This is a genomic window from Candidatus Methylopumilus universalis (assembly GCF_006364435.1).
GTDB classification, from domain to species: Bacteria; Pseudomonadota; Gammaproteobacteria; order Burkholderiales; family Methylophilaceae; genus Methylopumilus; species Methylopumilus universalis.
The window spans coordinates 1145676-1202556 of the sequence record NZ_CP040977.1; the positions used below are offsets into that span (position 1 = coordinate 1145676).

Consider the following 56881-nt stretch of genomic DNA (forward strand, 5'->3'; position numbering starts at 1 on the left):
CCTTATTGGAAAAAGATCCGCCTACTTTTCCTTTTTTAGCCCTTTTGGTTTCTGGGGGTCACACGCAAATTATTCATGTGAAAAAAATCGGTCAATATGAAATTATTGGTGACACTTTAGATGATGCTGCAGGGGAGGCTTTTGATAAAACAGCACAATTATTAGGCTTAGGTTACCCAGGCGGATTGGCTTTGTCACTTTTAGCTGAAAAAGGAAAGCCTTGTTTTGATTTACCGAGACCCCTGATGCATAGCAAAGATTTAAATTTTAGTTTTAGTGGATTAAAAACGGCAGTGTTGCATTTAATCCGCGCACAAGAAAATTTAACAGATGAAATCAAAGCTGATATTGCTTTTGCATTCCAGGAAGCGATCACTGATGTCTTAAGTAAAAAATGTCTCGCAGGACTCGATCAAACACACTTGAAACATCTTGTTGTTTCAGGGGGTGTGGGTGCAAATAAGCAATTACGTGAAAAATTAAAAACTGAATTATCTAAAAAAAATTATGAAGTTTTTTTTCCGCGCTTAGAATTCTGCACAGACAATGGCGCCATGATTGCATTTGCTGGCGCGATGCGACTAGAAACTTCCTTAAAACGTGATCTTAGTTTTATAGTTAAACCCAGATGGCAACTCGCTTAAAAAATTATTTCTTATCTCTAAAACTTGATTCGGTGCCATTGATTAAGCGTTTAATATTATCAATGTGACGAAGAATTAAAATCAGCGCAATGATGGACGATGCAATCAATTGATAAAAATCAATGGCATAAAAAAAGCCTATCACAGGGGATAAGCTTGCTGCAATGATGGCCGCCAAAGATGAATAACGCCAGATGATAAACACAGCGAACCATATAGCTAATACTGTGCATCCCATCACCCACGAAAACATAAAGAGAATACCTGCAGCCGTTGCAACCCCCTTACCCCCTTTGAAGCCATAATAAATAGGAAAAATATGTCCTATGAGTGTGGCAATTGCAACAAGCGCTACCATCACCGGAGACAATTCAAAATATTGCGCTAAGCCGACTGTCAAAGAACCTTTAAGAGCATCGCCTAGAAGGGTTAATAATGCAGCTAATTTTTTTCCTGTTCGTAAGACATTCGTGGCACCTGGATTTTTTGAGCCTATCGTGCGAGGATCAGGCAAAGAAAATAAATGACTCATCACGATGCCAAATGAAATAGCACCCATGAGATAACTAAAAAGAATGTAAATCACGTTCATCATTTGAAAATCACTTTATAATGAAACCTCTATTTTACAATTTTTTGAAGCGCTCATGACGGCCCCACTTATTTTTATAGAAGAGATGAAAGTTGAAACCATTATTGGTGTCTCGGATTGGGAACGCGCATTACCTCAAATATTGGTGATTGATCTTGAAATGGCTTTGCCACAATTAGCCTCAACGACTTCTGATTTAATTGGGGATACCATTGATTACGGCATCGTTGCTGAGCGCATTAAATCCATCACAACAAGTCACACATTTAAACTCTTAGAGCCTTTAGCTCATCTCATTATTGAAACATTAGAAAAAGAATTTAAGTCTCCCTGGATGAAGCTTAAAATTTCAAAACCTCAGATTTTGCCGCAAGTGAAAGCTGTCGGTGTCATCTTTGAAAAAGGAAGTCGTCCTTAACCTCTCGGGTGATGTGTTTCGTGAAGTTTTTTTAAACGCTCGCGTGCCACATGTGTATAAATTTGTGTCGTTGAAATATCTGCATGCCCCAATAACATTTGAACGACTCTTAAATCTGCACCGTGATTAAGTAGATGTGTGGCAAAAGCATGTCGTAAGACATGTGGTGATAATGTTTTTTGGATGTCCGCGATCAATGCATAGCGTTTAATTAAATGCCAAAATGATTGTCGCGTCATACATTCTCCGCGTTGTGTGACAAACAAATCATCCGACACATGCTGATTAAGAATATGGGGTCTTGCTTCTTTTAAATAACGATCAATCCATTCGACAGCCACTTCTCCCATAGGGACTAATCTTGTTTTGCTGCCTTTACCTGTGACGCGAATCACACCATCACTCAAACTCACTTCAGTCACTCTTAGACTAATAAGTTCAGTCACACGCAAACCACAGGCATAAAGAAGTTCTAGCATCGCGCGATCTCGAAGACCTAAGGGTGTTTCAATTGGAGGGGCTTTTAAAAGAGATTCGACCTCAGTTTCATTTAAACTTTTAGGAAGTGATTTCGGTAACTTTGGGGCTTCTACATGAAGGGTAGGATCTTCATTGATATGACGTTCGCGTAAGTGATATCGATAGAAACGTCTCAGTGTTGCGATCAGTCTTGAAATACTTCTTGCTTTGACATGACTAAATTTATTAGCGAGATAAGCTTGAATATCGCTTTGATGAGCCTCTAATAATATTTTCTTAATACTCTTATTTAGAAATTCGGAGAACTGCATTAAATCAAAACGATAACTCTCCAAAGTATTTTTGGCTAAACCATCTTCAAGCCATAGGTGATCAATAAATTGATCGATGACTTTTTTTTCGTCATCAGAAATAACAATGGGATCTCGTGTTTTCTTCGCCATAGAAAAAGATTAACACAAATAAAAAAGCCCCGCTTTAACGGGGCTTTTTAAATTACTCAGCTGCCTTATCGGGAGCCGCCTCAGGCGCTGCCGCCTTCGGTGTTTCTGTTTTTGGAATATCTTGAATAATTTCTTTTTCGCGTGCATCTAATTTTTCACGGATACGCGCAGATTTTCCTGAACGCTCACGTAAGTAATAAAGTTTTGCACGACGCACATCACCGCGACGTTTTAATTCGATCGATGCGATGAGTGGAGAATAAGTTTGGAATGTACGTTCAACACCTTCACCTGATGAAATTTTTCTCACAGTGAATGCTGAATTGAGGCCACGATTTCTTTTTGAAATCACAACACCTTCGTAAAGCTGCACACGTTTTCTTGTACCTTCGACTACATTTACACCGACTACGACTGTGTCGCCTGGTGCAAAGCTAGGGATGGTTTTACCTAGACGAGCAATTTCTTCTTGCTCTAATAATTGAATAATATCTGCCATAATCCGTTCCTTTTAGTTATATAGAGTCTTGTTCCTGCTTATCAATTTCTTGAAGCAGCCGAGTCTCTTCTTTAGTCAACAGCCTTGCGGCCAACAAATCAGGTCGCCTGACCTTGGTTAACGCTAACGATTGCTGAAATCGCCAGGCGCTAATTCTAGCATGGTTACCCGACAATAATACATCCGGCACCTTGGATCCTTCGAACACCTCAGGCCTCGTATAGTGAGGGCAATCAAGTAAGCCATTCACAAACGAATCCTCAATAGCTGAGTTATCATCACCTAACACCCCTGGTAGTTGCCTAATAATGGCATCCATCACCACCATGGTGGGTAATTCCCCGCCACTTAATACGTAGTCACCAATTGAAATTTCTTCATCGACACTACTTTCGATCAACCGCTCATCAACCCCTTCATAACGACTCGCTAAAAAAATGAGCCCTGAAGCTTTTGACAATTCCATTACTTTTTGATGTGTGAGTGGCAATCCTCTTGGGGATAAATGAATCACTCGCACATCTTGAATACCTTTATTCATTTGCGCTTTTTTAGCCGCATCGATCGCCTTCTTTAAAGGCTCAATCATCATCAGCATGCCAGGGCCGCCGCCATAAGGCCTATCATCTACCGTGCGATGTGCATCACTCGTAAAATCTCTTGGATTCCATAACGTTAAATCTACAAACGCTTCATGAAATGCGCGAGAGGTAATACCGAAATCCTTTAATGCTTGAAACATCTCAGGAAAAAGTGTCACCACATCAAAAGATAAAGGTTTCATTTAAAAATCTTTATCCCAGTCGACTTCAATTTCTTTTTTTTCCATATCCACATTTAAAATTACATGCGGAATAAAAGGGATTAAATACTCTTTGTCGCCCTTAACGACTAGGACATCGTTCGCTCCTGTTTCCAGAAAAGTTTGAACAACACCTAAATGTTCTTGTTTCTGGTTGATGACGGCATGTCCCATCAAATCATTCCAGTAATATTCGCCTTTTTCTAAGGCGGGTAACTCATGCTTGGGTATTAAAATTGTTTTATTTCTTAACCCAAATGCTGCATCTCGATCATCGATATTTACTAACTTAGCAACGATACTATTGCCATGTATTTTTGATGTTTCGATCGAATAACTTATGGATGATTTTTCATCCCCAATAAGCCACTCTTTTTTGTTCAGAAGTTGATTGATATCTACCGTGAAGGGCTGGATCTTGATCCAACCTTTGACACCATATGGCCCACTGATGCGTGCCATGATAAATTTTTCTCTCTCACTCATATCACTTGTATCAACAAGTGAATCAAAACATTAAGCGCTTTCAGCTGGTGGTTCAGTCGCCTCAGCTGGAGCTGCTTCAGGAGCTGCGGCTTCTATTGGGGCCGCTTCTGGCGCTGCCTCAGTTGTTACTTCAGGAGCTGCTGCTTCTGCAGGTGCTTCTTCAGGCGCAGGCGCTGTTGCAGCTTCTGCTGCCTTCGCTTTTTCTTCTGCTTCTTTAGCATCCATCGCTGCTTTTAATTCTTCAGCTTTCTTAGCGGCTTCTTTAGCTTTTCTGAGCTCTACTTTATCTACGTCTTTTTTCTTTAAAGCCACGATTGCTTCTGGGCCTTTTGCATGCAGTTTAACTAAACGGTGAACTGAATCTGAGAGGAGTGCGCCATGACCTTTCCAATGTGTCACACGTTCGTTATCAATACGAAGTGCTTCGGTGCCAATCTTAGCCATTGGGTTATAAAAACCAATACGCTCAATAAAGCGTCCGTCGCGGCGATTTCTTGAATCTGCCACTACTACATTGTAAAAAGGGGTCTTTTTTGAACCGCCTCTAGAAAGTCGAATAATTACCATAATTTACACTCTTCAATTAGTTAAAAATTTTCTTAAGAAAGGGGCGGATTTTACGCTATTTTTGGCATATTTGGCAAGCAAAATCACTTTAAAGACAAGAATTTAAGGTCTCTTTTGGACTATTGGTAAGAGGTGGGATCATTAACCCCAGCTGCTTTAAAGCCGTTTTGCCTTAAACGACAAGAATCACAGACGCCACATGCATGGCCTTCTTTATCAGCCTGGTAACAGGAGACAGTTAAACTATAATCTACGCCCAATTTCATACCCTGAAGAATAATGGCTTCTTTAGAAAGATGAATCAACGGGGTGTGAAGTTGAATATTTTGCCCTTCTACAGCTGACTTGGTGGCTAAATTAGCCATTTTCTGAAATTGCTCAATATATTCGGGTCTGCAATCAGGGTAACCTGAATAATCGACGGCATTGACCCCTATAAAAATATCATGCGCACCGATCACTTCCGCCCAACCTAGCGCCAAAGTGAGCATTAAGGTATTTCGCGCGGGCACATAAGTAATCGGAATATGAGACGTTAATTCGGTTGGTACTTTTAAATCAGGATTAGTCAGCGCTGAAGTAAGCATCCAACTTAAATCCATCTCAACCGTTTTATGATCTTGTACTTTAAACAGTAAAGCAATTTTTTTAGCAGCTTCGAGCTCGGCAATATGGCGCTGGTGATAATTGACACTCAAGGCATAACATTCATAACCTTCATTTTTTGCAATCGCTAACGTGGTGGCTGAATCAAGGCCTCCTGATAAAAGAACGACAGCTTTAGACACCCGGTTTTTCTCCCCAGAGTAATTTATGCAATTGAATTTGCATGCGCACATGCAGCTGATCTTTCAAAATCCAATTCCCTAAATCAGTGACATCCAGTTTTTGATATACAGGGGAAAATAAGACGCTACATTTTTGTGTGAGCTTATATTGATCAAGTATTTTTTTAGCCCAGTCATAATCTTCACGACTACAAAGTACAAATTTAATTTCATCTTTTGATTCAATAATCGCTAAATTTTCCCAGTGATTTTTTTTCTCTTCACCTGACTCAGGCGTTTTGATATCTAAAATAATTTTAATCCGAGGGTCAACCTCTTTGATAGAAAGTCCTCCACCGGTTTCAATCGAGACTTCGTAATTGCTATCAGCCAAAGTCTTAAGAAGGTTGTGTACTTCTTTTTGTGCGAGCGGTTCACCTCCCGTCACTGTGACAAAGCGGGTGTCATATTTTTTGATCGATGCCATAATGGCCTCGATATCCATCATCGATCCACCTTGAAAAGCATAAGCGGTATCACAATAATGGCAACGCATCGGACATCCACTTAAGCGAATAAAAATCGTAGGCCATCCCATGCGAGAGGATTCACCTTGCAGTGAATAAAAAATTTCAAAGATTTTAAGTTGTATCACGTTAAGAATTTAAGACTAAAGAAGTTAAGGTGTAAAAATTTTAGGGCTTAATACTTTCTAAAACTTTTAAGCGCTTTTGAGCATTTTGGATGACATCACTCTTAGGATATTTTTTAATTAAATCCTTTAAGCTTTTTTTGGCTTCAGGGATAAGCGCCAATTGAATTTGTGCATTGGCTAAACCTAATAAAGCTTCTGGATTTTTTGCAAAATCAGGATGCTGATCGAGTAATTTTTGATAGGTACCAATCGTTGCTTTGTAATTCTTTAAATTAAATTGTGCATTAGCTAAAGCATATTTAGCATCAGGTAATAATGCACTATTGGGGAATTGTTTAATAAAATCAGTAAAGGCTTGGAAAGCTTCTTTATTTTTTAAGCCATCTAAAAGTGCGTTCGCTTGATCGTAAACTTCTTGATCTGAAGGTGCTTTTATCTCGGGCGTTGGAGGCGTTTCTGCGACCTTGTTGGGGGTTGGAAGAGAGCCTGCAGTTGATTTTTCTTCAATCCTTCGAAGTCTGCCATCCAAATCTTGATAAAGATCTTTCTGGCGTTGTTCAACCGTAGCATTTAAATGACGCAAGGTTTCCATATCACCACGCAATTTGGAAACCTCTTGTTTCATTAATTCGATTTGATTCAGCATGTCGTTGAGGCTACCACTTTTAATGACAGCCTCAAGATTGACAATACGAGCTTGTAACTCAGTTTCTTTTAATTGCATCTCTTGAAGTTTTTTTCTAGCGTCCGTATCTTCAAAGAGTGCCGCATGTAAAGGTGTGACAAATAAATATGCTAAAAGAATAAGTTTTTTCATTAAAGCTTAACTATTTACTCTTTTTCGTAAGAGATATCGACGCGACGATCTTTTCCATAGCATACGTCATCTTTACAATTTGTATCTGCACGCTCTTCACCGAAACTCACTGTTTCGATTTGTGCATCTTGCGCACCTAAAACATTCATGGATTTCTTAACCGACACAGAACGTTTTTGGCCAAGTGAAACGTTGTATTCACGTGAGCCACGATCATCCGTATTGCCAGTTAAAGTCATTTTGGCTTTTGGATGTGACGCCACATATTTGGCATGTGCTGCTAAGAGGTCTTTATATTCAGCTTTCACGGTATCTTTATCATAGTCAAAATAAATACTACGTTTAGATAAGATGTTATTTGGATCACGTAAGCTTGCTAAATCAAGATCTTTTTCATCGCTCGAATCGTTCGATGCAGAAGGGCCAGCAGGTTTTGATACATCAACAATCGGTGTTGAGCTACAGCCTATCAAAAATAATGATAGTAATGATGCAAGAAATAGTGACTTTTTCATTTTCCAAATCTCCAGTTAAGTTAATTTATTTTACAAAAGGTGCCCATGCGGGCTCTCTAATATCATCAGCGTTAATATTAAATGATTGCCGAACCACACCATCAATCGATACGGTAGAAAGTTCGCCCGATCCGTTGATCTTATGTGCATATAGTATCACATGCCCATTCGGTGAAAACTTAGGCGCTTCATCAAAAGGACCGTCAGTAATTTTCGTAATTTGTCCTGTTTGTAGATCGTGTAACACCACTCTAAATCGACCTTCATCTTGCATCACATAAGAGAGCATTTTGGCATCGGGAGAGACGTTAGGATTTAAGTTTTGGTTTCCTTCGAACGACACACGTTGAGGCTCGCCTCCGCTTGATGCGACTTTATAAATTTGTGGGCGACCACCGCGATCGGATGTGAAATAAATCAAACGGCCATCTGGCGACCAGACCGGCTCCGTATCAATATGCGCACTCTGGATAAGCGGTTTTAAATTGGACCCGTCAGCATCGATGAGATAAATTTGTGAGTTTGCGTTGTAGGTTAAAACAATGGCCAAACGTCTGCCGTCAGGCGACCATGAAGGCGAGCTATTATTGCCTTTGAAGTTAGCCAAGACCGTTCTTTGTCCTGTCACTAAAGACTGAATATAGATAATAGGTTTTTTCTTTTCAAAAGATACGTAAGCGATCTTTGTCCCATCTGGCGACCATCTTGCAGAGATAATAGGCTGAGGGGATCCCACAACCGACTGCACATTAAATCCATCTGCATCGGCCACGTTTAAAGAGTAGCGGCCTTTATTTTTTGTGATGTAAGAAATCTTGGTGCTAAAGACCCCTGGAATACCAGTTAATTTTTCATAAATGGTGTCAGAAATTTTATGTGCGATGGCTCTATATTGGGCCACTGGTCCTGAATATTCCATAGTAGTTAAAATCGTTTTTTTATTGATATCGACTAAAAACCAATTTACCTTTAAACGGTTATTACTGATCTCCACCTGACCTAGCGTCATGACTTGTGCTTCAATGGCACTCATTTCCGAATAATTGATTTCGCTTAAAGCTGATGGTTTATTGATCAAACCATCTACATTTAAAGGTCTGAAAAATCCCGAGCGATAAAGATCTGCTGCGATGATTTGATGCATACGACTATTAGCTTTATCCCCCGCCATTTCTTTATAAGGCATAACTGCAATATTAATTTGCTTGGTACCGCCTCCAGAAATCTCAATCGTTTCAATCGCAAATGCACTAGAAGATATGAAGAAAAGTAAGACTAGAGAAATAAATGCTTTGAATGTTTTTAACATAAGTAAATTATATTTTTTCATTGGGTCTAAAGTTAAGTTTTAAATTTTTAAATTTTGAAAATAAATCAGTATCTGTTGGCACTGGTAAGGGTTGTGATTGAAAAATAGCACGCTCGACTGATTCGTCACATACTGGAATACCGCTTGATTTTAACATTTTAGGGTTACCAATCAATTCTCCAGTGGGCATGAGTCCGATTTCAAACTGAAGCTCCACAGGACTCGTGCCACATAACTGCTTATTCACATTCTGTTGAATTTTTCTTTGAATCAATAATTTATATTTATCCATTTCACCTAATTTAGCACCTCCTTGGGTAGGATTAGCATTTGATTGTTTCACGTCTTCATGACGATTTAATGAAGGCTTTGATTTGTCTTGTAATAATTCTTGTTGAAGTTTAGCCAATTGATCTTGCTTTAAAAGTTCTTCCTGAATTTTTTTCAAATCATCTTTCTTTTTTTGATCTTCTAATTTTTTACGATCCTCTTCTTCTTTTTTTTGTTTCAAGCTAATTTCGGCCTTATCACTTGTCAGTGATTTAATAATTTCTTCCATTTTAGATGGTTTGGGCAGAGGCTTTGGCGGTTCTGGCTCAATCTTCTTTTCAACAGGCGGCGTGTCAATTGCCTTAACACTTGCTGCAGGAATTGAATCCCATAATTCCACTTCGGCTACTTGGGGTAACTTTACTCTCCATTCAAAACTGACAATCATGATCGCGATTAAAACAATATGCACAATCGCTGCATAGATCGCAGCTCTTCTTGCAATGATTTTTTCTTGGGGTCTAATCACGTCAAATATTTATTTTTGTGGTTTCAAGAGTAAGCCCACTTTAGAAACATTATTTTGTTTTAAAAGATCCATGACACTTATCACTTCATCGTATTTCACATTCTTGTCAGCGGCGATCACAAGTGCTCGATCAGGCGTTGTTTTAATTAAAGACTGCACGTGGCTTAACAATCGATCGCGCGTATAAGTCTCACCCTCAATCTCAATCGTGCTATTAAGTTTTATGGTAATCACAATGGGCGCTCCTGTTTGTTTTAATGTCTCACCTACTTCAGGAAGCTCCACGACACCCGGATTCGTCATAGGGGCTGTCACCATAAAAATAACAAGTAAAACTAAAGTCACATCAATGTATGGCACCACATTGATCTGATTCATTAAGCGACGTTTGCGCATCACTTATCCTTTTCTTTGTAAGATATTAATGAACTCTTCCATGAAGCTTTCATATCTCACCGATAAACGATCCACTGAAGTTGCAAAACGGTTATAGGCAATGACAGCTGGAATCGCTGCAAATAAACCAATGGCAGTTGCGATTAATGCCTCTGCAATCCCAGGAGCCACTTGAGTGAGCGTTGCTTGTGCTACATTGGCGAGTCCTCTAAAGGCATTCATGATGCCCCATACTGTTCCAAATAAACCAATGTAAGGACTTACAGATCCCACTGATGCTAGAAAAGGTAAATGTGCATCTAAGAAATCAAGTTCACGATTATAAGTAGCACGCATGGCTCGGCGCACACCTTCAATCACATCGCTCATATCGCTTTTGGATGTTTTATGCCGATTAAATTCTTTATAGCCTGCTTCAAAAATAGTCGCTAGACCTTTATTCTTAATGCGGCCACTATGAATACTGTCATGGAGTTTATTGAGATCCCCACTTGTCCAGAATGTGTTTTCAAATTCATCCACTGCGAGTTCTGCACTTTTTAATACAGAGACTTTAATAAAGATATACCACCAAGAAAATCCAGAAGCAGCTAATAAAATTAACATGACAAGTTGAACAGGAATGGTTGCTCCTGTAATCAAACTTAAAAAAGATAAATCATTTACAACATTCATAAAGACTCCATGGTTTGTTTAACAGTGGATGGGATTCTGACGGGTTTAAATTTTTCACTATCGATACAAGCAATATCGACACTTGCATCAATTAACATTTCATTGTCACGATAAATCATTTGTCTAAACTCAATTTTGCTAGAGCCTATATCTTTGAGCTCACTTTTAACGATTAAGTCATCATTAAAACGTGCGGGGAGTTTGTATTGAATATCGATTCGATGCACGACGAACATTATATGATCATGATGTTTTAAATGGTGTTGGTCAATTCCAACACTTCTCAACCATTCCGTTCTTGCGCGCTCCATAAATTTTAAATAGTTAGCGTGATAAACAACACCACCACTATCGGTGTCTTCAAAATAAATACGAACAGGGAATGAAAAAGTTCTTATTCCTGCCATAAGTTATCTGTGGGTTGTTGTGAAGGTGGCTTCATACCAAAGTGAAGATAAGTCGCTTGTGTCACGACACGTCCGCGAGGGGTACGCATGAGATAACCTTGTTGAATAAGATAGGGCTCCAAAACATCTTCAATGGTTTCCCGCTCTTCACCAATGGCGGCAGCTAAATTATCAATACCGACCGGGCCTCCATTGAATTTTTCTAGGATCGCTTGGAGAAGCTTTCGATCCATGACATCTAGCCCTAATAAATCTACATCCAACATTTTAAGTGCGTCATCTGCAATTGACGCTGTAATTTTTCCATTGGATTTGACTTGTGCGTAATCGCGTACACGTCTTAATAAACGGTTTGCAATGCGAGGTGTGCCTCGTGAACGTTTTGCAATTTCTAACGAGCCTGAAGGATCAATATCGGCTTCTAAAAGACTGGATGAACGATCCACAATTTTTGCTAATTCAGTTTCACTATAAAACTCTAGTCGAGAGACAATACCAAAACGATCACGAAGTGGATTGGTGAGCATACCTGCTCGTGTGGTCGCCCCCACTAAGGTAAAAGGTGGCAAATCAAGTCGCACTGATCTTGCCGATGGACCTTCACCAATCATGATATCAAGTCGGTAATCCTCCATCGCGGGGTATAAAATTTCTTCGATGACAGGTGACAAACGATGAATCTCATCAATGAATAAAACATCATTCGGTTCTAAATTGGTAAGGAGTGCTGCGAGGTCGCCTGCTTTTTCTAAAACAGGGCCTGATGTTTGGCGAAGATTAACACCCATTTCTTTTGCAATGATGTGCGCTAAAGTGGTTTTGCCTAAACCGGGCGGTCCAAAAAGTAATACATGATCTAACGCTTCGTTTCTATTTTTAGCCGCTGAAATAAAAATCTCTAATTGGCTTCTGACTTTTTCTTGGCCGACATATTCTTGAAGCTCTTTGGGGCGAAGTGCGCGCTCAATAGATTCCTCAACAGGCTCATTCACGGTACTTGCTACAAAACGATCAGATTCAATCATGCGTCTTCATTAGCCTTTAGATAAATATTTTAAAGCTTGTTTAATGCCGTCATTCACAGTGAGATTTATATCTAAACTTTTGACTGCATTTAAAGATTCGCGTTCATTGTAGCCTAATGCAATGAGCGCATTGAGTACATCTTGGCTGATCGATGTGATACCAGAACCCTTAATACTTAGCGCTGAATCAAGCGTGAATTTATCTTTCAATTCTAATAGCAATCGTTCGGCTGTTTTTTTGCCAATACCAGGCACACGAGTTAAAAGTCCTGCTTCTTGAAGTGACACGGCTTGAATCAATTCATCAATGGATAAGCCACTTAAAATCGCGAGTGCAGACTTAGCTCCAATCCCGTTCACTTTTAAAAGCTGTCTAAACATCAAACGTTCTTGGTGAGTGCCAAAACCAAAGAGAAGCTGCGCATCTTCACGCACGACAAAGTGCGTGAGTAATGTGACTTTATCTCCTACTTGAGGCAGCAAATAAAAAGTACTCATAGGGACTTCACATTCATAACCCACACCATTGCAATCAATTAAAGCCAAAGGAGGTGTTTTATCTAAAAGAATGCCGGAAATTCTGCCTATCATACGAGCCTACCTTTTTTCATGCGGTAACTTAAAGCATCCATACTTTGCAATTGGTTATAAGCATGAGCATGACACATCGCACATGCAAGCGCATCTGCAGAATCGGCTTGCGGTAATTCGGGTAATTTTAAAAAGCGTTTGACCATTTCTTGCACCTGCTCTTTTTTGGCATGTCCTGAACCTACTACTGATTTTTTAACTTGCAATGCTGTGTATTCATACACAGGTAATTTTTTGATCACAGCAGCGCTGATGGCAGCTCCTCTTGCTTGACCTAATAAAAGGGTAGATTGTGGATTCACATTCACAAACACTTTTTCAATAGCGACTTGTTTTGGCTTGTATTGATCGATCACTTCAAAGAGCCCTTCTAAAATAATTTGAATGCGCTCAGGCAAACTATCACGCGCATCAACCTTAGCGCTGACCGTTTTAATCACACCACTTCCAAGATAGCGAATCTTGTCACCACTTTTTTCTACGACACCGAACCCTGTCATTCTTAGACCAGGATCAATACCAAGGATGATAATAGGATCACTCAATGATGAATTTAATCTTCAATCACTGCTGTGGTATAAACTTCCTGAACATCATCTAAGTCATCAAGCGTATCTAGAATTTTTTGCATGCGAATACCGTCATCTCCACTTAAAGCATTTTCTAGTGTAGGTCGCATCGCGACTTCGGCTAATTCTATTTTTAAACCTGCACTTAAAAGCGCTTCCTTAATCTGAATAAATTCTTGAGTAGGCGTGATCACCTCAATACTCCCGTCCTCATCATTGATAATATCTTCAGCACCTGCCTCTAAAGCCACTTCCATGACTTTGTCTTCATCTGTGCCGGGCGCAAAAAAGATACGTCCACAATGTTTAAACAAAAAAGCCACAGATCCATCGGTGCCTAAATTGCCGCCATGTTTAGTGAGTGCATGTCTCACATCAGCGACCGCTCTTTGTTTATTATCCGTTAAGCAATCAATAATAATGGCCGCTCCGCCTATACCGTATCCTTCGTATCTTACTTCTTCGTAACTCACACCTTCTAACTCTCCTGTGCCTTTTTTAATGGCACGCGTGATATTGTCTTGTGGCATATTTTCTTCTTTAGCGAGTGCCACAGCAGCTCTCAATCTCGGATTGAAGTTCACTTCTCCACCAGCGAGCCTTGCTGAAACTGTAATTTCTTTGATAATTTTTGTGAATACTTTTCCGCGCTTAGCGTCTTGGCGACCCTTGCGGTGTTGAATATTCGCCCATTTGGAATGTCCTGCCATGCTTAACCCTTTCTATGCCTTGATTTTATCATGGGTTCATTTTTAAGCCATGGCTGAACAAGCCCTTCTTGGTGCCTTTTAATACGATCATAAGAAATCATTAAAAGGGATATGCCAATGAAGAACATACCTACAAATTCAAAAGGTTTAATGAATTCATGAAGCTCAATTGATGATGCCATGACGGCAATCACAGGACAAACTGTGGTGGTCATGGTGGCAACACCTGCTGATAAATGTCTTAATGCATATAGCCATAATAGCCATGCAATGGCATTTCCAAAGACTGAGTTATATATGAGTGCCCCTATAAAGTAACCATTCCATTCAATCGAAGTCGTATGCGTCATTAAAGCGAAGATAACAATAGGTATTGAGCCAAAAAGCATTTGCCAAGCAGTCAAAGAAATAAGATCAAGATCAGGGGATCGAGCCTGAAGTTTTTTAGCCAAGATCACGGCGAGCGCCCATGAAATGCCAGATACAATCGCTAACACCATACTGAATAAATCGGTGCCTAAATGAAGCGGGTCTAAAATAAATAAAATGCCCATCAATGAAAAGAAAGCCGCAGGCCATTGCCAGCCACTTAATTTTTCGCCTAAAAGTGGCCATGCCAAAAGCATGGTCCAAAAAGGCATCGTATAAGTAAGTACCGCTGTTTTGCCGGCACCGCCCTCGACTAAGGCCCATACCAAAAGCCCTGTAAAGCCTGCCGTTTGAAGGAGGCCCAAAATAATTAGACTTGGAATTTCTTTAATTTTGAAAGGTTTTTTTAAGATAAGCATCACGATGAATAAACAAAGCGCGCCTAGGATAGTTCTGAGGGCTGCAAAATCAAAAGGGCCTGCAAAATGAAGGGCATTTTTCATCACCACCCAGTTATAACCCCAGATAAGGCACAAAAGCATGAGAGCTAAAAAAGCCATCAGGCCTTGATTTTTTTTAAGAAGCATTTTTATACTTGTTTAATATAGTGACATTATTATAAAGTGTATCTTTAAGATCTTAAGCTTTTCAAAAAAAGGTGATTTATGAAAACAGCCGCTCAACTTATTGCTGATAAAAAGCATAAAGAAGTCATTAGCATTGCTCCTAATCGTCCGGTGATTGATGCGCTCATTATCTTAGCTGAATATAAGATTGGTGCTCTCATTGTGATGGATCAAGACAAAATGGTTGGGATTTTTTCAGAGCGTGATTACGCGCGTGAAGTTGTTCTGAAAGGCAAATCATCTAAAGTCACTACCATTCAAGAAGTGATGACTAAAAATGTACTTGTGGGACAAGGTAAAGATACTTTTGAAAAAGCCATGACGCTTATGACCGAAAATCATATTCGTCACTTGCCGATCACGGATGGCCAAAAAGTCATTGGTATGTTGTCTTTGGGCGATGTAGCTAAAGAAATGATTGTGTATCAAAAAAATCTAATTAAAGAACTCGAAGCTTACGTCAAACAATAATTGCCCTTAAAAATTGGGTTCGTTTTGTAAAATGCCGCTTTTTAAATTTTTGTCAGAACAAATATCAACGTTACTGACAGAAATAAAATTATTTTTCGATTTTTAATTCTTTAACTTTTCGGGTTAAAGTATTTCTCCCTAAGCCTAACATTTCAGCTGCCTCAATGCGTCTTCCTTTTGTAAACAAAAGTGCTTCTTCAATTAGGATCTTTTCGAAGGTTTGATTTAAGTGCGTCAGAATATCTTTCTGATCTTTGTTCAATGCTAATTGCACTTCTTGTTTAAGTGCATCTTTCCAATTAGCTGACACTTCTTTATACATATCATTATTTCTGAGTTCGGGTGGCAAATCTTTGATGTCAATATTTTGACCTGGGGCCATGACCGTTAACCAATGACAGACATTTTCAAGCTGACGCACGTTGCCACTCCAATGAAGGTGCGATAAATAACTTAAGGTATCTTCAGATAAAATTTTTGTTTCGACACCTAGTTGCTGTGCGCTTTGTTGTAAAAAGTGACGGGCTAAATCTGGAACGTCTTCTGCGCGCTCTCTTAAGGCAGGTAAACGTAAACGAATGACATTAAGTCTATGAAATAAATCTTCGCGGAAGAGTCCTGCTTTAACTCTTTCTTCCATATCTTGGTGAGTCGCTGCAATCACACGCACATTAACTTTAATTGGATTATGCCCACCGACACGATAAAACTGACCATCACTTAAAACACGTAAAAGTCTTGTTTGAAGATCAGCTGGCATATCACCAATCTCATCTAAAAAAAGTGTACCGCCATCTGCTTGTTCAAAACGACCTTTGCGCAAAGCTTGCGCTCCTGTAAATGCACCGCGCTCATGGCCAAAAAGTTCAGACTCTAATAAATCTTTTGGAATAGCGGCTGTATTAATCGCGATAAAAGGTTTATCTGCACGAGGGGAATGTTTATGAAGTGCACTTGCAACTAACTCTTTACCACTACCTGATTCACCATTAATAAGAACCGTAGCGTGAGAGCGGCTCAGTCGTCCGATCGCACGAAAAACTTCTTGCATCGATGGCGCATGTCCAATCATTTCGGTTGAGTTTTCAAATAAGACTTCTTGATTCGTTTGCTTTAAAGATTCATCAATCGCACGATGAATAATTTCAATCGCTTGATCGACATCAAAAGGTTTAGCTAAATATTCAAACGCTCCTCCTTGAAATGCGGCGACCGCACTTTCCAAATCAGAATAAGCTGTCATGATGATCACTGGTATATGTGCATATTTTTCTTTGATCACTTGAAGGAGTTCTAAGCCTGAGCCTTGCGGCATTCTAATATCACTCACAATCACTTGCGGCTCTTCATCTTTGATGGCACCAAGTGCCTCTTTAATCGAACTAAATGTTTTAAAATTTAAGTCAGTTCGTGCGAGTGCTTTTTCAAATACCCATCGAATGGATTTGTCATCGTCGATAATCCAAATTGCTTTCATAGTGAAGATCCTTGTGATTCTTGATTGTGAATAGAAATGTCTTTTACATCTAAATCTTTTATCGGTAATAAAATTGTGAATGTTGTTTGTCCTGGCTCACTCTTACACTCAATCATCCCCTGGTGCTGACTGACATAAGTTTGCGCTAGTGATAGTCCGAGTCCTGAGCCCCCTTCGCGGCCGGAGACGAGCGGATAAAATATTTTGTCGCGAATACCTGCAGGGATGCCAGGTCCGTTATCAATAATGTCGAGTTTAATACCGACACGGTATCGTTTTTTAGCAAGCATGATTTGACGTTCAGCTCTCGTTTTAAAAATGATTAACCCTTGTTGTTGTTTTTCATGCATCGCTTGAACGGCATTCCGCGCAATATTAAGCACTGCCTGAATTAATTTTTCTCGGTCTCCAACAATGTCAGGTAGACTCGTATCGTAATCACGCTGAATTTTTATTTCATCGGGCGATTCAGCTAGCAACAAACTTCGCACGCGCTCCAAAACCTCATGAATATTTGTCGGTTCATATTTAGGCTTTTGATGAGGAACAAGCAGTCGATCCATAAGCGACTGCAAACGATCCGCTTCTTTAATAATGACTTGTGTATATTCTTTTAGTGAAACGTCAGGGAGTTCATGCTCTAGAAGTTGAGCGGCTCCTCTTAAGCCACCCAATGGATTTCTAATTTCATGCGCTAAATTACGAATCAATTCTGAGTTCGCTTGTTGTTGAATCAACATGCGTTCTTCTTTTGCAATTCTTAATTGTTGATCCATTTGTTGGAACTCAAGAATGTATCTGATCGACCCAGTTTGAATAGGTGTAATGGTGCATGTCACAGAATAAGACTGATGCTTTAAGGTGGTAATCAAAAACTCATGTTCACGATAAGGTGTGTCACTATTTAAAGCTTGGCTGATGGCTAATTTTAAAATATCAGAATGAGGAAATGCCTCGTCCAGTGCCATCTTGTAAATATGTTTAGCACTGAGTCCAAATAAAATCTCGGCCGATGGGTTCATATACAAAATATGACCCTCAATATCACATAGCAATACCGCACTTGCTAAGTGTTCAATCCCCTTAAGCTCTGGGGTTAAGGATGGCATAGTGGTTTTTTTCATGAATTTTCCATTTTCATTTATATAACAAGCAAAACTCGAGCCAACTTTGACAGATGGTCTTAAGGCCTATTTACGAGGATGCATGAGTATATTGTAAGGAATATTAAGAGGTAATGCACTAAAATAGTGCATATATGGATTTAGCCCAAAATGAAGGCACAAAAAAAGACGGCTATCAAAGCCGTCTTTTTAATTGTTTCAATGAATTAGCAGCTGTAATACATGCCGAATTCAATTGGATGCGGTGTCATGCGCATCTTAGTAACTTCTTCCATCTTAAGATCGATATAACTATTGATCCAGTCATCGGTAAATACACCACCGCGTGTTAAGAACTCGCGATCTTTATCTAAATACTCAAGCGCTTGTTCAAGAGATGAACATACTGTCGGTACTTGCGCATCTTCTTCAGGTGTTAAATGGTACAAGTCTTTTGTAGCGGGCTCACCTGGGTGAATCTTATTTTGAATACCATCTAGACCTGCCATCATCAATGCGCTGAATGCAAGATATGGATTCGCTATTGGATCAGGGAATCGCGCTTCGATACGACGCGCTTTGTCACCTTCCACGAATGGAATACGAATGGATGCTGAACGATTCTTCGCAGAGTACGCTAATTTCACTGGGGCCTCAAAGCCTGGTACTAAACGTTTATATGAGTTCGTACCTGGATTAGTAATCGCATTGAGTGCACGCGCATGTTTAATCACGCCACCAATATAGAACAATGCGAGCTCACTTAAACCTGCGTAGCCTGAGCCCGCAAATAAGTTTTTACCATCTTTCCAAATCGATTGATGTACATGCATACCTGAGCCGTTATCACCTACGATAGGTTTTGGCATGAATGTCGCTGTTTTGCCATAGTTATGTGCAGTGTTTAACACCACGTATTTAAGAAGTTGTGTCCAATCGGCACGCTGTGTGAGTGTGCTAAATTTAGTACCAATTTCACATTGGCCTGCGGTTGCGACTTCATGGTGATGCACTTCAACGGGAACGCCCATCGCTTCTAATGTGATCGACATTGCTGAACGCACATCTTGAAGTGAGTCCACGGGTGGTACTGGGAAGTAACCGCCTTTCACGCCTGGACGGTGGCCAGTATTGCCGCCTTCATGCTGAGTGGCTGAGTCCCATGCACCTTCTTCTGAATTAATTTTAACGTGACATCCGTCCATACCTTGAGACCAAGTGATGGAATCAAAAATAAAGAATTCGGGCTCTGGGCCAAAGTAAGCTGTGTCACCTATACCTGTTGATTTTAAATAAGCTTCTGCACGACGCGCTAAGCTTCGTGGACAACGCTCATAACCTTTACCGTCTGTTGGATCTACGACATCGCATGTCAGGATAAGCGTTGGCTCTTCCATAAATGGATCGATATTTGCCGTATCTGGATCTGGCATGAGCAACATGTCAGAGGCCTGAATACCCTTCCAACCTGAAATCGATGAACCATCGAATGCGTGACCTTGTTTAAATTTATCTTCATCAAAAGCTGAGACAGGCACGCTGACGTGCTGTTCTTTGCCTCTCGTATCCGTGAATCTAAAGTCCACGAATTTAACGTTGTTATCTTTAATCTTTTTCATTACATCAGCGATTGCCATTTCATTCTCCTAAAAGCTTCAATTGTGATTCAAACTGTTGTTCATTAATACATTTCAACATATTAATAGTAAGCATAAATTGTGCCAATCGAATAATGTCATAAGCCCATGGTATTACTGGAGATTTAAAAGAGAAATGTTAAAAATTGCACCAAAAAAATGCATATATGAGTTTTATGCACTTATAAAGTGCATAAATGAGTTTGATGGCAGTTTTTTAAAAAACACTTATACTCAAAACCTTAATTAAATCGATGTGATAGCGCTCTATGACTGATCTTAAAAAACATTTTGCCGTGATTGGTAATCCAATTCATCACAGCCTATCTCCTCAAATTCATGCAGCGTTTGCTAAAGAAACTGGGCTAGATATTGATTACGAAGCTGTTCTGTCGCCTCTCGATCAGTTTAAAAATACAATGCATCAGCTCATCCAACAAAAATTCACTGGGGCAAATGTCACGTTGCCTTTTAAAAAAGAAGCCTACCAATTAGCAACCACACATTCCAGTCACGCGAGAATCGCTGAAGCGGTCAACACGCTCGAATTTAAGGAAGATGAAATCATTGGCCACAATACTGACGGCATAGGATTAGTAAGAGATCTCGAAAAAAATCTCAATACTCAGTTAAAACATAAGAAAATTTTACTCATTGGCGCGGGTGGTGCGGCAGAAGGTGTGATTTACTCCCTCTTAGAAAAAACACCATCTGAATTAACGCTTACCAATCGTACGATTGAAAAATCAAACGTGATTCAAAATAAAATGGATGTGCATGCAAAAAGTTTTGATGTGAATTTAAACGTCACTGAAACTCTAAAATGTCCGCATCAATATTTTGATGTCATTATCAATGCAACCTCAGCAAGCTTAAGCAATGCTGAGCTTCATATGGATCCAAAAGTTTTTCATGAAGGCTGTTTAGCCTACGACATGATGTATGGCAAAGAAACATCCTATATTAGAAAAGCTATATCACAAGGGTCTAAAACATCAGATGGTCTAGGTATGTTGGTTGAACAAGCGGCAGAAGCTTTTTTTATTTGGCATCACATTCAACCCACAACAAAATCTGTCATTGAATCTTTAAGATCACATTAATTGCCGCAAAGATTAAAAAATTTATTTTGGAACCATCGCTCTTTTAAAGGAAAGATTGCATCCGTCTTATTTCTTTTGTTTTTTTTCTATCAGCTTTGGATTTTACTTCACATTATTTTGTGGACGGTTATTAATCCAGGTGAAAGTGCTTTCATGGAAACAAGACTCGAACACCTTCAAAAGAAAGATGAAAAAGCAACCCTTCGTCATCAATGGGTGAATTACAACCAAATCTCGATCAACATTAAACAAGCTGTGATTGCAGCCGAGGATGCCAAGTTTATTGACCATGAAGGTTTTGATTGGGAGGGTATTGAAAAAGCTTACGAAAAAAATAAGCAACGTAAAAAAATTGTAGCGGGAGGTTCCACTATCAGTCAGCAACTTGCTAAAAACTTATTCTTATCCAATCAAAGAACGCCTTGGCGAAAAGCAGAAGAAACAATTATCACGCTCATGCTTGAAACGATTTTAAGTAAGCAAAGAATCTTAGAAATTTATTTGAATGTGATTGAGTGGGGGAGTAATGTCTATGGAATTGAAGCCGCATCCCTTCGTTATTTTTCGTCTCATGCAAGAGATTTGAATAGTTTTCAGTCGGCTAAGTTAGCTTCTATGATTCCCAATCCTAAATATTATGAGCGTCATCAAGATGCTTCAGGATTGATTGAGCGAAGCGGGATCATCTTATCGCGAATGAATGCGATTCAAGTGCCGTAATTTATTTTAAGTAAGGCTTTAGATATTTACCCGTGTAACTCTTCTTGTTATTAGTAACTTCTTCAGGTGTGCCTTCCGCAATAATTTCACCACCACCATCCCCACCTTCAGGGCCTAAATCGATCACCCAGTCTGCGGTTTTAATCACATCTAAATTATGTTCAATGATGACAATAGTATTCCCTGCATCACGAAGCTTATGAATCACATCAAGTAATAATTGAATATCGGCAAAATGAAGTCCAGTGGTGGGCTCATCTAAGATATACAGTGTGCGGCCCGTATCACGTTTTGAAAGTTCTAAAGCCAATTTAACGCGCTGTGCTTCACCGCCTGAGAGTGTCGTCGCATTTTGACCGAGAGTGATATAACCTAAACCGACTTCAATGAGGGTACGTAATTTTTTTTCAACTGCAGGAATCGCATTAAAAAATTGATGGGCTTGTTCAACCGTCATCGATAAAACTTCATGGATGTTTTTACCTTTAAATTGAATCTCTAAAGTTTCACGGTTATAACGCTTCCCTTGGCAAATATCACAAGGAACATAGACGTCTGGTAAGAAATGCATTTCCACTTTGATCACCCCATCCCCCTCACAGGCTTCGCATCGACCACCCTTGACGTTAAATGAGAAACGACCGGGGCCGTAACCTCGGTTTCGGCTTTCATTCAATTGTGCAAAAAGTTCTCGCGTAGGGGTAAAGAGCCCTGTGTAGGTCGCAGGATTCGATCTAGGTGTTCTTCCAATCGGACTTTGATCAACATCAACAACCTTATCAAAAAAATCTAATCCTTTAATCGATGCATGCTCAGCAGGCTCAGTATGGCTGCCATATAAATGATGTGCGACGGCACGATAAAGCGTGTCATTGATGAGAGAAGACTTGCCACTACCTGACACACCTGTAACACAAGTGAGGAGCCCAATCGGTAATTTAAGATGCACATTTTTTAAATTATTTCCCTTGGCACCTTTTAACTCTAACCATTTCAAAGTGCGTGGCAATAGGCGTTTATTTTTATATTTGATTTCTTTACGACCACTAATATATTGACCTGTCAGTGACTTAGGATGTTTGGCAATCATCCTAGGTGTGCCTTCAGCCACGATATAACCCCCATGTTCACCTGCACCCGGACCAATGTCGACGACATGATCAGCGCTCATAATCGCATCTTGATCGTGCTCAACGACGATCACAGTATTACCTAAATCGCGCAATCTCTTTAAAGTTTCAAGTAAGCGGTCGTTATCACGTTGATGAAGCCCAATGGATGGCTCGTCTAACACATACATCACGCCCGTTAAACCACTTCCAATTTGTGAAGCTAGACGAATACGTTGTGCCTCACCCCCTGACAAGGTTTCGGCTGATCGAGAAAGCGATAAATAATCTAAACCGACATTCACTAAAAACTTTAAGCGACTGGTAATTTCATAAATGATTTTTTCAGCGATGGTTTTTTTAGCCCCTTTAAGTTTCAGCGACTCAAAAAAATGCACCGTTTCTTTTAAAGGGGTATTGCATATTTCGTGAATATTTTTTTTACCCACTTTGACATGTCTTGCTTCAATACGTAAACGTGAACCCTCACATGAAGGACAGGTTTGCATATTCAAATATTTTGCGAGTTCATCACGCACGGTCCCTGAATCGGTTTCGTGATAACGACGTTTTAAATTATTTAAGATACCTTCAAAGCTATGCATCTTTTTGTTAATTTGACCGCGCTCATTGAGATAAGAAAAACTAATCTGCTCACTCCCGCTGCCATTCAAAATGATGTCTTGAATTTTTTCTGCCAACTCTTCAAAGACTGTTTCTAAATCAAATTGGTAATGCTCACTTAAGGATTGAAGGAGTTGGAAATAAAATTGATTGCGCTTATCCCAGCCTTTAATAGCCCCTGATGCAAGAGACAAATGTGGAAAAGCTACCACGCGTTTGGGATCAAAGAAATTAATATTACCAAGCCCGTCACACTCAGGACAAGCTCCCATCGGATTATTAAATGAGAAAATACGCGGCTCTAATTCTTCTAAAGAGTAATCGCATAAAGGACATGCAAATTTTGCAGAGAATAGATGCGATTTATTGGTATCCATTTCAATCGCAATCATTTTGCCATCAGCAAGCCTTAATGCAGTTTCAGTCGACTCTGTGATGCGCTGTTTAATTTCTGGGTTAATTTTAATGCGATCAACGACTACATCCACCTGATGCTTTTTAGTTTTGGTGAGTTTTGGTAGAGCATCAATTTCATAAATCTCACCATCAATACGTAAACGAATAAATCCTTGTGCTTTTAAATCTTCAAATAAATCTTGTTGCTCGCCCTTTCGACTATTGACGATGGGGGCTAACAACATAATTTTTGTATCATTGGGCAGAGCCAATAATGTATCCACCATTTCGGATACCGTTTGTGATTCTAGAGTATGTGCGTGCGTCGGACATTCAGGCTCACCCGCTCTGGCATAAAGAAGTCTTAAGTAATCATGAATTTCAGTGACCGTACCTACAGTGGAGCGAGGGTTATGTGAAGTCGATTTTTGTTCGATGGAAATGGCAGGGGATAAACCTTCGATTAAATCCACATCTGGTTTATTCATGCGCTCTAAGAATTGACGTGCATAAGCCGATAAAGACTCCACGTATCTACGCTGTCCTTCAGCATATAGCGTATCAAAAGCCAAGGATGATTTGCCGGAACCGGATAGGCCTGTAATCACAATCAATTTATTGCGTGGTAAATCGAGTGAAATATTTTTTAAATTATGGGTTCTAGCCCCGCGAATCTTAATCGTATCCATGCAACTTAAGCTTTTTAAAGGTAACCTGCTAATATACGAAATTATTCGAAAATAAGAAATATCTAATTCAAGTTTATGAAGATAGAACAAGGTATGACCCCGCTCGAAATTCGATCCAGCTTAAGTTTGGCATCGATCTACGGCTTAAGAATGTTAGGCATGTTTTTAATCCTGCCTATTTTTGCTATTTACGCGGAAGGTTTGCCCGGAAGCCCCTCGGCTTTTCAGGTAGGTCTTGCCCTAGGGGCTTATGGTTTAACCCAAGCTCTCTTTCAATTGCCCTTCGGTATGCTGTCTGACCGTTATGGACGCAAAAACATTATCTATATTGGCCTACTTTTATTCGCTTTAGGCTCTTTTGTTTCAGGTTACTCAGACGATATCAATATCATTATTTTAGGCCGTGCGATTCAAGGGGCAGGAGCTATTTCAGCAGCAATTACAGCGCTTGTAGCAGATTTAACAAGGGATGAACATCGCACCAAAGCGATGGCCATGATTGGAGCCACGATTGGTATTACTTTTGCCTTGTCTTTAATGGGCGCTCCAGTATTAAATCGCCTCATAGGTGTGCCTGGTATTTTTATGCTGACAGGTTTTTTATCATTGTCAGCTATTTTAGTCGTGCGTTTTGTGGTCCCCACCCCTTTAAATATAAACACCTCTAAAACATTAAAAGGACCTGCCCCTTCCTTTAAATCCATTCTAAAAAATAAAGAACTCTCGCGTTTAAATTTTGGGATCTTTGCACTTCATGCGGCACAAATGGCCATGTTTATTGTGGTGCCCATAGCACTCGCCACTTCAGGTGGTATGGATGTCAATCAGCACTGGAAAGTTTATCTCCCTGTACTTCTAAGCTCTTTCGTCTTTATGATTCCTATCATTATCCTGAGCGAAAAATTTAATAGAGCGAAGCTTGTATTTATTAGCTCTATTTTTCTGATGCTCATTGCCCAACTGATGTTTGGCATTTTAATTAATGTTTTTTGGGGTCTAGTAGCATCCCTTTTTGTCTACTTCGTAGCTTTCAATGTTTTAGAGGCAAGTCTTCCCAGTTTGATCAGCAAAATTGCCCCGCCAAGCGCTAAAGGGACGGCGATTGGGGTGTATAATACCTGTCAGTCATTAGGTGTCTTTTTTGGTGGTTTATTAGGTGGTTTTTTAGCGGATGCTGGTGGTAGTTTTTCAGTATTTTCGTTTTGTGCCATTTTGATGACGTTGTGGGTAGTTTTTGCGTTATCGATGAAAGCACCACCCGCAATTAAAACCTTAATGTTTATGATTCAAAATAAATCATTACTCAAAAGCCCTAAACAATTAGCAACAGTGCAACAACAATTAAAAAAAATAAAAGGTGTGCGTGATGTCATGATCTTGCTTGAAGAGGGCAAGGTGATGCTCAAAGTCAACAAGCACGAAACGATTCACGAAGCATCAATTATTCGGTTACTAGGAGGAAAACATGGCGTCAGTGAATAAAGTGATTTTAATGGGTAATTTAGGAAAAGATCCTGAAGTGCGATTTATGCCTAATGGAGACGCGGTGTGCAATTTTAGTATTGCAACGACAGACAACTGGAAAGATAAGAACGGTGAAAAGCAAGAGCGTACCGAATGGCATAACATTGTCATGTATCGAAAATTAGCCGAGATCGCAGGCGAATATTTAAAAAAAGGTCGTCCTGTATTTATTGAAGGCAGACTCCAAACCCGCAAATGGCAAACAAAAGAAGGCCAAGATCGCTACACGACTGAAATTGTCGCAGAGAGCATGCAAATGTTAGGCGGTCGAGATAGCAGTGGAGGCTCATCAACCGGTTCGTCAAGCGCACCAAGTCAAACTGCATCGCAAGGTAATGATGAGTTTAACCAAGCTCCACAAAGAACAAGTGGTGCTCCGCAGGCAGCCGCTGCGACAAACTTTGATGATTTTGAAGACGACATTCCTTTTTAACGCATGCCTATTTTTGATTTCACATGTGAAGCTTGCGGATGTTCGAAAGAGTTACTGCGAAAAATTTCAGATCCAATTTTGATGGCATGTCCTGAGTGCCATAAAGAGACTTTTAAAAAACAAGTCTCGGCACCAAGCTTTCAACTGACGGGTTCTGGATGGTATGTCACAGATTTTAAAAATAAAGCAAAAGAGGGTTCAGCAAAGGCTGATATAAAAACTGAAACCAAAAAAGATGCGGCTGCATCTTCAACTTAAATAATTAAATTATGTTTAAACGATATTTTTTCACAGGCTTACTTGTTCTAGTACCCTTAGCGATTACGATATGGGTCATTACTTCTCTTATCCATTTTCTAGACCAAACACTCATTTGGTTACCTTACGATTACCAACCAAAAAATCTTTTTGGTTTCGATATTCCAGGTATAGGGGTGCTCCTAACCGTTGCCGTCATTCTTGGCATTGGACTTCTAGCTTCTAATTTATTTGGTCGTCAGTTCTTAAAGCTATGGGAATTATTGTTATCAAGACTTCCATTTGTGAATTCTATTTACTCAAGTATCAAACAAGTATCCGATACTTTATTCTCAGAGTCAGGTCGGGCTTTTAATAAAGCAGTGCTCATTCACTATCCTATTCGAGATACCCAGACCATTGCATTTTTGACAGGGGAGCCCAGTCCAGATATTGCAAAACATTTAAAGGGTAAGTATGTCAGTGTCTATGTGCCTACGACACCCAATCCCACATCAGGATTTTTCCTGATGGTCGCTAAAAAAGATATTGTGGAACTTGATATCAGCGTCGATCAGGCATTGAAGTATGTGATCTCCATGGGCGTCGTTCCCCCTAAGCAAAAAAAACAAAAAATTAATTAACAATTATCTAAGAGACTTTAAGAATGATGCGAACGCATTACTGTGGTGATTTAAATAAAACACATATTGGAGAGACTGTCACTTTATGTGGCTGGGCTCATCGTCGACGTGACCATGGTGGCGTCATCTTTATTGATCTAAGAGATCGTGAAGGGATTGCACAAATTGTGATCGATCCTGACACCAAAGAAACATTTTCTATAGCCGAATCGATTCGTAACGAATTCGTTTTAAAGGTCGTATGCAAAGTAAGGGCTCGCCCAGAGGGAACAGTCAATTTAAACATTCCCACAGGTGAAGTCGAAATGTTGGCGTCCGTCATTGAAATTTTAAATCCTTCGTTAACACCCCCATTTATGCTCGATGACGATTCTATTTCAGAAATGATTCGTCTTGAATATCGCTTTATGGATCTTCGTCGTCCGATGATGCAAAATAATTTACGTCTTCGCTATCGTGTGGCAAAAGTCTTACGTGATTTTTTAGATGAAAATGGATTTATGGAGATTGAAACACCGATGCTTACTCGTAGCACCCCTGAAGGTGCTCGTGATTATTTAGTACCTTCTCGCGTTCATGCAGGTGAATTTTTTGCACTCCCTCAATCGCCTCAATTATTTAAACAGCTTCTTATGGTGTCAGGCTTTGATCGTTACTTTCAGATCACCAAATGTTTCCGCGATGAGGACTTAAGAGCAGATCGTCAACCAGAATTCACGCAAGTTGATATTGAAACTTCATTCATGAATGAAGAAGACATCATGACCATGGTCGAAAAAATGATTCGAGAGATGTATAAAAAAGTGGCATCGATTGATTTGCCATCACAATTTCAACGCATGACTTACCAAGAAGCAATACATAAATATGGCTCAGATAAACCAGATATGCGTGTGACTTTAGAAATTACTGAGTTGACCGATGTGATGAAAGATGTCGACTTTAAAGTCTTTTCAGGTGCAGCGACTATGAAAGGTGGCCGTGTCGCAGCATTAAGAGTGCCCAATGGTTCCGCGATTACGCGTTCTGAAATTGATGCTTATACCGAGTTTGTCAAAATCTATGGCGCTAAAGGTTTGGCGTATATCAAGATCAATGATGTTAATGAATTGAATGAAACAGGCCTTCAAAGCCCTATTGTTAAAAATATTCATGTGAATGCTTTGAAAGCTATCATTGAAAAAACAGGGGCCACAAATGGCGACATTATTTTCTTTGGTGCTGATAAAGAAAAAATTGTGAATGAAGCTTTAGGTGCATTGCGTCTTAAAGTTGGTCACGAAAAAAATCATGTCGACGGAAGAGCATGGGCACCTTTATGGGTGGTTGATTTCCCGATGTTTGAACACGATGAAGAAACAGATCGATGGGTCGCCATTCATCATCCCTTTACAGCCCCTAAAGAAGGTCATGAGGATTTGTTAGTAACCGACCCAGGCAAGTGTTTATCTAAAGCTTATGACATGGTCATCAATGGATGGGAAGTCGGCGGCGGCTCCATTCGTATTCATGAAGAAAAAATTCAATCCAAAGTTTTTGATGCATTAAAAATTTCAAAAGAAGAAGCAAAAGAAAAATTTGGCTTCCTGCTTGATGCGCTTCAATATGGCGCCCCACCTCATGGAGGCCTAGCATTTGGGCTTGATCGATTGGTAACTTTACTCGCAGGTGCTGAATCGATTCGCGATGTGATTGCATTCCCAAAAACACAACGTGCACAATGCTTACTCACAAAAGCACCTAATGTGGTTGATGAAAAACAATTGCGTGAGCTTCATATTCGCCTTCGTACATCACAACCTACAACTTAAAAAAATAGATTTATGATTTTATCTATCAATCATATTCAGCTTGTTGCAGAAAAAGATTTAGTGATTCAATTAAGAGATTTTTATTGTGATGTCGTGGGTTTAACTGAAGGCTTTAGGCCAGCATTTGAACGCTTTGGTTTTTGGTTGTATATCGAGGATAAGGATGTATTACATCTTATTACGCCTAAAGAAGGTGACGGGCGCTCCCCGCAAAAATCATCTTTTGATCACATTGCATTTAAAACTGCTAACTATCAAGATGTTTTAAAAAAGCTTAAATCACTCAATATTCTTTTTGAGGAAAAGCCCATCCCCGGCATGTCAGCTCATCAAATTTTTTTGCGCGACCCTACAGGAAACCGCGTCGAGCTTAATTTTGATGGCGATTAAGATTTATTAAATTTTTTGCAAGGATATTTTTTATATGAAAAGCTACCGAAAAGAACTCTGGTTTAATGCCCCAGCTAGAATGCATTTCACTAACATCACGCCTGATATCAGAGATTGCTTAACCGAAAGCGGCATTAAAGAAGGTCTCGTTTTAGTTAACGCCATGCATATTACTGCCAGTGTTTTTATTAATGATGACGAATCAGGCCTTCATCATGACTATAAAGAGTGGCTCGAGGCCTTGGCGCCCCATGAACCCGTGAGTAACTATCGCCATAATGATACAGGGGAAGATAATGCCGATGCGCACATCAAACGACAAATCATGGGTCGAGAGGTTGTCGTTGCTGTCACGGGAGGAAAGCTTGACTTTGGTCCATGGGAACAAATTTTTTACGGCGAATTTGATGGAAGACGCAAAAAAAGAGTGCTAGTGAAGATTATTGGCGAATAAGAACTAAATGATAAAAATAAAAAAGCACCCCGAGGGGTGCTTTTTTTTACAACTATAAAACTAAAGTTAACTAAGTCTTAGAAAAACAAGATACCACCAACGCTCATAATATCTGATTTGTTTTCTTTAGCTGCAGTCGCATGGTTTTCTGACTCAACGCGTGAGTACTCACCAACTAAATTAAGATGCTTAGTAAGTGGGTGGTAAAGACCAATTGTCGTCATCTCATTAGATTTAACTAAGTTAGATGCAGACTCACCGTTAGCTTTGTCGAGGTTACTTCTACCCCAGCTTGCTGCAGCTTTTGTCTTTGTAGGAAGCGTGTATGAAAGCTGCATATAACCACCGTCAGAATCACGTTTGCCACCTGTTGCTGAATAACCATCCATTAAGAATGCTGTTGTACCAGCACCTTCACCCTTGTAGTAGTAAGCTACAGCACCGAAACCACCAGCGTTCACATTTGCACCGATACCTGCAATTTGTGAGTTTGCTGAGAAGCCAGATGAGCCGTAGATTTTTTGAGACTTACCTTCAACCCAAATCTTACCTGTAACATCGTTTGCAGTGAAGCTATAACGTGCAACACCCACAAACGCTGGGTTCTTTTGCGTACCTACAGCGTCTAGAGAGAGCGTTTCAGCTGCTGTTGTTACAGCAAATGTCTGTGTGCCACCAGCGGCGACGGCATTTGCTGTATATGCGACAGCCGTGTTACCTAGGTTATTGGTAGACATTGGTTGATCAATACCTACTGTTAACTCTAAACCATTCATGTTAGGAGTGGTGTAGTTGATCTGACCATTGAAGTCTGCATACATGAAGCCTGCACCGATACGGCCGAGTGTTGTAGTTGTACCACCAGCTGCACCTACCACGCCTTGTGAACCCACGCCTAGAAGTGTTTGGTCATTTAAAATTGCATCACGACCGAATTGGCCTAAGTTCTTACCAATTAAAACTGTACCCCATGATTTGTCACCAAATGAGAAATACGCTTGACGGAACTCAGAACCACCGCCGCCGCCGAGTGAAGCTCTTTGTGAAGCACCTGGTTGCAAGCTAATCGTGAACTCAGTATCTAAATCATTTTGACGTGATTTACCTGTTACACCCAACCATGAAGGTAAAAGACCTGTATTGATTGAAGAAGCTTGGTCGCCTGACGTAGTGCTTCTGCTATTTGCTAAGCCACCCTTGATTGTATTTGAATCTTTAGAGTCATTATAGATGTAGAACGCATTCACGTTACCGTTCACGTCTAATGTCCACTCACCTGCTGGGATAACAATACCAGCGTTCGCTGTTGCTGAAAGTGCTAAAACAGCACCAGCCACTGCTAATTTAATATTCTTGTTCATATATTTCTCCTATTGTTTTTAAAACCTCATCAATTGCTTGATGAGAAAGTTCGCGAACTTTCCCAATGAATAAAAGCTTCATCAAGAAGGTTAAGTGAATTATGCACGGTCAAACTGGGCAATCGCAAGTATTTTTAGTGTTTTTTACGACATTTGTGAAGTTTTATAGGTTTTTGTTGCAAATTTACAACAAAATTAATTTAAACTATTGATTTATAAGTAATTTTTCATACTCACGAATCGCATAGCGATCCGTCATTCCCGCAATATAGTCTGCAATCACGCGCGGTTTTTCCTCTTTCCCGATAGATTGGTAGTCCGAAGGGATTAAGTTTAGGTCGTCCATATACGCCTTAAATAGACCCTCAATGGTCTTCGCTGCCTTATCTGTCATCTCGGTCACCTTGGGGTGAAGATACAAAGACCTCCTTAAGAACTGTTTCAGCTCAAGCTGTTTTTCTGCCATCTCGGTCGAAAAGTCAATCATGGAGCCATGAAGCCTTACCTCGTCCACGTTTTTTGGTTTTGATACCTTTATATAAGAGAGGCTGGTTCGACATAAATCATCGACTAAATTATGGATCATGCGTCGAATGGTTTCATGAACGAGCCTTTTTTGAGATAAATCGGGATAGAGCGCTTTGACCTTTAAAGCATGCTCTTTAAAAAGAGAAACTTCCATCAACTGATCGATCGTTAAAAGTCCTGAACGAATGCCGTCATCAATATCGTGATTGTTATAAGCAATCTCATCCGCAAAATTTGCAATCTGTCCCTCAAGCGTCGTTTCTGTTTTATCTAAAAACCTTTGACCCACATCGCCTAACTTTTCTGCATTTTTAATAGAACAGTGCTTTAGGATGCCTTCCCTTGTTTCAAAGGTGAGATTAAGTCCATCAAATTCTGCATATCTTTGTTCTAAAAGATCCACGACACGGAGTGACTGAAGGTTATGCTCGAATCCTCCATATTCTTTCATGCAACGGTTTAGGGCATCTTGTCCTGCATGACCAAAAGGTGTGTGGCCTAAATCGTGCGCTAAGGCGATGGCTTCTGCTAAGTCTTCATGAAGATTTAAGGTTCTAGCAATACTTCGTGCAATTTGAGCCACTTCTAAGCTATGCGTTAAGCGCGTTCTGAATAAATCACCTTCATGATTGACGAATACTTGGGTTTTGTATTCAAGACGCCTGAAGGCAGTGGAGTGGATGACACGATCTCGATCGCGCTGGAAATCATTTCTTAAACTTGAGGTTTCTTCTTTAAAACATCGGCCGCGAGATTGATCTGGATGTGCAGCGTAAGGTGCCAGCTTCATCATGCTGAAAAGTTTGAAGTGTGAAGTGTCGTCTTAAGATGTTTCGTATCGTAATCACTTGTGACCACAGCGTCGCCAATACCTTTTTGCAACACCAATCTAATTTTTCCATCCACGACTTTCTTATCCATACTCATGAGTTCCATATATTGATCCTCACTTATTTTTGGGGGTTGAGTTGGAAGCTTAGCTTCTTTTAAAAGTTGAATGATGCGACTAAATTCAGTATCTTTAACCCAGCCCATCAATTTCGATAAATGAGCTGCCATGACCATACCGGTTGCCACCGCTTCACCATGAAGCCAAACACCATAGCCCATCGCATTTTCAATGGCATGTCCAAAAGTATGGCCAAGATTTAAAGTGGCCCTCACACCTGATTCATGTTCATCCATCTCCACCACATCCGCTTTGTTTTGACATGAGCGCTCTATCGCTTCAATCAAAAGGGATGGATTTAATTTCATAAGGCCTTCAATATTTTTTTCAAGCCAATTAAAAAACGCCTCATCACGAATGAGCCCATACTTAATCACTTCCGCCATGCCTGCTGAAAATTCTCTTTCAGGTAAGGTTTTTAAAGTATCGATATCTGCAATCACGCATTGGGGCTGATAAAAAGCACCGATCATATTTTTACCCATAGGATGATTAATCCCTGTTTTGCCACCGACGGATGAATCTACCTGAGACAAAAGTGTGGTCGGGATTTGAATAAAAGGTACACCTCTTAAATAAGTCGCAGCCGCATAGCCTGTCATGTCCCCTATGACGCCACCCCCTAATGCAATGAGTGTGACAGTGCGTTCACATTTTTCTTTTAAAAGTGCGTCGTAAATTAGATTTAAGGTTTCTTGATTCTTGTAAGACTCTCCATCGGGCAAAATAATCGGAAACGCTTTAATGCCATGCGCTTTTAAAAGAGATAACAATGAATCAAGATATAAAGGTGCGACTGTTGTATTGGTGACAACCGCCACATGTTTTTGTTTTAAATGAGATTCGATGAGTTTCATTTGAGACAGCAAGCCCTCTCCAATGTAAATAGGATAGGATCGATTCTCTAATTGAATATTTAGTGTTTGCATATACTTAACTTAATAATGACTCAATTTTATGAATAATCGTTTGTGTTTTTTGTTGTCCAGTGTCGACGACGAATGACGCCACATTTAAATATAAAGGATGTCTATCTTTGTATAATTGATTTAATGTATCTAGCATATTGCCTTGTTGTAAAAGTGGGCGATCTTTATCGTAAGCCATTCGTTTTGCTAAGTGCTGAGGTTTGGCATTGAGATAGATAACCTTACCTCTTTCTTTTAAAAGCGCTCGATTTTCTTCGCTTAATATGGCACCCCCACCTGTCGCTAAAATAATATCTTTTTTACTCGATAACTCATCAATCATTTGCGTTTCTCTTTTGCGAAAACCTTCTTCGCCCTCGAGTTCAAAAATCACCGAGACCTTAACGCCCAACTTTTTTTCAATTTCATGATCGGTATCGTAAAAAGTTTTTTTAAGTTTTTTGGCTAACAATTTACCTATGGTCGTTTTACCTGCGCCCATAAGTCCTACAAAAAAAATATTGTCATTAATCGTTGCCATGACGAACTAGCTTTATATTCAAGAATACTGATTATTTTAAGGGATTAATGAAGTTCTGGTTCGAATTGCCTACAAATAATCTTCAACACCTTTTATAATAAGACTCATTAACCCCTCATAAAATCGCAAATAAAAAGACTTATGGCAAAACCTACTTTCATAAAACGTCTCATGATGTGGTTTTTTATAAGCTTGGCAGCCATCGGAGCCTTAATTGCTTTAACCATTGCTTTAGTTATACCCTCACTACCTTCCCTCGAATCGCTGACTGAATATCGCCCTAAATTACCTTTAAGAGTCTATAGCTCAGATGGATTCCTGATGGCTGAATTTGGTGAAGAACGTCGTGCCTTTATTAAAATTCGTAATGTGCCTAAAAAAATGAAAAATGCTATTTTGGCAATTGAAGACCGTCGTTTCTATCAGCACAAAGGGGTTGATGCCGTGGGTGTTGCTCGTGCGATTGTCAAAAATTTAGCAGGTGCCTCACATGAAGGAGCGAGTACAATTACTATGCAAGTTGCACGTAATTTTTTTCTTTCATCCGATAAAACTTTAAGACGAAAAATTAGTGAAGTTTTTCTTTCCTATAAAATTGAAAAAAATTTAAATAAAGATCAAATTTTAGAGCTTTATGTTAATCAAATTTATTTGGGTCAACGTGCCTACGGTTTTGGCGCAGCAGCTCTCGTCTATTATGGCAAGCCTTTAGAAAAACTCACTTTGGCTGAATGTGCACTTTTAGCAGGCCTGCCGAAAGCGCCTTCTAATTACAATCCATTTACCAATCCAAAACGCGCCATTCAACGTCAACGTGAAGTCTTAAAAAATATGTTGCGTTATGAATTTATTGATCAAAAAGCTTTTGAAGAAGCGATGAATCAAACGCTTCATTTCAAGGAGTCACGACAATCTAGAGATTTAATGGCTGACCATGCATCTGAAATGGTAAGACAAGTCCTTTACGATCAATATAAAGATGATATCTATACAAGTGGTATTAAGGTTTACACCACCATCAAGAAAGCCAATCAAGAGGCGGCTAATGAAGCGGTATTAAGAGGTATCCTAGATTACGATCGTCGTCATGAATACCGAGGTCCAGAAAAAACGATTGATTTGGAAGGTAAAAAATTCGAAGATCAAAAAACCAAGATTACTGACACGCTCGATGGCATGGAAGAATACAACGGATTTATTCCAGCCGTAGTGATTAAAGCTGAATCTAAATATGTTCAAGCTTTCACTAAAAAAGGTGACATGGTTGATATTAAAAATGATGGATTAGCGCTCATTCAAAAAACTTTGAGTGACAAAGATCCTAAAAATAGAAAAATTAAACCAGGCGCTATCATTCGTGTGATTCAAAAAAATAAACAATGGGAGGTGGTACAACTTCCGAAAGTAGAAGCGTCATTAGTCTCCATGGATCCTCAAACGGGAGCTATTACGGCGCTCGTTGGAGGCTTTGATTTTAATCGGAATAAATATAACCATGTCACTCAAGCGAAACGCCAGCCTGGCTCAACTTTCAAGCCCTTCATTTATTCTGCAGCCTTGGAAAAAGGTATTACACCTGCCACCATTGTGAATGATGCGCCACTTCATTTCTCAGCAGCTGAAACAGGAAGTGGAATGGATTGGGATCCACAAAATTATGATAATGACTTTGATGGGCATATCAGACTTCGTAATGGTTTAGCAAAATCTAAAAACTTAGTCGCCATTCGCGTACTCAAATCAATTGGTGCGCCTTATGCACAAGACTATGCATCACGTTTTGGTTTTGATCCTGCCAATCATCCTGCTTATTTATCCATGGGTTTAGGTGTTGGCTCTGCCACACTTATAGAAATGGTGACAGCTTATGGTGTATTTGCAAATGGAGGTTATCTTAAAAAACCTTATCTTATTGAAAAGATGGTTGATAGTCAGGGTCAAGTCATCGATCAAACAAATACGATGTTCCAAAACGAAGAAACACCACGTGTCATTGACCCTAGAAATGCATTTATCATGACGACGCTTTTACAAGACGTGGTCAATAAAGGAACAGCTCAAAAAGCCAAGGCATTAGGTCGATCAGATATTGCAGGTAAAACAGGTACCACAAATAATCAAGTAGATGCCTGGTTCGCAGGCTATACCCCGTCACAAGTCGCTATTGCATGGATTGGATTTGACCAGCCTAAATCATTAGGTAGGGATGAAACAGGCTCTCAGGCTGCACTTCCTATATGGATCAAATATATGCAGACCGCCCTCAAAGATGTTCCTATACAAAGTTATGAGATGCCTGATGGTGTCATGATACGCAAAATTAAATCAGATACAGGTACACCGGCTAACGAAAATGAAGAAGGTGTGAATGAATATTTCTATTCAGAATTTCCACCACATAATGAGATACATCTCCTCAATTAATTTTTAAAAAAAGTGTTTCATATGGCAAGACAAAGTAAACACATTCGATTTCAGGTGGCCCATAAAGCTGCACAAATGATGGCTGAAGAAGGTATCAGCGACTACGCATTTGCTAAACGAAAAGCCGCTAAATTTTTTGGGCTTGATGATGGGGACGCTTTACCTTCGAATGAAGAAATTAATGATGCTATTAAAGAACATCAAGCCATTTTTTTTGATGAAGAACATGAGGAGCGACTTAAAGTATTAAGATTTGAAGCATTAAGTCTCATGAAAAAATTGAGCGCTTTCAACCCTCATTTAACAGGTGGTGTATTAGATGGAACGGCAGGCCGATATCCTACTATTCATATCCAGATCTATGCCGACTCAATGAAAGAAGTAGAGTTTTTTTTACTCAATCACAATATCGCATACGAAACACGCGACCGAAAATCTCGCAACAAAGATCCAATGCAGGATAAAAAAATAATCCCGATATTAAGGCTTGAAGGCTCCATGGGGCCTATTGAACTTCTTATTTATCACATCGATGATTTAAAAATAAACAAATTAAAAGCATCCATTGAAGAAACTGAAAAACTACTTAAGCTTTAAGCCAACGTGCGACTTCCATGGCATAGTAACTTAAAATACCATCAGCCCCTGCGCGTTTAAACGCCAAGAGAGACTCCATCACAACCGCTTTTTCATCGAGCCAGCCGTTTTGCGATGCTGCTTTAAGCATCGCATATTCACCACTCACTTGGTAAGCGTAAGTTGGAATACCAAAAGTAGTTTTTACACGATATACAATATCAAGATAAGGTAGTCCCGGTTTTACCATGACCATGTCGGCACCTTCATTGATATCGAGCTCGACTTCGGTTAAAGCTTCATCGGTATTGGCTGGATCCATTTGATAACTATTTTTATCACTTCCACCTAAATTTTTTGATGACCCTACCGCATCTCTAAACGGACCATAGAAAGAGGAGGCATATTTAGCGGAATATGCTAGAATTTTTGTATGGATCAATCCTTCTTTTTCTAAAGCTTCGCGAATTTTGCCAATGCGACCATCCATCATGTCAGAAGGTGCCACGATATCAGCCCCAGCTTTTGCATGACTTAAAGCTTGCTTGATTAAAATCTCTACAGTTTCGTCATTAAGCACATAACCTGATGCATCAATTAATCCATCTTGGCCATGACTTGTATAAGGGTCGAGTGCTACATCTGTTATCACACCGAGCTGAGGTACATGTTGTTTTAATAAAGCCACTACCCTTGGAATAAGACCTTCCGGGTTATAAGCTTCTTTTGCATCTTCTGTTTTTAATTTTGCATCAATGACTGGAAATAATGCAATTGCAGGGATGCCCAATTTAAAACATTCTTTTGCAGTATCAATAATGAGATCAGCACTTTGACGTTTAATGCCTGGCATGGATGGAATCGCTTCTTCTTTTTGGTGTCCCTCCATGACAAATACCGGGTAAATTAAATCATCCGTTCGCAAATGATGTTCACGCATCAATCGACGCGAGAATTCATCTTTACGCATTCGTCTGGGTCTGTTTGAATTTTCCATAATATTTAAAATTGAAATAAATTTTTTAAAGAGTGGCCTGGATCAGATTCTCGCATAAAAGCTTCACCGATGAGAAAGGTATTCACATGATGATCTTGCATCAACTTCACATCATCTGATGTGAAAATTCCTGACTCAGTTACAATAATTTTGTCAGCATTGATATTTTTTAATAAATCAAAAGTGGTATTAAGCGAAACATCAAACGTTTTTAAATTACGGTTGTTAATACCTAGAAGTCTTGTCTTTAATTGTAATGCCAGATCAAGCTCTTCTTGATTATGCACTTCAACTAATACATTCATGTCTAAAGTGTGTGTAATTTCTTCGAGCTCTTGCATTAAGTCTAAAGGAAGTGCTGCGACAATAAGTAAAATACAATCAGCACCCATCGCACGCGCTTCATAAATTTGATAGGGATCTACCATAAAATCTTTGCGCAGTATGGGAAGGCTACATGCAGCTTTTGCTTCTTTTAAAAAATTGGCATGCCCTTGAAAATATTTTTCGTCAGTGAGAACTGATAGACAAGTCGCCCCGCCTTTTTCATAAGAGATCGCAATCTCTTTCGGATTAAAATTTTCTCGGATGACACCTTTAGATGGGCTCGCTTTTTTAATTTCAGCAATCACAGCCGCTTTATTTTTTGAAAGTTGTGTTTCAATGGCTTTTATAAAACCTCTAGGTTGAGGAGAATTTTTCACTTCATCTTGTAATTGATGAAGTGATTTAATTTTTTGTGATTCTTTAATTTCTTCAAATTTAGTGGCAATGATCGTATCAAGAATATTAGCCATGGGACGCCACCTTGAGTGCTTCTAATTTTTTTAATGCTAAACCGTGGTCAATTACTGATGCAGCTTTTTCAATACCTTCTTTTAAGGTTGAAGAAATACCACTGATATAGATGGCTGCCCCTGCGTTAAGGATTGTGATGTTGCGATGAGGGCCTTGACTGCCATTTAACACATCAAGCATCATAGCCTTCGATGCTTCTGCATTTTCCACTTGAATCGTTTTAAGATCTGCTATGTCCAATCCAAAATCAGTAGGCTGAATAGTATAGGTTGTAATTGTTTTGTTTTTTAACTCTGTAACAGTGGTTGGGCTTGAGATAGAAATTTCATCCATACCATCTTCACCATGCACCACCATGACATGTTCGCTTCCTAGTTTTGATAATACCTCTGCCATGGTTTGTGTGAGTGACTTATCGTAAACACCCAATACTTGACGCGTTGCCAATGCTGGATTTGCTAGGGGTCCTAAAACATTAAAAATGGTTCTGATGCCTAATTTTTTTCGAACCGGTGCTGCATATCGCATCGCTGGATGAAAGTTAGGGGCAAACATAAAGGCAATGCCAATCTCATTCACAAGCGATGCGACTTTGTCGGCTGTTAAATTGACATTCACACCTAGGACTTCTAATACATCAGCACTGCCACATTTAGATGATACTGAGCGACCGCCATGTTTTGCCACTTTCACACCGGCACTTGCGGCTACAATCGCACTCAAGGTAGACACATTAAATGTTTGAATGCCGTCCCCTCCTGTGCCGCAGGTGTCCACTAAATGTGTTTTATCATGTATCACCACTTGCTTTGAAAATTGACGCATTACGGTTGCTGCATCAAAAATATTTTCTGCAGTCACACCTTTTTCATTCAAAGCTAACACATAAGATTCAATAATGTCGTCACTGAGGACGCCCGACATTAAAGACTGCATAAAGTCTTTCACAGATAATTCTTTTGAGCCCATGTTAGCCATATGCTTTTAAAAAATTATTTAATAGATCGTGTCCATGCTCAGTGAGCACTGATTCAGGATGGAATTGAACGCCTTCGATCGGAAGTGTCTTATGACGGACACCCATAATTTCTTCATCATCGGTCCATGCCGTCACTTCTAAGCAACTAGGTAATGTTGCGCGCTCAATAACAAGGGAATGATAACGTGTCGCTGTAAATGGATTTTTTAGGTCTTTAAATACCCCTTGATCTGTATGATGAATTTTTGAAGTTTTGCCATGCATCAATGTTTTAGCATGAATAATTTTTCCCCCAAATGCTTGACCAATGGTTTGATGGCCTAAGCAAACACCTAGAATGGGAATCTCTCCTTTGAATGTATTGACCACCTCTAAAGAAACCCCTGCCTCGTTGGGAGTGCATGGGCCAGGAGACAACACAATATACTGAGGATTCTTTTTTTTGATTTCATCAATCGTGATCTCATCATTACGATACACTTCAACCTCTTGTTTGAGCTCAGCCAAATACTGAACAAGGTTATAAGTAAATGAATCGTAGTTATCAATCATGAGCAACATAATTTATTTTCCTGATTGCACAATTTCAGCGGCACGTAATACGGCTTTCGCTTTGTTTTGTGTTTCAACCCATTCGTTGTGTGGAATAGAATCCGCCACAATACCTGCACCTGCTTGTACATAAAGCATTTTATTTTTAATAACGCCTGTTCTAATGGCGATGGCCACATCCATATCACCATCAAAACCTAAATAACCTACAGCGCCGGCATAAATGCCGCGTTTACTCGGTTCTAGTTCATGAATAATTTCCATCGCACGCACTTTAGGTGCGCCACTGACTGTACCTGCTGGGAAAGTGGCTTTCAAAACATCCATAGCATGCATATTAGGTTTTAATGTGCCTTCTACATTAGACACAATGTGCATGACATGTGAATAACGTTCAATGGTCATATTGTCCGTCACTTTCACAGAGCCACTTTGCGAGACACGTCCAATATCATTACGACCTAAATCCATGAGTTGCACATGTTCTGCACACTCTTTAGGATCGGCTAATAATTCTTTTTCTAGTTTCTTATCTTCTTCTTCAGTTTTGCCGCGAGGACGCGTGCCTGCAATAGGTCTTACCGTCACTGTTTCATCTTCTAGTCTCACTAAAATTTCAGGGGACGCACCCACCACATGATGATCGTCCATATGGTAATAAAACATGTAGGGGGATGGATTTAGGGTGCGAAGCGATTCGTAAAGTGCTAATGGGGGAGCTTCAAATTTTTGCGACATCCTTTGCGATAAAACAACTTGCATAATGTCACCTTCAAAAATATAAGACTTTGCTTTTTCAACGGCTTTTTTAAATGCTTCTTCACCAAATTCTGATTTCGCTTCTGAGAGATTTAATGTTTGAAGCGGCTCTATCTTCATTGACTGATGCAGTTGATCATAAAGTTTATCTAATCTTGCAACACTTAGAGCATAAGCATCTTTAATAGACGGATCTGCATAGCTCACAATAAAAATCTTTTTTGCTACATTGTCGACCACAATCAGTTCGTCGGATAGCATCAATAAAATATCAGGTACACCTATCGCGTCTTTTGTTTTTTTATGTTTTAGTCGAGCTTCAATATATTGAATCGTCTCATATCCGAAATAACCCGCTAACCCCCCTGCAAATCGAGGTAACTCTAAATCGTGAGGCACTTTAAATTGGCTTAGATAATTTTGAATAAAATTGAGTGGATTTTGCGTGGTTTCTTTTTCAATGACTTGATTTTGATCAATCACTTCAATCACGTCATCACGAATGACAATTCTTTTTTTAGAGGGGAGCCCAATAATTGAATAACGACCGAAGCGTTCGCCACCTTCCACCGATTCCAAAAGATATGAAAAGGGAAGATTAGCTAACTTTTGATAAATCGATAAAGGTGTTTCATGCCCCACATCAAAAGATTTGACTAAAGGAATGAAGTTAAAACCTTCAGCCTTGTAGGTATTAAATTTGTCTGATGTGATTAAGGTGGTCATGATAGAAACGCACAAACATTTGTGAGTGCGTTTTTAGATTAAACAGTTGCGAGTGATGCGCGTAATGATTTCACCACGGTATCATAACGATTAGGGTCAGTATCTTTACCAGCACCAAAAATAGCAGAGCCTGCAACAAAAGTATCAGCGCCGGCTTTTGCAATTTCTGCGATGTTATTGGCGTTCACGCCTCCATCAACTTCTAACCATATTTGACGGCCTGTTTTTTCATAATAGGTATCAATTTTTTGACGAGCGATTCTAAGTTTATTCAGTGTTTCAGGAATGAATTTTTGACCGCCAAATCCTGGATTCACAGACATTAAAAGTATCATATCGATTTTATCCATCACGTGATCAAGGTAATCAAGTGGGGTTGCTGGATTAAACACTAAGCCTGATTTGCATCCTGAGTCACGCACCAATGAAAGACTTCGATCAATATGCTCTGAACCTTCAGGATGAAAAGTAATAATATTGGCACCTGCTTTTGCAAAGTCAGGAATAATGCGGTCTACCGGTTTTACCATCAAATGCACATCAATAATGGCGTCCGTGACTGGACGAATGGCTTCGCAAACTAAAGGGCCAATCGTTAAATTAGGTACGTAATGATTGTCCATCACATCAAAGTGAACGATATCAGTTCCTGACTTAATGACGTCAGCAATTTCTTGGCCAAGTTTCGCGAAATTCGCTGAAAGAATACTGGGGGCAATTCTAAATGTTTTATCCATATTTCTAGTGATCCCAAATGAAAGTTGAGTGAGATATTGTAAAATAGCTATTTTAACTCTTAAATGGCGTGAAGCTAAAGCGTCGGATTAAGAATATTCACATGCAGCTTTATACCGTAGGCATTAACCACACCACAGCCCCCATTGCGATCCGCGAAAAAGTCGCTTTTGATCCAGATCATTTAAGCCAAGCCTTACTTGACCTCATGGCACATAAAGTGAGTGAAGCAGCTATTTTATCTACCTGTAACCGCAGTGAAATCTACGCCAATGCTCGCGACCCTAAAATGATCATCGATTGGCTTTGTAAATATCACGGTATCAAATTAAAAACCATTGAATCCCATCTTTATGTTTATGAAAACCAAGAAGCCATTCAACATGCATTTCGTGTAGCTTCAGGTTTAGATAGCATGGTGTTAGGTGAACCACAAATTTTAGGTCAAATGAAGCAAGCCATTAAAACCGCTGAAAATACCGGTTCATTAGGCGTTCTCCTCAATAAGCTTTTTCAAAAAACATTCTCTGTGGCCAAAGAAGTCCGAACCAAAACAGATATTGGCATGAGCTCGATTTCGATGGCAGCCGCTTCTATTAAGCTTGCTGAAAGTATTTTTGGGGATTTAAAAGCTTCAAAAGTACTTCTGATTGGCGCAGGTGAAATGATTGAACTTTGCGCTGAACATATTAAAAATAGACGTCCTAAATCCATGACGGTCGCTAATCGCTCACTGGATCGGGGACTGAATTTAGCTAAAAAAATTAAGGGTGATGCCTGTCTTATTTCAGAGCTCTACGATCGCCTTCATGAGTTCGATATTGTTTTAAGCTCGACTGCAAGCCAATTGCCTATTGTAGGCTTAGGTATGGTGGAGCGCGCACTCAAAACACGACGAAATCGCCCTATATTTATGGTTGATCTTGCGGTGCCCCGAGATATTGAGCCTGAGGTAGGGAAGCTCAGTGATGTTTATCTTTATACTGTCGATGATTTGTCTCACCTCATTGAAGAAGGCTTAACTAATCGTCAGTCTGCGGCCATTGAAGCTCAAAAAATGATTGATCATCACGTAAAAGATTTCACGCAATGGTTTAAAACGCGTACTATCGTGCCTACGATTAAAGCGCTTCGCGACCATGCTGAAAGTTATCGCATCACTGAACTTAAAAAAGCACAAAAACTTCTAAATCAAGGTATGAAGCCGGAAGAAGTTTTAAACGTATTAAGTAAGGCTTTAGCCAATAAGTTTGTCCATCACCCAAGCCAAGCGCTGAACCAAGCTAAAGGCGAAGAACATGAGTTACTCACCAAAACATTAAAGAAAATTTACCCACTTAAAGATTAAATGCCATGAAGCCTTCCATGCAAAAAAAATTAGCAGCATTAAGTGATCGTATTCAGGAACTAAATACCTTATTAAGTTCTGAAACGATTACCAATGACATGGATCATTATCGGAAAATCACGAAAGAGCATTCAGATATCACCCCTATAGTGGATGAATATCATGCCTACAAAAAAAATGAAGATAATTTAAATGAAGCACAAAGCATGCTTTCTGATCCTGAGATGAAAGAATTTGCCCAAGAAGAAATTGAGCAATGCAAATTAAAACTTGTCACGATTGAAGATAACTTACAAAAATTATTACTCCCAAAAGACCCAAGTGATGAAAAAAATATTTTCTTAGAAATTCGTGCGGGTACCGGTGGTGACGAATCGGCTTTATTCGCAGGTGATTTATTCAGGATGTATTCAAGATATACGGAACGCCAAGGCTGGAAAATGGAAATTGTGTCATCAAGCGAATCTGAAGTCGGTGGTTACAAAGAAATTATCATGAAAATAATTGGGCAGGGAGCTTATTCAAAGTTGAAGTTTGAATCAGGCGGTCACCGTGTGCAACGTGTGCCTGATACAGAAACACAAGGTCGCATTCATACCTCGGCTTGCACGGTTGCCGTATTACCTGAAGCCGATGAAATTAGTGATGTCATCATTAATCCAGCCGAAATTAGACTAGATACCTATCGTGCATCAGGTGCAGGTGGTCAACATATTAATAAAACTGATTCAGCTGTTCGCATTACACACTTACCTACTGGGATTGTGGTGGAGTGCCAAGACGACAGGTCACAGCATCGAAATAAAGCGCAAGCCATGAGTGTTTTAGCAGCACGAATTCGTGATGCACAAATTCGCGAACAACAATCTAAATTAGCATCGGATCGCAGATCTCTTATCGGGAGTGGTGATAGAAGCGAACGTATTCGCACCTACAATTATCCTCAAGGTCGCATTACCGATCATCGTATTAATTTAACGCTTTATAAAATAGAAGCCATTACCGATGGTGATATGGAAGAACTTATTAATGCATTATCGAATGAGCATCAGGCTGATCTTCTTGCAGGCTTTGCAGAGGATTAAAATGTGGCGACAATTCGCGACACATTAAAAAATATTCAAAGCAAACTTTATCAAGGTATAGGCTTCTCATCAGATGAAGCAAAACTTGAAGCCCGTTTTATTCTAGAGCATGTCTTAAAGACCACTCAAAAAGAAATCATCCAAAAAAGTGATCTTCATATTGATACAGATAATCAGACTGAGATTGAATACATCACAGAAAAAAGAATAGCTGGCATCCCGCTTCCTTATCTTCTAGGTGAGTGGTCTTTTTATGGAAGAACGTTTAAAGTGAATCCTCATGTGCTGATTCCAAGAGCTGACACAGAAATACTTATTGAAAAAGCGCTCTCAAAAATAAACGCGCGCGATCATACTGAGATCTTGGATCTAGGATGCGGCACTGGGGTTATCGGCATCACGATTGCTCTTGAAAGATCCCTTTCAAAAGTGACGCTCATTGATCAATCTCAACATGCCATACAAAATACAAAAGCAAATCAAACACTTCATCAAGTCACTAATACCATGATTCAAAAAAGTGATTGGTTTAGTGCGCTAGATCAAACAAAATTTGATGTCATCTTAAGTAACCCTCCTTATTTAGAAGATAATGATCCGCACCTATCACAGGGCTTAAAAGATGAGCCTCTCGATGCTCTCGTTTCAGGCCCAACTGGAATAGAAGCTATACAATATATTATTGAAAACGCTAAAAATCATATCAAACCATCAGGCTGGCTTTTTATTGAGCATGGCTACAATCAAGCAATCATATTAAAAGATTTATTTGAAAAAAATGGCTATCAGCATATTGAAAATGCTAATGATATTCATGGTATTCATCGTGTTACTTTCGCGCAATATTCAATAGTATAATCTTCAACATGAGCGAAAAAAATTCAGTGGGTCTTGTTAAAGCAAAGCTAGCAAAAATTACAACACCACTTAAGTTAACGAGCGGCAAAAAATTGCCGAGCTATGAACTCGCCTATGAAACATACGGCAAATTAAACGCTAAAAAAAATAATGCAGTACTTGTATGTCATGCACTTTCAGGAAATCATCATGTCGCAGGACGTTATAAAAAAGATGATAAATATCCTGGCTGGTGGGATAACCTGATTGGTCCTGGAAGACCTCTTGATACTGATCGCTTCTTTGTCATCGGTGTAAATAATTTAGGTGGCTGCCACGGAACGAGTGGTTCTATGAGTATTAATCCTAAAACAAAAAAACGATGGGGCTCTGATTTTCCGATTGTGACTGTAGAAGACTGGGTGAATACCCAAGCAGCCCTCCTAGATGAATTAGGTATTGAAAGTTTGGCAGCTGTCATTGGCGGAAGTTTGGGTGGTATGCAAGCCATTCAATGGACGCTTTCATATCCAAAGCGTGTGCGTCATGCGATTGTGATTGCTGCGGCCCCAAACTTAACCGCACAAAATGTTGCTTTCAATGAAGTTGCAAGACAAGCGATTATTACTGATCCTGATTTTTATAATGGGGACTATTATCGTTTTAAAAAGAAACCCAAACGTGGGCTCCGCATTGCAAGAATGTTAGGTCATATTACTTATCTATCGGATGATGCGATGGGTATGAAGTTTGGTCGCAAACTGAAAAATAAAAATATTGAATATTCTTTTGATGTGAATTTTGAAATGGAATCTTATTTACACCATCAAGGTGATAAATTCGCTGAAGAATTCGACGCGAATACTTATTTAAGAATGACGCGTGCATTAGATTATTTTGATCCTGCAAAGGATTACCAAGGTAATTTATCTAAAGCATTTAAAAAAGTAGAGGCTGAATTTTTAGTGGTTTCATTTACGAGTGATTGGCGATTTTCTCCTCAGCGCTCTAAAGAAATTGTGAAGGCTCTTTTGGATAATGAATTGACTGTGAGTTATGCTGAAGTCACGGCAAGACATGGTCATGATGCGTTTTTGATGTCTGACCCTCATTATCACGGCATACTCTCTACTTATTTCAAAAAGATTGCGAATCTATTATGAGCGCACAATTTAGACAAGACTTTGCCGCCATTGCCAATTGGATTCCATTCGGTGCCAAAGTGCTCGACTTAGGTTGTGAAGACGGTTCCCTTTTAAAATTCTTAGAAGGCTCTTTAGAAGTAAAAGGGTATGGCATTGAAAAAGATGATGCACATTGGCTTAACACTTTAAAACAAGGTTTAAATGTCATTCAGATGGATTTGGAATCAGGACTATCAGGTTTTGAATCTCAATCATTTGATGTAGTTGTTTTATCTCAAACATTACAAGCGATGCGTAATACAGAAAAAATTGTGCATGAAATGTTACGTGTAGGTAAAGAAGCGATCGTGACCTTTCCCAATTTTGGTTATTGGCGTCATCGAATACAGCTCATTCAAGGTCAAATGCCTGTCTCTAAATCATTACCTTACGAATGGTATAACACACCTAATATTCACTTATGCACAATCAAAGACTTTGATGATTTTTGTGCTAAAAATAAAATTGGTATTAAAGAACGACTGATTCTTACGCAAGGCAAGCCCATTCATGTTATGCCCAATCTTATGGGTGCGTTAGCGATGTATCGCCTCGTTTCCAAATAACGTTTCATGCAAATTCGGAATCGATTCTGGCAAGACATCCTTTCCAAAAAAATGTTGGTATGTATTTTTACTGGCTTTACTTCGGGGCTTCCTCTTTTTATTCTGATTAGCTTATTACCTGCATGGTTGAGATCTAATCAATTAGACCTCAAAGCGATTGGTCTTTTTGCATTAATCCAGCTTCCCTATACATGGAAATTTTTATGGGCACCTTTCTTTGATCGCTTCAGATGGCCCATGGGTCGTCGTCGAGGCTGGTTATTATTTTTTCAAGCGCTTCTTTTAATCAGTATTCCGCTATTGGGGTTTTATAACCCTCAGACTGATCTCACAATGATTGTGGTCATTGCCACACTGATTGCATTTTTAAGTGCAAGTCAGGATATTGTGATTGATGCTTATCGTCGAGAACTTTTATTAGATAAAGAATTGGGTTTAGGTAATGCAGTGCATGTAAATGCTTATAAGATTGCGAGTCTTATTCCAGGCTCTTTATCCCTTATCTTGGCCGACCATTTTGATTGGCAAACTGTATTTATAGTCACAAGCCTTTTTATGCTACCAGGTATTATTTTAACTTTTGTAATTAAAGAGCCTAAAGTACCTCAAATGAAAAAGCGTGATTTAGCATCATCACTACTGCTTCCATTCCAAGAATTCATGCATCGACATGGTTTAAAAAGTGCTTCAACCATTCTTCTTTTTATCTTTTTTTACAAATTAGGTGACAGTATGGCAACTGCATTAGCTACGCCTTTTTATTTAGATCTAGGATTTAGTAAAACTGAAATTGGTTTAATTGCAAAAAATGCTGGTCTTTGGCCAAGTGTCATAGGTGGGCTCTTGGGGGGTATTTGGATGATGAAATTAGGCATCCACCGTGCCTTATGGATCTTTGGTTTTCTCCAGATGATCAGTATTTTAGGTTTCGCCTGGTTAGCGCACATTGGCTATAGCCCAGAATGGTTAGCCATTGTCGTAGGCTTCGAGGCATTCGGTGTAGGTTTAGGTACCACAGCTTTTGTGGCTTTTATTGCAAAAACCACCCATCCACTTTATACCGCCACACAATTTGCACTTTTCACAAGCTTAGCAGCTGTGCCTAGAACACTTGTTAATGCCTCTACCGGTTATCTTCAAAGTCTTTTTGGCTGGGAGAATTTCTTTATTCTTTGTTTTCTACTGGCTATTCCTGGCATGGCATTACTTTATAAAATCGCACCGATAAAAATTAAACCATATAGTCAATGATCAATGGTGCATGATCACTAAATTTTTCTGCCTTATAGATTGAAGCTTTAGTAATCTTATCTTTTACAGATGGATGAGCAATTTGGTAATCAAGACGCCATCCTACATTTTTAGCATACGCTTGGCCTCGATTGCTCCACCAAGTATAAGCAGCATCGGTCGCATCAGGATGAAGCGCACGATAAGTATCTACCCAACCCACGCCTTCAAATAAATCAGTCATCCATTGACGTTCTTCGGGCAAGAAGCCTGAATTTTTTTTATTCCCTTTGTAATTTTTTAAATCAATTTCTTTATGCGCAATATTGATATCGCCACAAAGAATCATCGGCAAATTTTCTTCCATACGTTTTTTTAAATAAGGCAGTAAATAATCTAACACTTCAAATTTAAATGTTTGTCGTTCTTCACCGCTTGAGCCTGAAGGTAAGTAAATTGAAACGATACTCAAATTGTCATACATAAGTTCGAGATAGCGTCCCTCACTATCAAAAAGTGGGAGACCTATTTCTCGAATAATTTTCTTAGGTTTTCTTTTTGCGTAAATACCTACGCCGCTATAACCTTTTTTCTCTGCAAAACTAAAATAGCTCATGTAATCACGATAGTTTTTCATGTCATGGCTTAAATCGCTTTCATGCGCCTTCACTTCTTGCACACAAATGAAATCCGCTTCTTGCGCATCAAGCCAAGCGAAAGCGCCTTTATTTGATGCGGATCGAATTCCATTCATGTTTAGCGTTATAATTCTCATAATTCATCTCTACCGATTTATCTATGGATCATTCAAGTCAAGAGTTTATCGAATTTGCCCTAAAAAAACAGGTTTTACAATTTGGTCAGTTCAAAACTAAAGCCGGTCGTCTAAGTCCTTACTTTTTTAATACAGGCCTCTTTAATGACGGTGAAAGCTTAATGAAGCTTGGTATGTTTTATGCTAAATCTATTGAAGCCTCTGAGATTCCATTTGATATGCTCTATGGTCCAGCTTATAAAGGTATCCCATTGGTGTCGTCTATTGTCATTGCATTTGCGAGCCTGGGCCGTAATATCCCTTTTGCATTCAATCGCAAAGAAAAAAAAGATCATGGTGAAGGGGGCGTTATTATTGGCACTCCATTAAAAGGGCGCGTTCTCATTGTTGATGACGTGATCTCTGCAGGAACTTCTGTGAATGAATCAGTGAATCTTATTTTAGAAGAGGGTGCCAAACCTTCGGGCATTGCGATTTCGATTGATCGAGAAGAAAAAGGTACTGGATTATTATCAGCGGTTGAGGAAATAATAGAGACACATCATTTGCCTGTCTGTCATCTCACTTCTTTACAAGAAATCATGCTTTATATCGAGCATCACGAAACTTACGCATCTCATATCAACGCCATGCGCGATTATCAAAAAGTATATGGTATTAAAGCTTAGCTTAATTTTTTCTTAAGCAAGTCATTCACCTGACCTGGGTTTGCCTTACCTTTAGATGCTTTCATAATTTGCCCCACAAGCGCGTTAAAGGCTTTTTCTTTGCCTGATCGATATTCATCTACCATGGCTTGATTATTTTTTAAGACTTCATCGATCATCGTTTCAATAAGGCCGCTGTCTGAAACTTGTTTTAATCCTTCTGACTCAATTAATACATCAATTTGAAGATCAGGACTCATCCATAACTTTTCAAAAAGTTGTTTAGCGCCATTATTCGAAATGGTGCCATCTTGAATACGTTTCAAAAGTAAACTTAATACTTCAGGCTTAATCGGTGAATGTTCAATCGATAAACTATGTTCATTCAGTTTAGAAAATAATTGTCCTAAAATCCAATTGGCAATTTGTTTAGGCTCAGCCCCTTCTTTTAATGTCGCAAAGAAATAGTCTGCGACATGCTTATCACTCGTAATGCCTAAAGCATCATAAGATGATAATTGGTAATCACTTTCTAATCTGGCTTTCATGAGATGAGGCAATTCACTCATGCCCGCTTTAATTTGACTAATTTTCTCATCGGAAATTTCTAATGGTAAGAGATCAGGGTCAGGGAAATAACGATAATCATTCGCTTCTTCTTTAGATCGCATCGCTTTTGTTTCACCTGTTTCAGGATTGAAGAGGACAGTTGCTTGTTGAATCGTTTTTCCTTCTTCTAACATCTCAATTTGCCATTGCGTTTCATAATGAATGGCTTGCTCAATAAATTTAAATGAATTCAAATTTTTAATTTCGCGACGTGTGCCTAATTTATCCGTGCCTTTTCGCTTTACAGAAACATTAATATCGCATCGGAAACTTCCCTCTTGCATATTGCCATCACAAATTCCTATCCATTGAACGAGTTCATGTAATTTTTTTGCATACGCCACAGCTTCAGCGGCCGAAGTCATATCAGGTTCAGACACAATCTCTAAAAGGGGTGTTCCTGCACGATTTAAATCAATGCCTGTGCCGTTTTCAACAGCACCATGGGATGATTTGCCTGCGTCTTCCTCTAGATGCGCTCGGGTAATGCGCACTGTTTTTTTAATCTCGCCTACTTCAATTTCAAGCGATCCTTTGCCAACCACAGGTAATTCATATTGACTAATTTGGTAGCCTTTAGGCAAATCTGGATAAAAATAATTTTTACGGGCGAAAATAGATCTTGATGCTATTTCAGCATTCGTTGCTAAGCCAAATTTAATAGCACATTGGACTGCCTCATGATTTAAGACGGGTAGTGTTCCTGGAAGTGCAATCGATAACACGCAAGCTTGCGTATTGGGTTCCGCTCCAAATGCAGTCGATGCGCCTGAAAAAATTTTGGTTTTGGTTTGAAGTTGTACATGCGTTTCAATACCAATCACAACATCCCAACTCATGAAAGCGCTCCTTCGGGCATGGCTTTATGCCAATCAGTTGCTTTTTGGAATTGATGCGCTACATTTAACATACGTGCTTCATCAAAATAATTACCAATAATTTGCAAGCCTACTGGTAGTTTATTGACAAAGCCTGCAGGAATACTCATACCCGGAAGCCCTGCAAGGTTCGTCGCAATGGTGTAAATATCTTGCAGATACATCGTCACTGGATCATCAATTTTTTCATTTGCTTTAAAAGCAGTCGATGGTGCAGTAGGTCCCATAATGACATCGCATGATTGAAAAGCTTTTTTAAAGTCTTCAGAAATAAGATGGCGTATTTGTTGCGCCTTTAAATAATATGCATCGTAATAACCTGCACTTAATACATAAGTACCTATTAAGATACGACGTTTCACTTCTTCCCCAAATCCTTCTTGGCGAGTCTTAGAATACATATCCATTAAATCATCATATTGACTTGTGCGATGACCATAACGGACACCGTCGTAACGCGATAAATTACTTGATGCTTCAGCAGGTGCTAAAACATAATAGACAGGGATTGATAGATTGGTATTAGGCAAGCTCACATCCACAATCGTGGCACCTAATTTTTTGTATTGATTAATCGCGGCTTCAATCAACTTTGCAACGTCGCCGTCCAAACCTTCAGCAAAATATTCTTTAGGCAATCCAATTTTTAAGCCCTCAATCGGCTGATCAATATTTTTTGTGTAATCTTCTTTCTTGTGATCAATCGATGTAGAGTCTTTGGGGTCAAAGCCTGCCATCACATTCAACATCATGGCGCAATCTTCGGATGATTTTGACATCGGGCCTGCTTGATCTAGGCTTGATGCAAACGCAATCATGCCGTAGCGAGACACTAATCCATAAGTTGGTTTTAAACCTGTGAGTCCACATAAGGAAGCTGGCTGCCTAATAGAGCCTCCTGTATCTGTTGCCGTAGCGCCAGGGCACATGCGAGATGCAATCGCTGCTGCACTCCCCCCCGAACTTCCTCCGGGAACTCGTGAGAGATCCCAAGGGTTTTTAACAGCACCAAAATAAGATGTTTCATTCGATGAACCCATAGCGAATTCATCCATGTTAGTTTTGCCTAGATTAACAGCGCCCGCCTCGTTAAATTTCTTCACGACCGTGGCGTCATAAGGCGCTATAAAATTATGAAGCATCTTGGAACCGCAAGTGGTAAGCCAATCTTCTGCACAAAAAATATCTTTTTGCGCAATAGGGACACCTGTGAGGGCATCCCCTTCACCTTTTTGAATTCTTTCATCTGCAAGCTTAGCTTGGGCTATCGACCGATTTTCATCGACTGTAATAAACGCATTAATCTCGGGGTTCTTTTTTTTAATACTGGCAAGATAGTCTGTCGTGATTTCGACACTTGATGTTTTCTTCTCTCTCAAAAGGCTTGAGAGTTCTTTAATGCTCCAGTCTTGCATGATTACTCAATCACCTGAGGCACAATATATAAGCCCCCACTTACTTCTGGCGCTATTTTTTGTAATTTTTCTCTTTGATTTGTTTCTGTGACAATATCTTCACGGAGTCTTTGGGTAACCGATTGGCTATGAGACATAGGGGAAATATTAGTCGTGTCCACCTTTTTCATATCTTCAATAAGATTTAATATGCCTGATAATTTTTTAATCGTCGCATCCGCCTCGTCTTCCGTAATTTTGATGCGTGCTAAATGGGCAATTTTTTTGATTTCGTCATGTGTAATCGACATACAAATAGAATTCCTGTTTTTCTAGAGAAAAGCTGTTAATTTATTGATCAATATCATGTATTATACCCTGATTCTATTGACCTTTCTTGGGTTTGAAGCGCCACTTTTTTAAAGAAATTCTAACGATAAACATGCTTAAAAAAATATTCAGTTTTGATCAATTTATGGCGAATGATATTGCCATCGACTTGGGCACTGCAAACACACTGATCTACATTAGAGGCAAAGGTATTGTTTTAGACGAGCCTTCTGTTGTAGCGATTCGTCATGAAGATGGTCCTAATGGTCCATATAGCAAAAAATCTTTATTAGCAGTCGGCATCGAAGCTAAAACGATGTTAGGTCGATCACCTCAAAATATTCAAGCGATTCGTCCAATGAAAGATGGAGTGATTGCTGACTTCAATATTACTGAAGACATGATTAAGTTTTTTATTGCAAAAGTGCATGACACAAGATGGTTTGTGCCAAGCCCACGCATTATTATTTGCGTCCCTTACGGTGCAACTCAAGTGGAGCGAAGAGCTATTAGAGAATCTGCTGAAAGAGCGGGTGCTAAGCAAGTGTTTCTAATTGAAGAGCCTATGGCAGCCGCTATTGGTGCAGGACTTCCAATCAGCGAAGCGACAGGATCCATGGTGATTGACGTGGGCGGTGGCACAACTGAAGTCGGTATTATTTCATTGGGCGGTATTGTGTACGCCAAATCTGAACGTGTGGGTGGCGACAAAATTGATCAAGCTATTATTGATTACTTGAGACGAAATTATGGCACATTGATTTCTGACCCTACGGCCGAAATGATTAAGAAAAAAATTGGTACTGCATTCCCGATGTCTGAAATTTTAGAGCTCGAAGTGACGGGTCGAAATCTTGCTGAAGGACTCCCTCGTCGACTCAAAATTAATAGCAATGAAATTCTAGAGGCCCTCCAAGAGCCTTTAAATGCCATTGTGAGTGCTGTGAAATCTGCACTTGAACAAACACCACCTGAATTGGGTGCTGATATTGCTGATAATGGCATGGTACTAACCGGTGGTGGTGCCCTATTAAGAAATCTCGATCGCTTACTTATGGAAGAAACAGGCATTCCTGTTGTCACTGCGGATGACCCTCTCACTTGCGTTGCCAGGGGCTGCGGTAAGGCACTTGAATCACTCGATCAATTCTCGACCGTATTTGCTCACGAATAATTTTTGTTTTTTGCTACTTCATTAATAGTTAAAGCTTAATGATTAAATCTCATCAACATTCATCTAAGCTTTTTAATAAAGGCCCCTCACTTTTATCCAAATTATTGTTACTCATATTCATATCGATTGTATTAATGGGTGTGGATTTTCGTTTTCATTATTTAAAAAATATTAGGCAAGTAACGAATGTGTTCACCAAGCCTTTTCATTCATTGCTCAACCTGCCAAGCGATATATACCATTTCACAACAGAGTACTTTTCCAATCAATCTCGTTTGATTCATGAAAATGAAACATTAAAACTCAATATAGATAGCCTGAAGGCTGATCTTCAACGCTTAGATTTTATAGATCAAGAAAATAATCAATTAAAAAATTTACTCGAGGTAAAAAATGCGTATAAATTTAAAACTGAAGCTGTCAGTATTATTTATTCCCGCTTTGATCCTTTTAGTCAAAAAATTATTATAGATGGCGGCCAGAATAAAGACTTTCAAGCAGGTCAGCCTGTCATTAATGCATTGGGTCTTGTAGGACAAATCAGCAGTGTTTTTCCTGAAACGAGTGAAGTGACGCTTATTGTTGATAAAAAAATGTCTGTGCCTATTCAAATACAAAGAAACGGTTTAAGAGCGATTACAAGCGGTAATGGGCAAAACGAAACGATTTCACTTCCATACTTACCCAATAGTGTCGATGTCATTAAAGGAGATATTTTAAAAACATCAGGGATTGATACGATCTACCCGGAGGGTATTATCGTCGCAGAAGTATTAGAAATTATTAATGACCCTAAGCTGCCTTTTGCAAAAATTATTTGTAAGCCGATGTCGGAGATTCGCAATCACAGCCATGTCCTTGTGGTGAAGCCTATTAACAAAATTGCAAATCATGCAGTGACTCCAAAAAATGATCAAAAAAAATAAATTGTTTTTTATTTCTTTAATCATCGCATCGATGATTAATCTCATTCATATTAATATTTTTAATACTGATTTAACGCCTGATTTTATTCTACTTACACTCATATTCTGGTTTTTTAAAAATCCTAATACAGTGTCTATCTCAACATTTTGGCTTGTAGGGCTGATCACGGATATTTTTATAGGGGATCTTCTAGGGCAGCATGCTCTTACTTATGCATCTTGTTATTTTATTGCGCAATATTTCATAAATAAAATCATGCTAAACAATAAGCATCAAAAATTGCTTTATATTTTCTTAATATTTTTAAGCGCTCAAATTATTATGCTGATTATTAATCTCACGCACGATCTTCACTATCCAGGACTGAGTTATTATCTTCAAAGTATCACAGCTGTTTTCATTTGGCATGCGCTCTCTAAATTTAGATTTTTTAAATTAGATCGATAAAGATATAAGGCTATCTTAAGATGTCTTATACTAAAAATAGTCAAAATATTTATAAGTCGCGCTATTTATTTAAGCGAAGATTAGCGCTCCTTACAGCTTTGATATCCATTGCTTTTTTAGCTATCGCTGGGCGCTTTTTTTACCTTCAAATTTTTAAATATGATTTTTACAAAGGCTTATCAGAAAATAATCGTATTGCTGTGATTCCAAATGTTCCAAATCGAGGACTGATACTCGATCGAAATGGTATTGTCATGGCAGACAACTATTTTGTTTACAGTCTAGAAATTACGCCTTCTAAAGTCAGCAATCTCAACAAAACTATTGATAATTTAAAACCTATCGTCGAATTTAGTGCCGGTGATTTAAAACAATTCAAAAAAATTTTAAAAGAGAGTTCTTCTCTAGATAGTATTCCTATCAGAACGCATTTATCAGAAACTGAGGCGGCGAGATTTGCTGCAAATAAATTACAATTTGAAGGGGTAGAAATTAAATCCAGGTTGTTTAGGCGCTATCCTAAAGGAGCTTTTGCGTCCCATCTTATTGGTCATATTAATAGGATCAATGAAGAGGATAAAGAGATCATTAAGAAATTAGGCTGGCAACAAAACTATAAAGGCACTGACTCTAT

Annotated in this window: 63 protein-coding genes (2 of these 63 only partly in view); 25 read left to right on the top strand and 38 right to left on the bottom strand. The window is 39.3% G+C overall.

What is annotated here, in order from left to right:
* Window positions 1-644: the 3' portion of a tRNA (adenosine(37)-N6)-threonylcarbamoyltransferase complex transferase subunit TsaD gene (gene tsaD, locus FIT70_RS06040; RefSeq protein WP_139931175.1), read on the top strand. The gene continues 355 nt to the left of window position 1, outside the view; the window shows 644 of its 999 coding nt (coding positions 356-999); the start codon falls outside the window, past its left edge; it ends in the stop codon at window positions 642-644.
* Window positions 645-648: 4 nt separating this feature from the next.
* Here tsaD and plsY read toward each other — a convergent pair whose 3' ends face one another.
* A complete protein-coding gene (plsY, locus tag FIT70_RS06045; RefSeq protein ID WP_139931177.1) occupies window positions 649-1239 on the bottom strand; it encodes a glycerol-3-phosphate 1-O-acyltransferase PlsY in 591 nt (196 codons plus the stop codon).
* A 52-nt stretch (window positions 1240-1291) separates the two neighbouring features.
* Here plsY and folB point away from each other — a divergent pair, with 52 nt between their 5' ends.
* Window positions 1292-1654 carry a dihydroneopterin aldolase gene (gene folB / locus FIT70_RS06050; RefSeq protein WP_139874848.1) on the top strand — a complete coding sequence of 121 codons (363 nt, stop codon included), beginning with the start codon at window positions 1292-1294 and terminating at the stop codon, window positions 1652-1654.
* Here the strand turns inward: folB and xerD are convergent.
* The 19 genes from xerD to FIT70_RS06145 form a co-directional block, all read right to left on the bottom strand.
* Complete coding sequence (gene xerD / locus FIT70_RS06055; protein WP_139931179.1) at window positions 1651-2577, bottom strand: site-specific tyrosine recombinase XerD; 927 nt, start codon at window positions 2575-2577, stop codon at window positions 1651-1653. The two genes, folB and xerD, sit on opposite strands and share 4 nt — an antisense overlap.
* 52 nt (window positions 2578-2629) lie before the next feature.
* Complete coding sequence (gene rplS / locus FIT70_RS06060) at window positions 2630-3076, bottom strand: 50S ribosomal protein L19 (RefSeq protein WP_223254719.1); 447 nt, start codon at window positions 3074-3076, stop codon at window positions 2630-2632.
* 16 nt (window positions 3077-3092) lie between these two features.
* Window positions 3093-3860: a tRNA (guanosine(37)-N1)-methyltransferase TrmD gene (trmD, locus tag FIT70_RS06065; RefSeq protein WP_028818011.1), complete on the bottom strand. Its 768-nt coding sequence runs from the start codon at window positions 3858-3860 to the stop codon at window positions 3093-3095.
* Window positions 3861-4340, bottom strand: coding sequence for a ribosome maturation factor RimM (gene rimM / locus FIT70_RS06070; protein ID WP_189340850.1), 480 nt, complete (start codon window positions 4338-4340; stop codon window positions 3861-3863).
* A 54-nt stretch (window positions 4341-4394) separates the two neighbouring features.
* Window positions 4395-4931 (bottom strand): 30S ribosomal protein S16, encoded by a 537-nt coding sequence (rpsP, locus tag FIT70_RS06075; RefSeq protein WP_139931183.1) that lies wholly within the window; start codon window positions 4929-4931, stop codon window positions 4395-4397.
* A 119-nt stretch (window positions 4932-5050) separates the two neighbouring features.
* Window positions 5051-5770 (bottom strand): 7-cyano-7-deazaguanine synthase QueC, encoded by a 720-nt coding sequence (gene queC, locus FIT70_RS06080; RefSeq protein ID WP_139874850.1) that lies wholly within the window; start codon window positions 5768-5770, stop codon window positions 5051-5053.
* Window positions 5712-6350, bottom strand: a complete 639-nt coding sequence (gene queE, locus FIT70_RS06085) for a 7-carboxy-7-deazaguanine synthase QueE (RefSeq protein ID WP_139931401.1) — start codon at window positions 6348-6350, stop codon at window positions 5712-5714. The genes queC and queE overlap by 59 nt, the downstream gene beginning before the upstream one ends.
* A gap of 43 nt (window positions 6351-6393) precedes the next feature.
* Complete coding sequence (ybgF, locus tag FIT70_RS06090) at window positions 6394-7170, bottom strand: tol-pal system protein YbgF (RefSeq protein ID WP_139931185.1); 777 nt, start codon at window positions 7168-7170, stop codon at window positions 6394-6396.
* Between the two features lie 14 nt (window positions 7171-7184).
* Window positions 7185-7685, bottom strand: coding sequence for an OmpA family protein (locus FIT70_RS06095; protein ID WP_139931187.1), 501 nt, complete (start codon window positions 7683-7685; stop codon window positions 7185-7187).
* Between the two features lie 25 nt (window positions 7686-7710).
* Entirely contained in the window at window positions 7711-9015 is a 1305-nt protein-coding gene (gene tolB, locus FIT70_RS06100; protein WP_139931189.1) for a Tol-Pal system beta propeller repeat protein TolB, read from the bottom strand.
* Window positions 9002-9793 (bottom strand): TonB C-terminal domain-containing protein, encoded by a 792-nt coding sequence (locus FIT70_RS06105; RefSeq protein WP_223257726.1) that lies wholly within the window; start codon window positions 9791-9793, stop codon window positions 9002-9004. Before FIT70_RS06105 ends, tolB begins: the two co-directional genes overlap by 14 nt.
* Before the next feature lie 9 nt (window positions 9794-9802).
* A complete protein-coding gene (locus FIT70_RS06110) occupies window positions 9803-10189 on the bottom strand; it encodes a biopolymer transporter ExbD (RefSeq protein WP_223257727.1) in 387 nt (128 codons plus the stop codon).
* 3 nt (window positions 10190-10192) lie between these two features.
* Entirely contained in the window at window positions 10193-10864 is a 672-nt protein-coding gene (tolQ, locus tag FIT70_RS06115) for a protein TolQ (RefSeq protein WP_139931191.1), read from the bottom strand.
* Window positions 10861-11271, bottom strand: coding sequence for a tol-pal system-associated acyl-CoA thioesterase (ybgC, locus tag FIT70_RS06120; RefSeq protein ID WP_139931193.1), 411 nt, complete (start codon window positions 11269-11271; stop codon window positions 10861-10863). Before ybgC ends, tolQ begins: the two co-directional genes overlap by 4 nt.
* Window positions 11259-12296: a Holliday junction branch migration DNA helicase RuvB gene (gene ruvB, locus FIT70_RS06125; protein ID WP_139931195.1), complete on the bottom strand. Its 1038-nt coding sequence runs from the start codon at window positions 12294-12296 to the stop codon at window positions 11259-11261. Before ruvB ends, ybgC begins: the two co-directional genes overlap by 13 nt.
* 9 nt (window positions 12297-12305) lie before the next feature.
* Window positions 12306-12887 carry a Holliday junction branch migration protein RuvA gene (gene ruvA / locus FIT70_RS06130; RefSeq protein ID WP_139931197.1) on the bottom strand — a complete coding sequence of 194 codons (582 nt, stop codon included), beginning with the start codon at window positions 12885-12887 and terminating at the stop codon, window positions 12306-12308.
* On the bottom strand, window positions 12884-13387 hold the full coding sequence (gene ruvC, locus FIT70_RS06135; protein WP_420897696.1) for a crossover junction endodeoxyribonuclease RuvC: 504 nt from the start codon (window positions 13385-13387) through the stop codon (window positions 12884-12886). The genes ruvA and ruvC overlap by 4 nt, the downstream gene beginning before the upstream one ends.
* Before the next feature lie 53 nt (window positions 13388-13440).
* Complete coding sequence (locus FIT70_RS06140; RefSeq protein ID WP_139874857.1) at window positions 13441-14166, bottom strand: YebC/PmpR family DNA-binding transcriptional regulator; 726 nt, start codon at window positions 14164-14166, stop codon at window positions 13441-13443.
* 2 nt (window positions 14167-14168) lie between these two features.
* Window positions 14169-15122: a DMT family transporter gene (locus FIT70_RS06145; protein WP_139874858.1), complete on the bottom strand. Its 954-nt coding sequence runs from the start codon at window positions 15120-15122 to the stop codon at window positions 14169-14171.
* Window positions 15123-15200: 78 nt separating this feature from the next.
* Between FIT70_RS06145 and FIT70_RS06150 the strand changes: the two genes are divergently transcribed.
* Window positions 15201-15632, top strand: a complete 432-nt coding sequence (locus FIT70_RS06150; protein WP_139868494.1) for a CBS domain-containing protein — start codon at window positions 15201-15203, stop codon at window positions 15630-15632.
* Between the two features lie 88 nt (window positions 15633-15720).
* Here FIT70_RS06150 and ntrC read toward each other — a convergent pair whose 3' ends face one another.
* The 3 genes from ntrC to glnA all read right to left on the bottom strand — a co-directional run bounded on the left by ntrC (window position 15721) and on the right by glnA (window position 19849).
* Window positions 15721-17109 (bottom strand): nitrogen regulation protein NR(I), encoded by a 1389-nt coding sequence (gene ntrC / locus FIT70_RS06155; protein WP_139931199.1) that lies wholly within the window; start codon window positions 17107-17109, stop codon window positions 15721-15723.
* Complete coding sequence (gene glnL, locus FIT70_RS06160) at window positions 17106-18233, bottom strand: nitrogen regulation protein NR(II) (protein WP_420897681.1); 1128 nt, start codon at window positions 18231-18233, stop codon at window positions 17106-17108. The genes ntrC and glnL overlap by 4 nt, the downstream gene beginning before the upstream one ends.
* 206 nt (window positions 18234-18439) lie before the next feature.
* Complete coding sequence (gene glnA, locus FIT70_RS06165) at window positions 18440-19849, bottom strand: type I glutamate--ammonia ligase (protein WP_139877774.1); 1410 nt, start codon at window positions 19847-19849, stop codon at window positions 18440-18442.
* Window positions 19850-20118: 269 nt separating this feature from the next.
* On the opposite strand from glnA, the gene aroE reads away from it, so the two are divergent.
* Together aroE and mtgA are read left to right on the top strand one after the other, a co-directional pair.
* Window positions 20119-20952, top strand: coding sequence for a shikimate dehydrogenase (gene aroE, locus FIT70_RS06170; RefSeq protein ID WP_139931200.1), 834 nt, complete (start codon window positions 20119-20121; stop codon window positions 20950-20952).
* On the top strand, window positions 20953-21672 hold the full coding sequence (gene mtgA / locus FIT70_RS06175) for a monofunctional biosynthetic peptidoglycan transglycosylase (RefSeq protein ID WP_139931202.1): 720 nt from the start codon (window positions 20953-20955) through the stop codon (window positions 21670-21672).
* Between the two features lies 1 nt (window position 21673).
* Here the strand turns inward: mtgA and uvrA are convergent, their stop codons facing one another.
* Window positions 21674-24490: an excinuclease ABC subunit UvrA gene (gene uvrA / locus FIT70_RS06180; protein ID WP_139931204.1), complete on the bottom strand. Its 2817-nt coding sequence runs from the start codon at window positions 24488-24490 to the stop codon at window positions 21674-21676.
* Between the two features lie 75 nt (window positions 24491-24565).
* On the opposite strand from uvrA, the gene FIT70_RS06185 reads away from it, so the two are divergent.
* The 7 genes from FIT70_RS06185 to FIT70_RS06215 are packed head-to-tail and all read left to right on the top strand — an operon-like array spanning window position 24566 to window position 29983.
* The gene (locus FIT70_RS06185; protein ID WP_223257728.1) at window positions 24566-25972 is read left to right on the top strand and encodes an MFS transporter; all 1407 of its coding nucleotides are present in this window, start codon (window positions 24566-24568) and stop codon (window positions 25970-25972) included.
* Window positions 25956-26447, top strand: a complete 492-nt coding sequence (locus tag FIT70_RS06190) for a single-stranded DNA-binding protein (RefSeq protein ID WP_139931206.1) — start codon at window positions 25956-25958, stop codon at window positions 26445-26447. The genes FIT70_RS06185 and FIT70_RS06190 overlap by 17 nt, the downstream gene beginning before the upstream one ends.
* Window positions 26448-26450: 3 nt before the next feature.
* Complete coding sequence (locus FIT70_RS06195) at window positions 26451-26705, top strand: FmdB family zinc ribbon protein (protein ID WP_139881915.1); 255 nt, start codon at window positions 26451-26453, stop codon at window positions 26703-26705.
* A gap of 11 nt (window positions 26706-26716) precedes the next feature.
* A complete protein-coding gene (locus FIT70_RS06200; protein ID WP_139870692.1) occupies window positions 26717-27328 on the top strand; it encodes a DUF502 domain-containing protein in 612 nt (203 codons plus the stop codon).
* Between the two features lie 23 nt (window positions 27329-27351).
* On the top strand, window positions 27352-29139 hold the full coding sequence (gene aspS / locus FIT70_RS06205; RefSeq protein WP_139931208.1) for an aspartate--tRNA ligase: 1788 nt from the start codon (window positions 27352-27354) through the stop codon (window positions 29137-29139).
* A 12-nt stretch (window positions 29140-29151) separates the two neighbouring features.
* Complete coding sequence (locus FIT70_RS06210; protein ID WP_139931210.1) at window positions 29152-29529, top strand: VOC family protein; 378 nt, start codon at window positions 29152-29154, stop codon at window positions 29527-29529.
* 34 nt (window positions 29530-29563) lie between these two features.
* Window positions 29564-29983, top strand: coding sequence for a secondary thiamine-phosphate synthase enzyme YjbQ (locus FIT70_RS06215; RefSeq protein WP_139931212.1), 420 nt, complete (start codon window positions 29564-29566; stop codon window positions 29981-29983).
* 77 nt (window positions 29984-30060) lie between these two features.
* Here the strand turns inward: FIT70_RS06215 and FIT70_RS06220 are convergent, their stop codons facing one another.
* From FIT70_RS06220 to FIT70_RS06235, 4 genes are all read right to left on the bottom strand, one after another.
* Window positions 30061-31344, bottom strand: coding sequence for a porin family protein (locus FIT70_RS06220; protein WP_139931214.1), 1284 nt, complete (start codon window positions 31342-31344; stop codon window positions 30061-30063).
* A gap of 205 nt (window positions 31345-31549) precedes the next feature.
* Window positions 31550-32665, bottom strand: a complete 1116-nt coding sequence (locus FIT70_RS06225; RefSeq protein ID WP_139931216.1) for a deoxyguanosinetriphosphate triphosphohydrolase — start codon at window positions 32663-32665, stop codon at window positions 31550-31552.
* The gene (aroB, locus tag FIT70_RS06230; protein ID WP_139931218.1) at window positions 32662-33750 is read right to left on the bottom strand and encodes a 3-dehydroquinate synthase; all 1089 of its coding nucleotides are present in this window, start codon (window positions 33748-33750) and stop codon (window positions 32662-32664) included. Before aroB ends, FIT70_RS06225 begins: the two co-directional genes overlap by 4 nt.
* A gap of 4 nt (window positions 33751-33754) precedes the next feature.
* The gene (locus tag FIT70_RS06235; protein WP_139931220.1) at window positions 33755-34270 is read right to left on the bottom strand and encodes a shikimate kinase; all 516 of its coding nucleotides are present in this window, start codon (window positions 34268-34270) and stop codon (window positions 33755-33757) included.
* Window positions 34271-34411: 141 nt separating this feature from the next.
* Here FIT70_RS06235 and FIT70_RS06240 point away from each other — a divergent pair, with 141 nt between their 5' ends.
* Both FIT70_RS06240 and FIT70_RS06245 read left to right on the top strand, forming a co-directional pair.
* The gene (locus FIT70_RS06240; protein ID WP_139931222.1) at window positions 34412-36694 is read left to right on the top strand and encodes a penicillin-binding protein 1A; all 2283 of its coding nucleotides are present in this window, start codon (window positions 34412-34414) and stop codon (window positions 36692-36694) included.
* Between the two features lie 21 nt (window positions 36695-36715).
* The gene (locus FIT70_RS06245) at window positions 36716-37291 is read left to right on the top strand and encodes a hypothetical protein (RefSeq protein WP_139931224.1); all 576 of its coding nucleotides are present in this window, start codon (window positions 36716-36718) and stop codon (window positions 37289-37291) included.
* On the opposite strand, the gene hemB is transcribed toward FIT70_RS06245, so the two are convergent.
* The 6 genes from hemB to rpe are packed head-to-tail and all read right to left on the bottom strand — an operon-like array spanning window position 37281 to window position 42818.
* Window positions 37281-38267 carry a porphobilinogen synthase gene (gene hemB, locus FIT70_RS06250; protein ID WP_139931226.1) on the bottom strand — a complete coding sequence of 329 codons (987 nt, stop codon included), beginning with the start codon at window positions 38265-38267 and terminating at the stop codon, window positions 37281-37283. The two genes, FIT70_RS06245 and hemB, sit on opposite strands and share 11 nt — an antisense overlap.
* Window positions 38268-38272: 5 nt before the next feature.
* Window positions 38273-39064, bottom strand: a complete 792-nt coding sequence (gene trpC, locus FIT70_RS06255) for an indole-3-glycerol phosphate synthase TrpC (RefSeq protein ID WP_139931228.1) — start codon at window positions 39062-39064, stop codon at window positions 38273-38275.
* Window positions 39057-40043: an anthranilate phosphoribosyltransferase gene (trpD, locus tag FIT70_RS06260; protein WP_139931229.1), complete on the bottom strand. Its 987-nt coding sequence runs from the start codon at window positions 40041-40043 to the stop codon at window positions 39057-39059. The genes trpC and trpD overlap by 8 nt, the downstream gene beginning before the upstream one ends.
* Entirely contained in the window at window positions 40036-40605 is a 570-nt protein-coding gene (locus FIT70_RS06265; RefSeq protein ID WP_139868546.1) for an anthranilate synthase component II, read from the bottom strand. The genes trpD and FIT70_RS06265 overlap by 8 nt, the downstream gene beginning before the upstream one ends.
* A 3-nt stretch (window positions 40606-40608) precedes the next feature.
* Complete coding sequence (trpE, locus tag FIT70_RS06270) at window positions 40609-42081, bottom strand: anthranilate synthase component I (protein ID WP_139931231.1); 1473 nt, start codon at window positions 42079-42081, stop codon at window positions 40609-40611.
* 38 nt (window positions 42082-42119) lie between these two features.
* Entirely contained in the window at window positions 42120-42818 is a 699-nt protein-coding gene (rpe, locus tag FIT70_RS06275) for a ribulose-phosphate 3-epimerase (RefSeq protein WP_139931232.1), read from the bottom strand.
* Window positions 42819-42919: 101 nt separating this feature from the next.
* Between rpe and hemA the strand changes: the two genes are divergently transcribed.
* Genes hemA through FIT70_RS06305 form a run of 6 tightly spaced genes read left to right on the top strand, consistent with a single transcriptional unit; the run spans window position 42920 to window position 49087 of the window.
* Window positions 42920-44164, top strand: coding sequence for a glutamyl-tRNA reductase (gene hemA, locus FIT70_RS06280; RefSeq protein ID WP_139931234.1), 1245 nt, complete (start codon window positions 42920-42922; stop codon window positions 44162-44164).
* 5 nt (window positions 44165-44169) lie between these two features.
* Window positions 44170-45249 (top strand): peptide chain release factor 1, encoded by a 1080-nt coding sequence (gene prfA / locus FIT70_RS06285; protein ID WP_139868554.1) that lies wholly within the window; start codon window positions 44170-44172, stop codon window positions 45247-45249.
* A gap of 3 nt (window positions 45250-45252) precedes the next feature.
* Complete coding sequence (gene prmC, locus FIT70_RS06290; protein ID WP_139931236.1) at window positions 45253-46107, top strand: peptide chain release factor N(5)-glutamine methyltransferase; 855 nt, start codon at window positions 45253-45255, stop codon at window positions 46105-46107.
* 8 nt (window positions 46108-46115) lie between these two features.
* Window positions 46116-47249 (top strand): homoserine O-succinyltransferase MetX, encoded by a 1134-nt coding sequence (gene metX / locus FIT70_RS06295; RefSeq protein WP_139931238.1) that lies wholly within the window; start codon window positions 46116-46118, stop codon window positions 47247-47249.
* Window positions 47246-47836: a methionine biosynthesis protein MetW gene (gene metW, locus FIT70_RS06300; RefSeq protein ID WP_139931240.1), complete on the top strand. Its 591-nt coding sequence runs from the start codon at window positions 47246-47248 to the stop codon at window positions 47834-47836. Before metX ends, metW begins: the two co-directional genes overlap by 4 nt.
* Window positions 47837-47842: 6 nt before the next feature.
* Complete coding sequence (locus tag FIT70_RS06305; protein WP_139931241.1) at window positions 47843-49087, top strand: AmpG family muropeptide MFS transporter; 1245 nt, start codon at window positions 47843-47845, stop codon at window positions 49085-49087.
* On the opposite strand, the gene FIT70_RS06310 is transcribed toward FIT70_RS06305, so the two are convergent.
* Window positions 49068-49841: an exodeoxyribonuclease III gene (locus tag FIT70_RS06310; RefSeq protein WP_139931243.1), complete on the bottom strand. Its 774-nt coding sequence runs from the start codon at window positions 49839-49841 to the stop codon at window positions 49068-49070. The two genes, FIT70_RS06305 and FIT70_RS06310, sit on opposite strands and share 20 nt — an antisense overlap.
* Window positions 49842-49864: 23 nt before the next feature.
* On the opposite strand from FIT70_RS06310, the gene pyrE reads away from it, so the two are divergent.
* On the top strand, window positions 49865-50509 hold the full coding sequence (gene pyrE / locus FIT70_RS06315; RefSeq protein WP_139931245.1) for an orotate phosphoribosyltransferase: 645 nt from the start codon (window positions 49865-49867) through the stop codon (window positions 50507-50509).
* Here the strand turns inward: pyrE and gatB are convergent.
* The 3 genes from gatB to gatC are packed head-to-tail and all read right to left on the bottom strand — an operon-like array spanning window position 50506 to window position 53680.
* A complete protein-coding gene (gene gatB / locus FIT70_RS06320) occupies window positions 50506-51936 on the bottom strand; it encodes an Asp-tRNA(Asn)/Glu-tRNA(Gln) amidotransferase subunit GatB (protein WP_139931247.1) in 1431 nt (476 codons plus the stop codon). The genes pyrE and gatB overlap by 4 nt on opposite strands.
* Window positions 51933-53390: an Asp-tRNA(Asn)/Glu-tRNA(Gln) amidotransferase subunit GatA gene (gene gatA, locus FIT70_RS06325; RefSeq protein WP_139931249.1), complete on the bottom strand. Its 1458-nt coding sequence runs from the start codon at window positions 53388-53390 to the stop codon at window positions 51933-51935. The genes gatB and gatA overlap by 4 nt, the downstream gene beginning before the upstream one ends.
* 2 nt (window positions 53391-53392) lie before the next feature.
* A complete protein-coding gene (gatC, locus tag FIT70_RS06330; RefSeq protein WP_139874895.1) occupies window positions 53393-53680 on the bottom strand; it encodes an Asp-tRNA(Asn)/Glu-tRNA(Gln) amidotransferase subunit GatC in 288 nt (95 codons plus the stop codon).
* Window positions 53681-53811: 131 nt separating this feature from the next.
* On the opposite strand from gatC, the gene FIT70_RS06335 reads away from it, so the two are divergent.
* The 4 genes in view from FIT70_RS06335 to mrdA are tightly spaced (at most 38 nt apart) and all read left to right on the top strand, a layout consistent with a single transcriptional unit that may run on beyond the window.
* On the top strand, window positions 53812-54873 hold the full coding sequence (locus FIT70_RS06335) for a rod shape-determining protein (protein ID WP_139868574.1): 1062 nt from the start codon (window positions 53812-53814) through the stop codon (window positions 54871-54873).
* Window positions 54874-54911: 38 nt separating this feature from the next.
* Window positions 54912-55799, top strand: coding sequence for a rod shape-determining protein MreC (mreC, locus tag FIT70_RS06340; protein WP_139874896.1), 888 nt, complete (start codon window positions 54912-54914; stop codon window positions 55797-55799).
* On the top strand, window positions 55783-56247 hold the full coding sequence (mreD, locus tag FIT70_RS06345; RefSeq protein WP_139931251.1) for a rod shape-determining protein MreD: 465 nt from the start codon (window positions 55783-55785) through the stop codon (window positions 56245-56247). Before mreC ends, mreD begins: the two co-directional genes overlap by 17 nt.
* A gap of 20 nt (window positions 56248-56267) precedes the next feature.
* A protein-coding gene (gene mrdA, locus FIT70_RS06350) for a penicillin-binding protein 2 (RefSeq protein ID WP_139931253.1) crosses the window boundary here: on the top strand, window positions 56268-56881 show its 5' end (the start). The gene runs 1294 nt beyond the window's last position; only the first 614 of its 1908 coding nucleotides appear in the window; the start codon lies at window positions 56268-56270; its stop codon lies off the right edge, out of view.

Excerpts from the sequence above, each read along its gene's own strand:
- glnA (WP_139877774.1), bottom strand. The coding sequence starts at position 19,849 with ATGGCAATCGCTGATGTAATGAAAAAGATTAAAGATAACAACGTTAAA.
- folB (WP_139874848.1), top strand. The coding sequence starts at position 1,292 with ATGACGGCCCCACTTATTTTTATAGAAGAGATGAAAGTTGAAACCATT.
- FIT70_RS06240 (WP_139931222.1), top strand. The coding sequence starts at position 34,412 with ATGGCAAAACCTACTTTCATAAAACGTCTCATGATGTGGTTTTTTATA.
- FIT70_RS06310 (WP_139931243.1), bottom strand. The coding sequence starts at position 49,841 with ATGAGAATTATAACGCTAAACATGAATGGAATTCGATCCGCATCAAAT.
- ruvA (WP_139931197.1), bottom strand. The coding sequence starts at position 12,887 with ATGATAGGCAGAATTTCCGGCATTCTTTTAGATAAAACACCTCCTTTG.
- FIT70_RS06265 (WP_139868546.1), bottom strand. The coding sequence starts at position 40,605 with ATGTTGCTCATGATTGATAACTACGATTCATTTACTTATAACCTTGTT.
- FIT70_RS06225 (WP_139931216.1), bottom strand. The coding sequence starts at position 32,665 with ATGATGAAGCTGGCACCTTACGCTGCACATCCAGATCAATCTCGCGGC.
- FIT70_RS06210 (WP_139931210.1), top strand. The coding sequence starts at position 29,152 with ATGATTTTATCTATCAATCATATTCAGCTTGTTGCAGAAAAAGATTTA.
- FIT70_RS06220 (WP_139931214.1), bottom strand. The coding sequence starts at position 31,344 with ATGAACAAGAATATTAAATTAGCAGTGGCTGGTGCTGTTTTAGCACTT.
- rpe (WP_139931232.1), bottom strand. The coding sequence starts at position 42,818 with ATGGATAAAACATTTAGAATTGCCCCCAGTATTCTTTCAGCGAATTTC.
- glnL (WP_420897681.1), bottom strand. The coding sequence starts at position 18,233 with ATGAAAAAAACCACTATGCCATCCTTAACCCCAGAGCTTAAGGGGATT.
- rimM (WP_189340850.1), bottom strand. The coding sequence starts at position 4,340 with ATGGCACGCATCAGTGGGCCATATGGTGTCAAAGGTTGGATCAAGATC.
- metX (WP_139931238.1), top strand. The coding sequence starts at position 46,116 with ATGAGCGAAAAAAATTCAGTGGGTCTTGTTAAAGCAAAGCTAGCAAAA.
- FIT70_RS06335 (WP_139868574.1), top strand. The coding sequence starts at position 53,812 with ATGCTTAAAAAAATATTCAGTTTTGATCAATTTATGGCGAATGATATT.
- FIT70_RS06190 (WP_139931206.1), top strand. The coding sequence starts at position 25,956 with ATGGCGTCAGTGAATAAAGTGATTTTAATGGGTAATTTAGGAAAAGAT.
- queC (WP_139874850.1), bottom strand. The coding sequence starts at position 5,770 with ATGTGCGCATGCAAATTCAATTGCATAAATTACTCTGGGGAGAAAAAC.
- uvrA (WP_139931204.1), bottom strand. The coding sequence starts at position 24,490 with ATGGATACGATTAAGATTCGCGGGGCTAGAACCCATAATTTAAAAAAT.
- mreD (WP_139931251.1), top strand. The coding sequence starts at position 55,783 with ATGATCAAAAAAAATAAATTGTTTTTTATTTCTTTAATCATCGCATCG.
- ntrC (WP_139931199.1), bottom strand. The coding sequence starts at position 17,109 with ATGAAAGCAATTTGGATTATCGACGATGACAAATCCATTCGATGGGTA.
- FIT70_RS06095 (WP_139931187.1), bottom strand. The coding sequence starts at position 7,685 with ATGAAAAAGTCACTATTTCTTGCATCATTACTATCATTATTTTTGATA.
- ruvB (WP_139931195.1), bottom strand. The coding sequence starts at position 12,296 with ATGATTGAATCTGATCGTTTTGTAGCAAGTACCGTGAATGAGCCTGTT.
- pyrE (WP_139931245.1), top strand. The coding sequence starts at position 49,865 with ATGGATCATTCAAGTCAAGAGTTTATCGAATTTGCCCTAAAAAAACAG.
- hemA (WP_139931234.1), top strand. The coding sequence starts at position 42,920 with ATGCAGCTTTATACCGTAGGCATTAACCACACCACAGCCCCCATTGCG.
- hemB (WP_139931226.1), bottom strand. The coding sequence starts at position 38,267 with ATGGAAAATTCAAACAGACCCAGACGAATGCGTAAAGATGAATTCTCG.
- gatB (WP_139931247.1), bottom strand. The coding sequence starts at position 51,936 with ATGAGTTGGGATGTTGTGATTGGTATTGAAACGCATGTACAACTTCAA.
- FIT70_RS06150 (WP_139868494.1), top strand. The coding sequence starts at position 15,201 with ATGAAAACAGCCGCTCAACTTATTGCTGATAAAAAGCATAAAGAAGTC.
- trpD (WP_139931229.1), bottom strand. The coding sequence starts at position 40,043 with ATGGCTAACATGGGCTCAAAAGAATTATCTGTGAAAGACTTTATGCAG.
- trmD (WP_028818011.1), bottom strand. The coding sequence starts at position 3,860 with ATGAAACCTTTATCTTTTGATGTGGTGACACTTTTTCCTGAGATGTTT.
- aroE (WP_139931200.1), top strand. The coding sequence starts at position 20,119 with ATGACTGATCTTAAAAAACATTTTGCCGTGATTGGTAATCCAATTCAT.
- FIT70_RS06305 (WP_139931241.1), top strand. The coding sequence starts at position 47,843 with ATGCAAATTCGGAATCGATTCTGGCAAGACATCCTTTCCAAAAAAATG.
- mreC (WP_139874896.1), top strand. The coding sequence starts at position 54,912 with ATGATTAAATCTCATCAACATTCATCTAAGCTTTTTAATAAAGGCCCC.
- xerD (WP_139931179.1), bottom strand. The coding sequence starts at position 2,577 with ATGGCGAAGAAAACACGAGATCCCATTGTTATTTCTGATGACGAAAAA.
- FIT70_RS06110 (WP_223257727.1), bottom strand. The coding sequence starts at position 10,189 with ATGCGCAAACGTCGCTTAATGAATCAGATCAATGTGGTGCCATACATT.
- FIT70_RS06185 (WP_223257728.1), top strand. The coding sequence starts at position 24,566 with ATGAAGATAGAACAAGGTATGACCCCGCTCGAAATTCGATCCAGCTTA.
- prfA (WP_139868554.1), top strand. The coding sequence starts at position 44,170 with ATGAAGCCTTCCATGCAAAAAAAATTAGCAGCATTAAGTGATCGTATT.
- FIT70_RS06195 (WP_139881915.1), top strand. The coding sequence starts at position 26,451 with ATGCCTATTTTTGATTTCACATGTGAAGCTTGCGGATGTTCGAAAGAG.
- ybgC (WP_139931193.1), bottom strand. The coding sequence starts at position 11,271 with ATGGCAGGAATAAGAACTTTTTCATTCCCTGTTCGTATTTATTTTGAA.
- metW (WP_139931240.1), top strand. The coding sequence starts at position 47,246 with ATGAGCGCACAATTTAGACAAGACTTTGCCGCCATTGCCAATTGGATT.
- plsY (WP_139931177.1), bottom strand. The coding sequence starts at position 1,239 with ATGATGAACGTGATTTACATTCTTTTTAGTTATCTCATGGGTGCTATT.
- gatA (WP_139931249.1), bottom strand. The coding sequence starts at position 53,390 with ATGCAAGACTGGAGCATTAAAGAACTCTCAAGCCTTTTGAGAGAGAAG.
- trpC (WP_139931228.1), bottom strand. The coding sequence starts at position 39,064 with ATGGCTAATATTCTTGATACGATCATTGCCACTAAATTTGAAGAAATT.
- aspS (WP_139931208.1), top strand. The coding sequence starts at position 27,352 with ATGATGCGAACGCATTACTGTGGTGATTTAAATAAAACACATATTGGA.
- ruvC (WP_420897696.1), bottom strand. The coding sequence starts at position 13,387 with ATGACAGGGTTCGGTGTCGTAGAAAAAAGTGGTGACAAGATTCGCTAT.
- FIT70_RS06215 (WP_139931212.1), top strand. The coding sequence starts at position 29,564 with ATGAAAAGCTACCGAAAAGAACTCTGGTTTAATGCCCCAGCTAGAATG.
- rpsP (WP_139931183.1), bottom strand. The coding sequence starts at position 4,931 with ATGGTAATTATTCGACTTTCTAGAGGCGGTTCAAAAAAGACCCCTTTT.
- tolB (WP_139931189.1), bottom strand. The coding sequence starts at position 9,015 with ATGAAAAAATATAATTTACTTATGTTAAAAACATTCAAAGCATTTATT.
- tolQ (WP_139931191.1), bottom strand. The coding sequence starts at position 10,864 with ATGAATGTTGTAAATGATTTATCTTTTTTAAGTTTGATTACAGGAGCA.
- FIT70_RS06245 (WP_139931224.1), top strand. The coding sequence starts at position 36,716 with ATGGCAAGACAAAGTAAACACATTCGATTTCAGGTGGCCCATAAAGCT.
- trpE (WP_139931231.1), bottom strand. The coding sequence starts at position 42,081 with ATGACCACCTTAATCACATCAGACAAATTTAATACCTACAAGGCTGAA.
- FIT70_RS06235 (WP_139931220.1), bottom strand. The coding sequence starts at position 34,270 with ATGGCAACGATTAATGACAATATTTTTTTTGTAGGACTTATGGGCGCA.
- rplS (WP_223254719.1), bottom strand. The coding sequence starts at position 3,076 with ATGGCAGATATTATTCAATTATTAGAGCAAGAAGAAATTGCTCGTCTA.
- gatC (WP_139874895.1), bottom strand. The coding sequence starts at position 53,680 with ATGTCGATTACACATGACGAAATCAAAAAAATTGCCCATTTAGCACGC.
- FIT70_RS06200 (WP_139870692.1), top strand. The coding sequence starts at position 26,717 with ATGTTTAAACGATATTTTTTCACAGGCTTACTTGTTCTAGTACCCTTA.
- aroB (WP_139931218.1), bottom strand. The coding sequence starts at position 33,750 with ATGCAAACACTAAATATTCAATTAGAGAATCGATCCTATCCTATTTAC.
- ybgF (WP_139931185.1), bottom strand. The coding sequence starts at position 7,170 with ATGAAAAAACTTATTCTTTTAGCATATTTATTTGTCACACCTTTACAT.
- FIT70_RS06140 (WP_139874857.1), bottom strand. The coding sequence starts at position 14,166 with ATGGCAGGACATTCCAAATGGGCGAATATTCAACACCGCAAGGGTCGC.
- FIT70_RS06145 (WP_139874858.1), bottom strand. The coding sequence starts at position 15,122 with ATGCTTCTTAAAAAAAATCAAGGCCTGATGGCTTTTTTAGCTCTCATG.